The sequence below is a fragment of the Polaromonas sp. genome (assembly GCF_013817205.1).
Classification (GTDB): domain Bacteria; phylum Pseudomonadota; class Gammaproteobacteria; order Burkholderiales; family Burkholderiaceae_C; genus Polaromonas.
The window spans coordinates 1-48176 of record NZ_JACDDD010000021.1 but is presented as its reverse complement, the minus strand read 5'-3'; the positions used below and the strand labels follow the sequence as shown (position 1 = coordinate 48176).

The following is a 48176-nucleotide window of genomic DNA, read 5'->3' as shown; positions in this document are numbered from 1 at the left end:
CCACAGCTTTGCCACCCATCTTCTGCAGTCGGGCACCGACATCCGCACAGTGCAGGAGCTATTGGGCCACTCCGACGTGAGCACCACCATGATTTACACCCACGTGCTCAAGGTCGCGGCGGGCGGTACGGCGAGCCCGTTGGATGCGCTGGCGGCTCAGCCGCTATCAATTCAGTAGCTGCTGGCGCCCGTATTCAGAGGGCTGGGGCATGATTTCATGCCTGAACAAGCGCCGCCGAAAGTTTGCCCGAGAAAACCTCGCTGGTATTCGTGCATCAAATCGCCCTCCAGCCCCCGCCCCACAAGCGCAGGCAGCTATCAAATAGGTAGCAAAAGAGGCGCAAGGTCAATGCCAAACAGCCCCCGGGCAAATGCGCAGGCGGCGTAGCGACCCGCACCGTTGAATCGTTGGTCATTTGACAATGCGTACGTTTATACGTACTATTTAAACCATCTCTCAAAGGAATAATCAATGCACACCCTGACAGCCAGCGAAGCGCGCGCGAACCTGTACCGGCTGATGGATGAGACCGCGGCATCTCATGAACCCATCATCATTTCCGGAAAGCGCAGCAATGCAGTGCTGCTCTCTACCGGAGACTGGAGCGCCATTCAGGAGACGCTTTACCTGCTTTCCGTGCCGGGTATGCGCGAATCAATCAAAACGGGCATGGCCGAACCGCTGGCAAAAAGTTCGAAAACACTCAAGTGGTGAATTGGGACATTGCTTATGCCCGGCAAGCCTTGAAGGATGCCAGGAAGCTCGCCGCAAGCGGCCTCAAACCCAAAGCGCAGGAGATTCTGGCGGTTCTGGCCGGCGACCCGTTCCAAAACCTACCACCTTTCGAGAAACTTGTCGGTGACCTTGCCGGTGCTTACTCACGCCGCATCAATATCCAGCACCGTATCGTCTACGAAGTGTTTGCCAAAGAGCGAACCGTTCGTGTTTTACGCATGTGGACGCACTATGAATGAGGCCCTCCTCTTGCACTCTGCCAGCAGCGACGTACCTAAAGCAGCCCTGCCCCGGGCAAAAATATAGTCGGCGGCTCAGGTGCATCGGGCGCCGTTGGTTCGACCCCCGCAGGCGGCGCGGGCTCGGCCTTCTCCACCGGCATGCGCAAATCGTCCAAATAATCACGCGCAATGTTGACGGTGCTTTTGACGCCCACCGATTCAAAGCGTCTGGCCAGCCACTCCTTGCCACACAGCACGCCGAGGTCGCGCAGCGCGTGGATCAGGCTCCTGTCAGTGGACGACTTGGTATTGGCGGTGAATTTTTCGAGGGCCTGGCCGCCGTCGATGCGGTGCATCAGCACGTCCTTGTAGTGCGCCGGGTCGAGCTTGCCCTCGGCCAGCAGGCGTTTGACAAAATCGATGGCGCGCATCTCGGCAATCAGGGCGGCATTGAAGGTGATCTCGGTGGCGCGGTCCATGATCTCGGCGGGTTTGGTGGGCAGCTCTTTGCGCTGGATCGGGTTGATCTGCACCAACACGATGTCGCGGCTGTCGCAGTGGTAGATCAGCGGGTGAATCGCCGGGTTGCCAGAGTAGCCGCCGTCCCAATACGCCTCGCCATCAATTTCAACTGCCTGAAACACCATGGGCAGGCAGGCCGAGGCCATCACCGCGCTGGCGGTCAGCCGCTTGCCGGAAAACACCTCGGCCTTGCCGCTGGCCACGCGGGTGGCGACCACAAACACCTTGGGCGTGGCCGGGTGGTGCGCGGCGGCCAGGCGCTCGAAGTCCACCTGCTTTTCAAGAAAGTCCTTCAGCGGGTTGATGTCAAACGGATTGCGCTGGTAGGGCGACAGCGCGTTGGACCAGTAACGCGTCATCGCGTCGGTCCAGGGCTTGCTGGACCAGTTGCCCCCGCCCATCAGGCCGAACAGGATGCCGAAGGGCGCCTGCTGCAGCTTGCTCATGGACCGCGACACGGACGACGACAGCGCGCCCATGTCAACAATGCCGTTCCAGAAACTGTCCAGCGCCTGGCGCGCGGCGTCATGCCGCTCGGCGCGCGGCTTGCCTTGCGCCAGGGCAAAGCCGTGCGCCAGCGCCACCGCGTTCATGGCGCCGGCGCTGGTGCCGCTGATGCCTTCAAGGTCCAGCCGCCCGTCCTCAAGCAAGGCGTCGAGCACGCCCCAGGTGAAGGCGCCGTGCGAGCCGCCACCCTGCAGCGCCAGGTTGATGCGCGGCGCGGTGTCATCCGGGGGGGTAGCAACTTCGGGAACAGCAGGCAGGTCCATGGATTGAGCTTAGCAAGAAACAGGCGCGCACTAAAATTAACCAGCATCCCGCCCTTGCCCCACCCCAGCACCATGAAATACCTGACGGCTTACCCCGCTTCCCTGCAAAGCCAGGTGCGGGAGCTGGTCGCGCAAGACCGGCTGGGCGCGCTGCTGCAGCAAAAATACCCTGCCATCCACGGCATACGCACCGACCGGGCGTTGTACGACTATGTGATGGACCTGAAGAACAGCTTTCTGCGCAACGCCGAGCCGCTGAGCAAGGTAGCCTTCGACAGCAAGCTGCATGTGATCGCGCACGCGCTGGGCACCCACACCACGATCTCGCGGGTGCAGGGCAACAAGCTCAAGTCAAAACGCGAAATCCGCGTGGCCACGCTGTTCAAGGCGGTTCCGCCGGAATTCCTGCGCATGATCACGGTGCATGAGCTGGCCCACATCAAGGAAAAGGCGCACGACAAGGCCTTCTACCAGCTCTGCACCTACATGGAGCCGCAGTACCACCAGTTCGAGCTGGATCTGCGCCTGTACCTCACCCATCTGGATGCGGGTGGCGCCACGCCCTGGCCCGCGGCTTCTGGTTTGCTATAAATTCAGGAGCTATTCACGCCCACCGGACGGGGGCTGGAAGCCGAAAAGGCTTGTAACTGCAGCGACTCAGGGAACCAAGCCCATAGCGTGCATATAGGCCGGGTGCACCATCAAGTCGTCCCAGCCATGGGCGGGGGTGACCGGCAGCAAGTCAAGCCGGCGCAGCTCGCTGGACTCCAGCGGCTCCCACTGGCCCTTGAGCAGGCCTTCCGCCATGCCGCCGAGCAACTCGTCCACCGCCTCGCCGCCATCGACCGACTGGTTGCACAGCAGCACCATGTCGCAGCCGGCGTTGAGTGCGGTGATGGCCGCTTCGGTGTAACTGACTTGCTTGCCGTCAATCAGGCGGGCGCCGGCCATGCTGAGGTCGTCGCTAAAAATCGCGCCGCCAAAGCCGAGCTGGCCACGCAGGATGTAGGTCAGCCACTGCTCTGAAAAGCCAGCGGGGCGCGCATCCACCTTGGGGTAAATCACATGCGCCGGCATCACGCTGGTCAGGGTGGTGTTGAGCCAGTCGTAAGGCGCCGCATCGTCGGCCAGAATGGCTTTCAGGCTGCGCCGGTCCACCGGGATGTCGGTGTGCGAATCGGCTTTGACAAACCCATGGCCGGGAAAATGTTTACCGCAGTTGGCCATGCCGTTTTGCAGCAGACCGTGCATCAGGCTTTTGGCCAGCAGGGCCACCACGCGCGGGTCGCGTGCAAAGGCGCGGTCGCCGATGACGCTGCTTTCACCAAAGTCCAGGTCCAGCACCGGCGTGAAACTGAAGTCCACACCGCAGGAACGCAGCTCGGCGCCCAGCACGTAGCCGCAGGCGGTGGCGGCATTGGTCGCGGCCAGCGCGTCCTTGAGCCACAACTCGCCGAGCGCGCGCATGGGTGGCAGATGCGTGAAACCGTCGGTGCGGAAGCGCTGCACCCGGCCGCCTTCGTGGTCCACACAGATCAGCAGATCCTTGCGGACTTTCTTGATCTCGGCACACAGCGCGCTCAGTTGGGCGCGGTTTTCCCAGTTGCGGGCGAACAGGATGATGCCGCCGGTCAGCGGATGTTTCAGGCGCTGTTTGTCGGTCTTGCTCAGGCTCAGGCCGGCGATGTCGATGATCAGGGGGGCGTGTTGGGTCATGGGACGGTCTCGGGTTACTATGAATTTGATAGCTACTTACGCTTGTCCGGTAAGGGCTAGAGCTGGTTTTGTTCAACGACCACAAAGCTAGCAGCGTAATCGGTTTCGTCGGTGACGGTGACGTGGGCCGTCAGGCCTTTCGCCTCGAACCACTCCTTGAGCACACCGTGCAGCACGATTTCGGGCTTGCCACTGGCCGCCTTGGCGATTTCGCAGTTGCGCCAGGTCATCGGCAAACGCATGCCCAGGCCGATGGCCTTGCTGAAAGCTTCCTTGGCGGAAAAACGCGTGGCCAGGTAGCGCAGGCCGCGCTCTGGCCAGCGCGCACTGCGGGCTTGCCAGGTTGTAAATTCAGCGTCGCTGAGAATCTTCTGCGCAAATCGCTCGCCATGGCGCTCGAAGCTTGCGCGCACGCGGCGTACGTCGCAAATATCAGTACCAATCCCGTAAATCATTCTGGCGAAAATCCGCCGTCGATGCAGCGAAGGTAAGCAGCAACGGTGGCACTGTAGCCGAGCTCCAGCGCATCGGCGATCAGCGCGTGGCCGATAGACACTTCGAGCACGCCCGGAACCGCATGCAGGAATGCTGCGAGGTTGTCGCGGTTCAGATCGTGCCCGGCATTCACTCCTAAATTAATAGCAGCTGCCGCCCGTCCGGCAAGGGCAAACTGCTCAAGAACCTTTCCCTTTTCAGCCGTGCCCCAGGCCCGGGCATAGGTCTCGGTGTAGAGTTCCACGCGGTCCGCGCCCACCTCTTTGGCGGCGGCCATAGCTTCGGGCAGCGGGTCCATGAACAGGCTGACACGAACACCGCGCTTGTGCACCTCGGCTATCAGTGGCTGCAGGCGCGCCGCGTCATCGGGAAAGTTCCAACCATGGTCGCTGGTGAACTGGTTCTCGCCGTCGGGCACAAAGGTGCACTGGTGCAGCGGCAGGCCGCGCGCCGACAGGTTGCGCACAAACTCCATCAGGTTCTGCAAGGGGTTGCCCTCAACATTGAACTCGCGGTCCGGCCAGTCCTTCATCAACGCAGCCAGTTCGTAAACATCGTCCTTGCGGATGTGGCGCTCGTCAGGGCGCGGGTGCACGGTGATGCCCTGAGCACCGGCTTCGAGACACAGCTCAGCGGCGCGCAGCAGATCGGGAATGCCGAGATGCCGGGTATTGCGCAACAGGGCGACCTTGTTGATATTGACCGACAGCGCGGTGCGGTGGCGGGGGGCTGGGGCGTGCACGGGGGACATAAGCTTGCCTTGATAACGCAGACTAGAAAGCCTGCAGATCGATCATCATCTGCCGGGTTTTGAGAACCTTCACATCGCAATGGTAGTGCAGCAACGCGCGCAGCTGGGTTTTGAGCTGCGGCAGGTATTCCACGCAGGCACGCACCGTGTCGGTAAAGGGCGCGTCGTCGGCCAGCGAAGCCTGCAGTTCCAGCCACTGCGCGCCGCGCAGGCTGGCGCGGTCATCGTCGTGCGCTTCGCGCAGGCCGGATTCGGCGACCAGCACATAAGGCGTCTGCAATTCCAGCGGCGCCAGCGTCGCGGTCTGGGCGTCCAGCGTCGGCAACAGGCCAATGTCGCGCAACAAGCGCAGCTCAAAGGCGCGAAGCGCCACCTGCAGCGTGTCGGCGCTCTGGCTGGCCAGCAGTTGCACCGTCGCGGCATAGGCGTCGAACAGCACCGGGTGCGGGTCGTCACGCGCCAGCAGGCGCATCAGCAACTCGTTCAGGTAATAGCCCGAGAGCAGTGCATCACCCGTCGGCATCACATGCCCGCCCTGCCATTCGGCACTGCGTAACATGCGGATCTCGGCGTCCCCGCCGAAGGCCACATGCAGCGGCTGCAGCGGCAGCAGAATGGGCCGGAAATTCGAGCTTGGCTTCTTGGCCCCACGCGCCACCAGCGCGATGCGCCCGTAGCTGCGCGTGAACACCTCGAGGATCAGGCTGGACTCACTCCAGTCGTAGCGGTGCAGGACGTAGGCGGGTTCGTCGCTAATGCGTTTCGTGGCCAAGATGATTTTTCAGAGGAAAAAGCTGCAGCACTTCGCGCAACCAGCGAAAGAAAATCCAGGCCGGGGCCGCGGAACCGGCTTTGCCGGGCCGCAGGCGCAGCGCCCCCTCGGGGGGCAGGGAGCTACACGCAGTGAGCGACCGTGGGGGCCAATCATTCATACCCGAACGTTCTGACGCGGGCTTCATCGTCCGCCCAGCCCGAACGCACCTTGACCCAGATTTCAAGAAACACCTTGCCACCGGTCAGCGCTTCCATTTCGTGGCGCGCCTCTGTGCCTATGCGTTTGAGCTTCTCGCCCTTCTCGCCAATGATCATGCCCTTGTGGCCGTCGCGCTCGACCACGATGGTGGCGGCAATACGGCGCAGCTCGCCCTCCTGCTCGAACTTGTCGATGATCACGGTCGAGGTGTAGGGCAATTCATCACCGGTCAGGCGAAACAGCTTTTCGCGGATGATCTCGGCGGCCATGAAACGTTCGCTGCGATCGGTCAGCTCGTCGGCGCCATACATCCAGGGCTGAGGCGGCAGGTATTTTTCGCAGATGCCGAACAGCCGGTCCACATCCTTGGTGTTGTTGGCCGACATCGGCACAAATTCGGCGAAATTGTGGCGCTCCTGCATTTGCTTGAGCCACGGCGCAATCTCAGCGCGCCGGTGAATCAGGTCGAACTTGTTGGCCAGCAGAATGGCCGGGGTGCCTTCCGGCAGCAGCGACAGCACCTTGTCATCGGCCTGGTTGAACTGGCCGGCCTCGACCACAAACACGATCAGGTCCACGTCGTTGACGGCGCCGACCACCGTCTTGTTCAGTGAGCGGTTCAGCGCATTACCGTGCCGGGTCTGGAAGCCCGGCGTGTCGACAAACACGAACTGCGTGGGGCCCACGGTGCGCATGCCGGTGATGCGGTGGCGGGTGGTCTGGGCCTTGCGCGAGGTGATGCTGATTTTTTGCCCCACCAGCGCGTTAAGCAGCGTCGATTTGCCGACGTTGGGTTTGCCAACAATCGCGATCAACCCGCAGCGCTGGCCTTCGACCGGTGGCGCATTGTTGGCCCGGGAGCTCATGGCCCGGGCCAGCATGGCTTCGAGTTCCGCGTCCTGCGCGGGCAGGTCAGCGCCTGCTGCCTCAGCCGGAAGGGCGGCGGCCGAGGCCACCGGGCGGGCGGGTTTTTTGGAGGTTTTGTTGCCTGGGGTCATGTCGGGTGCCTGTTGGCGGCTGCACGGGCAGGCGCCGGGTTCTTCAGTCGAGCGTCTTCACGTAGGCCAGCATGGCAGCTGCGGCCGCCTGCTCACCGGCACGGCGCGAGCCGCCTATGCCGCGTTCGGCGCGCCCGTATTCGCTGATTTCGCATTCCACATCGAAGGTCTGCTTGTGGGCCGCGCCCAAGGTGCCGACCACGCGGTAGATCGGAAGATTCATTTTGCGGCCCTGCAGCCATTCCTGCAACTCGGTCTTGGGGTCCTTACCGATGGCCTGCATGGTGGGGTTGATCTCCACGGCGCTGAACAGCCGGCGCACCAGCTGGTCTGCCTTGACAAAACCGGCGTCGAGGTAAACCGCGCCTATCACCGCCTCCAGCGCATCGGCCAGGATGGATGGCCGCTTGTGCCCGCCGGACTTGGCTTCGCCTTCGCCGAGGCGCAACAGGGTCGGCAAGCCGAGCTGAACCGCGAGCTGGTGCAGGGTATCTTGTTTGACGAGGTTGGCGCGCACGCGTGACAGGTCGCCTTCAGGCAACTCGCTGAGCCGTTCATAGAGCAGCCCTGCCACGGCAAGATTGAGCACGGAGTCACCGAGAAACTCGACGCGTTCGTTGTGGTCCGCCGAAAAACTGCGGTGGGTCAAGGCCTGCTGCAGCAGCCGGGGATCGGAGAAGTCATGTTCCAGGCGCTTTTGCAGCGACTGGAGATCGGGGCTCAAGGGGGCACTGGCACGCACTTACTTGGAACGGCCGGCGTACTTGATCAGCAGGAAAGCAGGTCCCGCGATATGGATTTCCTTGTTATAGGCAAAGCTGACAACGGTTTTGTCACCTTCCTTGGTGATTTCAAGGTCTTTTCCAGTGATTGACTTGATGTCGTCGATCTGCGCAGCCTTGTCGAAAATGCTACGGACCTCCGGGACCGAAGCGCCTTCCTTGGCTTTGGTGGCGGCCTTGGTGATGGCCTGAAACTCCACCACGGTGGGAAAAGCCTGGGCGCCAATCAAACCGGCAAATGCCAGTACGCCGACCACAAACAGGACGCCGATGATAGAAATGCCACGTTGTTGTTTGTTCATGTGTTTCTCCGCTCCAGTGTTGTTGTGCAGCCGGCTAGTCAATTTTGCCAATCCGCTTCAGACTACCAAAATTCATCCAAACCAAGAAGGCCTTGCCCACGATGTTCTTTTCGGGAACGAACCCCCAATAACGAGAATCCAGCGAGTTGTCACGGTTGTCGCCCATCATGAAGTATTGCCCCTCGGGCACCTTGCAAACCACGCCCTCGCTACTGTAACGGCAATTCTGCCGGTAAGGGAAGTCGTCTGCCCCCGCGATGAACGACGGACGGTCCACATCATTGAGCAGGCGGTAGGTCTTGCTGCTGCTGGTCTCCTGAAACTGCTTGGCGTAACGCAGCGCGTCTTCATCAAAAAAATCGGCCAGCGGCACTTTGGGAACCGGTTTGCCATTGACGGTGAGTTTCTTGTTCAGGTAGGCCACTTCGTCGCCGGGCACGCCCACCACCCGTTTGATGTAGTCCAGGCTGGGTTTGGGCGGGTAGCGAAACACCATCACGTCGCCACGCTGCGGAATGTTGTTGTCCAGGATCTTGGTATTGATCACGGGCAGGCGCACACCGTAGTGGAATTTATTGACAAGAATCAGGTCACCGATCAGCAGCGTCGGGATCATGGAGCCGGAGGGGATTTTGAACGGTTCGAACAGGAACGAACGCAGCAGGAAAACCACCACAATCACCGGAAACAGGCCGGCGGTCCAGTCCAGCCACCAGGGCTGCATCAGCAACCGGTTGTGAGCTTCGGCGGTGTGATTGTCGACCTGGGTGATGCCCTGGGCGGCAAGCTCGGCGCGGCGCTGTGTGGCCTGCACCTGAAGAGCGGCCGCAGCCTTGCGGCGCTGCGGCCAGAAATAGAATTTCTCGGCCAGCCAGTACAGCCCGGTGACCACGGTGGCCAGGAACAGCAGCAACGCAAAATTGCCTTCGACGACGCCGAAATACCAGGCAGCGCCGTAACCGACAAACACAGCCAGCACCACTGCGGTCAGTGAACTCATAAAACCAGACATTATTCTTCTACCTGCAGGATGGCCAGGAAAGCCTCTTGGGGCACTTCAACCGAACCGATTTGTTTCATGCGTTTCTTGCCGGCTTTCTGTTTTTCAAGAAGCTTTTTCTTGCGGGAAATATCGCCGCCATAACACTTGGCAATCACGTTTTTACGTAGCGCCTTGATTGTCTCACGCGCAATGATGTTGGCCCCGATGGCGGCCTGGATTGCCACGTCGAACTGCTGTCGCGAAATGATCTCGCGCATCTTGCCCACCACCGCCCGGCCGCGGTAGGCCGACTGGCTGCGGTGAACAATGATGGACAGGGCGTCGACCTTCTCGCCGTTGAGCAGGATATCCACCTTGACCACGTCGGACGCCCGGAACTCCTTGAACTCGTAGTCCATGGAGGCGTAACCGCGCGAGACCGACTTGAGCTTGTCGAAGAAATCCAGCACGATCTCGCCCAGCGGCATTTCATAGGTCAGCATGACCTGCTTGCCGTGGTAGGCCATGTTGAGCTGGACGCCACGCTTGACGTTGGCCAGCGTCATCACGGCACCCACATAGTCCTGCGGCATGTAAAGATGCACGGTCACGATCGGCTCGCGGATCTCGTTGACCTTGCCGCCGTCGGGAATCTTCGAAGGGTTCTCGACCATGATGACCGTGCCGTCGGTCTGTAGCACTTCATAAACCACGCTGGGCGCGGTGGTGATCAGGTCCTGGTCGAACTCGCGTTCAAGCCGCTGCTGGACGATTTCCATGTGCAGCAGGCCCAGGAAACCACAACGAAAACCAAAGCCCAGCGCCTGGCTGACTTCCGGCTCGTAGTGCAGGGAGGCGTCGTTGAGCTTGAGTTTTTCCAGCGCGTCGCGCAAGGAGTCGTACTCGCTGGCTTCGGTCGGGTACAGGCCGGCAAATACCTGGGGCTGGATTTCCTTGAAACCCGGCAGGGCCTCGGTGGCCGTCGCGGCCGCGCCGCCTGTGCCTGGCTTGATTAGAGTGACGGTGTCACCCACCCGGGCCGCCTGCAGCTCCTTGATGCCTGCAATGATGAAGCCCACCTCACCGGCCTCCAATGAATTGCGGGGCTCGGTATGCGGCGTAAAAACGCCTAGCTGATCTGCGTTGTAGGTCGCTTCGCTGGCCATGAGCTTGATGCGCTCGCCTTTGGCCAGCCTGCCGTCCACCACGCGCACCAGCATGACCACGCCGACATAGGCGTCATACCAGCTGTCGACAATCATCGCGCGTAGCGGGCCGTCTGGATTGCCACGGGGCGGCGGTATTCTGGCAATGACCGCTTCCAGGATTTCGTCGATGCCCATGCCGGTCTTGGCGCTGCAGGGGATCGCATCGGTGGCATCAATACCGATGACCTCTTCGATTTCCTGCTTCGCGTTATCTGGATCGGCCTGCGGCAAATCCATCTTGTTGAGCACCGGCACAACGGTCACGCCGAGGTCGAGTGCGGTGTAGCAGTTGGCCACCGTCTGCGCTTCGACGCCCTGGCTTGCGTCTACCACCAGCAGTGCGCCCTCACAGGCCGACAGTGAACGACTGACTTCATAAGAGAAGTCGACATGGCCCGGCGTGTCGATCAGGTTGAGGTTGTAAATCTGGCCGTCGAGTGCCTTGTATTTGAGCGCAGCGGTCTGCGCCTTGATGGTTATCCCACGCTCCTTTTCCAGATCCATGGAATCGAGCACCTGAGCACTCATCTCGCGGTCCTGCAAACCACCGCAACGCTGGATGATTCGGTCAGCGAGCGTGGACTTGCCGTGATCAATGTGCGCAATGATCGAAAAATTTCTGATGTGATTCATCAACGGGAACGCCTAAGTGCTTGAAAGTATTGCGAAGAGCGCGAGGCACATTCGCCAAAGACATAAAAAAGGGCGCGTCACTTGTGACGCGCCCTGAACCAACAATCTATGGCAACTGCGATAGTTGGAAGCTTCATTGTAGGCAAAAAGCCCGCGACGCATAGCTTCGAAATTGCCAAATTCATCTCGTTGCAGGGCTGCAACATGAAACTTATGCACAACTTATTAACATTTTTAGCAGGAAGGCTCTGGACAACTTGTGGGTGATCTGTGGATCAGCAGTGTATGGAGTGAATTCGTGCCAGGAGCAGGTTTTTTTTGGCATCTATATATTGAAATTCGGCCAAATCTTGCCTCTATTCTACTCAAACTGGTCCTTAGTCCGATTTAAATGTTAGCAACCGCAAACTTTTTTGGAGCGCGAGAAAATAAAAAAATATTTTTTCGGGTGAAAAAAGCGCAGCTTCCAGACAAAACCCCAACCCCTGACAGGGTATGGGGGCTGGGGAGCAGGGCATGGCGGCCCAGTGCAAACAAGCTTGGTGGTTATCGCGTGGGGCGAATCAGGGCGTATTGCGTCCACTCGCTGCGCCGGAACAGCACATTGATGGCTTTGCCTTTTTCATTTTTGGCCAACGCGGTCTCGAAGTCTTTCACGTTGCTGATCTCGGTGTTGGCAATGGCCAGGATCACGTCGCCTTCGCGCAGCCCGGCACGAGCGGCAGCGCCCTCGCTGGCATCGACCTTGACGCCGCCCTTGAGTTTGAGCTCTTTCTTGAGTGCGTCGGGCAATTCACTGACCATCAGTCCCATGGCTTGTGCGGGACCAGCCATCGGCGGTTTGGCCTCGGGCGCCTGCGACCTGCGAACCGGTTTTTCTGCCTCGACTTCGCCGATGACGACGCTCAGGTCGCGTGTGCTCCCGCGCCTGAAAACGGTCACGGTGGCTTTGGTGCCAGGCTTCACGTTGCCGACCATCCGAGGTAGATCCATCGCCTTGTCAATGGTCTTGCCTTCGAACTTGGTGATGATGTCGCCGGCTTCGACTCCGCCTTTTTCGGCGGGCGAGCCTGCCTCGACACCGCGCACCAGCGCGCCTTGAGGCTTGCCCAGCCCAATTGACTCGGCCACATCCTTGCTTACCTGGTCAATCTGCACGCCGATTTTCCCGCGCGTGACCCGACCGGTACTGCGCAACTGGTCGGCCACGCGGGTGGCCTCATCGATGGGGATGGCAAAAGAAATGCCCTGGAATCCACCGGAGCGGGAATAAATCTGGCTGTTGATGCCCACCACCTCGCCGCGCATGTTAATCAGCGGGCCGCCCGAGTTGCCGGGGTTGATGGCGACATCGGTCTGGATGAAGGGCAGGTAATCGCCGGTGTCGCGCTGCTTGGCGCTGACGATGCCGGCCGTCACGGTGTTTTCGAGGCCGAAAGGCGAGCCAATGGCCATCACCCATTCGCCGACCTTGAGGCGGCTGATGTCGCCGATTTTCACTGCCGGCAATCCGGTCGCCTCAATCTTGACTACCGCCACGTCGGTCCGTTTGTCGCTGCCGATGATCCTGGCCTTGAACTCGCGCTTGTCGGTCAGGGTGACCAGCACCTCATCGGCGCCCTCCACCACATGGGCATTGGTCATCACCAGCCCGTCCGATGTCAGGATGAAGCCCGAACCGACGCCGCGCGGCTGGTCTTCGTCGGGCTGCGAACGGTCCGGGCGCGGGGCGCGCGGCATGTTGGGCGGCACCGGGATGCCGAAACGCCGGAAAAATTCGAGCATCTGCTCGTCGGCATTGCCGGCAGCGCCGGGCTTGACCTTTTCGACCGTACGGATGTTGACCACGGACGGTCCGACGGTTTCCACCAGATCAGTGAAGTCCGGCAGGCTGCGCACCTGCGCCATCACTGGCGCGGCTGGCATCAGGCTCAGGGTGGTTCCCAGCGCCAGTGCAGCAGCTCCCACATAGGCTCGGCATTGTTTCCAGTTCAATTTATGCATCATCAGCCTTTAAAAAAAGAATGGGCGTAAAGCAGGGTTCCACTTCAACAAGCCGCAACGGCAGCACACCAAAGCGCCTGCCACTCCCCGGGACATAAGACGTTATTTCCTGCGTTCAAGACCATCTGCGAACAGGCCCAGCGTGGCCATGGGGACCTCACCAATCACCGTCAGCCACCAGGCATCGACACGCCGGGTCAGGGATTGGGTCGCACCCATGGTCATCCGGGATTCCTTGCCATGGCGCTGGGCATCAAACGACTCCACAAAAATCGAGACCGACGCGAGCCCGTCCGAAAACACCCACTGCATCGGCTCGTCGCCAGCCGGCGTCGCACGCGGGCGCTTGTGGCAACTCATGGGCTGAAAGCCCGGCACCGGCCTTTTGAGGGCCCAGCCTTCCGCGCTGGCGGTGGTCTTGACCAGACCTGATTTTTCGACCCGGTAGCCGTCGACCTTGTTCATCATCTGCGCGAGCTTTTCAATCTTGACGGGCGCATCGATTTGAAGCTCCGAGAAAGCCGCCTGCTCCAGCACCTTGCCATCGGCGTCCAGGGTCTGCAACTTGACGACCAGCCCCTTCTTCTGCTCGGCCCAGACGCGGTAGCCGAAACGCATGCCGTCTTTGGGCATGAGTGCGATCACGTCGGCATCGACACCAGCCACCCGCTCACGGCCCTCCTGCGTGGCCTGGTAGAAATCGCCGATGTGGCTGCTGGTGGACTGCAGCAGCGCCGGAAACAGGCCGAGTGACTCGCGCTTTTCAGTGCGCACCAGGTTTTGCTCGGGCAGGAAGGTCACCACCTGGTCGTTATGGCGGAAGGTCGAGCGCCGTGGTCCCGTCAGGGTATCAACACGCTCGATCTGCTGCTTGCCATCGCACACATGCCAGATCTTGGCGCTGGACATCACACCGCCTGAGGAAACCACGAAGGTGCCGATATAAGAACGGTTCCTCGAAGCCTCATGCATGCGCATCAACCACTCGTTGATGTTTTTCGACTCTGCAGCCTGTGCCGGGGCCACCGGTGCTGGCGCCTGGGCTGCTACGTAATTTGTAGCGGACAGCGCACAACCGACAAGGGTCAGCAGGCGAAAAAGCTTGAAATTCATGGCTAAAAGCTATCGGTGAGGGATGTTGCGCAGCGCAAGCGCCTAGCGCCGCGCGCCCGGCAGGGGTTCGAACGTTGCATTGCGCAGAAAACCCGAGGGCATCTGCAGGGCCGAGGTGCCGCCAAACTGCTTGTGTTCCGCAAGCAGCTCCTGGAGCCGCGCGTCACGCACCACCGGGCCCTGCGCTGACAGCACCAGCACCTGCTGCTGCGCTTCCGGACGGGCCGGCTCGGGCACAGCGGACCGTGCCAGTTGAGGCGCAGCGGACGGCGCCAGCAGACCGGAGCCGACGTTCCAGGCCACGGCCACCACTGCTGCCACCGACACGAAACCAGCTACCAGCTTCCAGCGAAAACTGCTGTCGTTGGACGCCTCGCGACGGGTATCTGACAATCCTGCGGGTTTTGCAGGCAGGACGGCGGAGACAGCGCTCACGGCCGGGCGCGCATCCATGGCCGGCTCCTGCGCCAGTTTCGTGCGAAGACGGCTCAGAAAGGCTGCCTCCGCCACCGGCGGCGCCAGGCCAGGCGAGCGAAGTACATCACCAATCAGGTGGTAGGCATTCCAGCTCGCCAGTGCCTGCTCATCGGCCTCGCAGATCGCGAGCACAGCAGCAAACTCGTCGCTGGCCACCTGGCCGTCAGCGAGGGCAGAAATCAGTTCAAGGTTTTGCGGTGTTGGTGTCGGTGTCATGGTGTTCATGGGCAGCTTGCGTGTGCAGGTCAATCATCTGCTGTTTGCTCTGGGTCCTCAGCGCCGTCTACCAGCGCTTGCCGGACTGGTTTTCAAGCAGGGGTTTGATCTTTGCGGAGATCGCTTCCCTGGCCCTGAAAATCCGTGATCGCACAGTGCCTATTGGGCAGTTCATCACTTCTGCGATCTCTTCATAACTCAGGCCTTCAATTTCCCGCAAGCTGATGGCCTGACGCAGTTCCTCAGGCAAGGCATCCATGGCCGCATTGACCATCTGGGCGATTTCCTTGCTGGCCAGCACGGCATCCGGGGTTTCCGAACTGGTTAGTTCGTTTTCCAGCGGGGAAGTTTCATCGTCATCGCCGGATTTGAACGAATTTTCCGAGACCGTCGGATTGCGCTTGAGGTCCATCAAGGCCTTTTTGGCAGTGTTGACGGCAATCCGGTACAGCCAGGTATAGAACTGCGCCTCGCCCCGGAACTGGGCCAGCGCGCGGTAGGCGCGGATAAAGGTTTCCTGGGCGATGTCTTCCACCAGGTCCACGTCGCGCACCATGCGGCCGATCAGGCGCTGGATGCGGCGCTGGTATTTGATGACCAGCAGTTCAAACGCCTTCTGGTCGCCCGCCACCGTGCGCTCGACCAGCATGGCATCGCTGTCGCTGGCGGTCACTGGTGCTGAGGGAGGGATGTCGGCGCTCATGAATAAGGACGTGGCGGATCGATTTCAGCAGGAAAATCCGCTGCGACAACGGGGATGGACATCTCGGGTGACACGCCGGCAGGCCGTGCCCTGCGCCGCGAATATACAGCACGCCGCAAATCCAGCCAGCGTTCGGGGAAGGCCGATCGATGGGCCCACAGCCACATGCTGGCATGGTCATGGTTATCGAGCCGGATCAGCAGGATACGCTGCAGATCAAGCGCCACCGCCAGGGCCAGCACCGGGGTACCGGCCTGATAGCCGGGGCTTTCCCAGCGCCAGACCTGACCGTCCCAGTGCAACTGCCCCACCGGCGCGCTTCGCCAGCCCAGCCAGGCCGCCATGCCGGCAAACACCGCCGCGGTCGCCGCCGTACCGATGCGCCAGTCGAAACCGGGGGCGGCCAGCCACCAGCCGGCCGTCACCCCCACCCCGACCAGCCAAAGGACCGCCAGGACAAGTCCCTGAAAATGCGAACGCCCCAGCGGATAGACAACCGGCGGGGCGTTATGCATGGAGGGGGCGCGAAGTGATGGCGCTGAATGCTGAAGGGGTGAAAAAAAGGGTTTTCAAACCCGCTTGAACACCAGCGTGCCATTGGTGCCGCCGAAACCAAAATTATTTTTGACGGCCACCTCAATGCTGGCATCACGCGCCGTGTTGGCACAGTAGTCCAGGTCGCACTCGGGGTCCTGATTGAAGATGTTGATGGTTGGCGGGATTTTCTGATGATGCAGCGCCAGCACGGTGAACACTGACTCGATGCCGCCAGCGCCACCCAGCAGGTGGCCGGTCATGGACTTGGTTGAGCTGACCACCAGCTTCTTCGCATGTTCACCAAACGCCAGCTTGATGGCGTTGGTCTCATTCAGGTCTCCCAGCGGTGTGGAGGTGCCATGGGCGTTGACATACTGCACGGCGTCAGCGTTGACGCCGGCACTTGCAAGCGCCATATTCATGGAGCGCCGCGGGCCGTCGACATCGGGCGAGGTGATGTGATAGGCATCCCCGCTCATGCCGAAGCCCGACAGTTCCGCATAAATCTTCGCACCTCGCGCCTTGGCATGTTCGTATTCCTCGAGCACAAGCACGCCCGCGCCCTCCCCCAACACGAAGCCGTCACGGTCTTTGTCCCAGGGACGCGAAGCCGTCTTGGGATCATCGTTGCGGGTTGACATGGCCCGGGCAGCGGTGAACCCGCCCACCCCGAGAGGCGACACCGTGGCTTCGGCGCCGCCGGCAATCATGACATCGCAATCACCATATTCGATCATGCGCGCCGACAGGCCAATGGCATGCAGGCCGGTGGTGCAGGCGGTCACAACGGCAATATTCGGACCCTTGAACCCGTACTTGATCGAGACATGGCCGGAGATCATGTTGATGATCGAAGCCGGCACGAAAAAAGGTGAAATACGGCGCGGACCGCGGTTGGTCAGTTCGGTGTGCGTCTGCTCGATCATGGGCAAACCGCCTATGCCCGAACCGATGTTGCAGCCGATGCGCGTTGCCAACTCGTCGCCAAGCGCGTCGCCCGTCGGCAAGCCGCTGTCGACCACCGCCTGGCAGGCAGCCGCCAGGCCCAGATGGATGAAGCGGTCCATGTGCCGCGCTTCTTTTTCAGGGATGTAATCCGTGATATTGAAGCCTTTGACCTCACCGGCAAATTTGCAGGCATAACTGCTTGCATCAAATTGGGTGATCAGGTCAATGCCCGACTGGCCCGCCAGCAGGTTGGCCCACGAGTCGGCCACGGTGTTACCCACTGGGCTGACACACCCCAGACCTGTCACAACAACGCGACGACGGCTCATGCACAAATCCTGTAGAAGTCCCGGGAAAGCCGGACGCGGCTTTCCCGGCGGGATGAGAAAAGACCGGAGCCTTCAGGCTTTTTGATGGGTATTCGCGTAATCGATCGCGTTCTGGACGGTCGTGATTTTTTCGGCGTCTTCGTCTGGGATCTCGATGCCAAATTCATCTTCCAGAGCCATCACCAGTTCGACGGTGTCAAGCGAGTCAGCGCCCAGATCGGCCACAAAGGCTTTTTCGTTGGTGACCTGGCTTTCTTCCACGCCAAGTTGCTCGGCAATGATTTTCTTAACACGTGATTCGATATCGCTCATAAGTCCCTCTGAGGGTTGTAAGTTAATCCGTGATTTTAGCGTTGTTGGGAGTGATTCCCCAACCCGCCAGCCGGACGGATAAAACCCGGCTTGTACTCCGCCAGTTGCCTGCGGCCTGCGTCACCCGATTATTCATGATCCTGGTGATCCCCCGGGCCTGCCGGCAACTGCCGGACGAGTCCTCACATATACATACCGCCGTTGACGTGGATTTCCTGCCCGGTGATGTAGCCGGCCTGCGGGCAGGCGACAAACGCCACCGCATGCGCAATATCCTGGGGCTTGCCCAAGTGGCCCAGCGGAATCTGTCCCAGCAGGGCTTTTTGCTGCTCTTCGGGCAGACCAGCCGTCATGTCGGTTTCAATAAATCCGGGCGCCACACAGTTGACGGTGATGTTGCGGCTGCCGAGTTCGCGCGCCAGCGCGCGTGTCATGCCAGCCACGCCAGCCTTGGCCGCTGCGTAATTGGCCTGACCGGCATTGCCGGACGCGCCGACCACAGAGGTGATGCTGACGATGCGGCCGTACCGCTGCTTCATCATGGTGCGCATCACGGCGCGGCTCATGCGGAACACCGCCTTGAGGTTGGTGTCGAGCACCGCATCCCAGTCATCGTCCTTCAGGCGCATGGCCAGCATGTCGCGCGTGATGCCGGCGTTGTTGACCAACACCTGCAGGCCGCCATGCTCTTTCACGATCGCATCGATCAGCGCTTCGGCGGCCGCCGCGTCATTCACATTGAGGTTTTTGCCAGTACAACCGGGAAAGTCCGCGAGCGCCTGGCTGATCTTTGCCGCGCCTTCGTCCGTGGTGGCCGTGCCTGTGACCTTCAGCCCCCGCTGCGCCAGTTCCAGCGCGATCGCCGCGCCAATGCCACGCGAGGCGCCAGTGACCAGCGCGACCTGACCTTCAAATTTGACATCGCTCATGCCAGTGCCTCCTTCGCCTGCTTCAGGCTCTCCGGATCGAACAGGGCCACGCCCGTCATCTCCGCATCAATACGTTTGACCATGCCGGCAAGCACCTTGCCGGGCCCGCATTCGACCACGGTGCTGATGCCGCGCGCCTTGATCGCCTGCACACATTCCACCCAGCGCACCGGGCCAAAGGCCTGCGCGTAAAGCGCTGCGCGAATGCGGTCCGGATCGGTTTCGACGGCAACATCAATGTTATTGATCACCGGGATCAGCGGCGCCGCAAACACGGTCGCCGCGAGTTTTTGCTTAAGCTTGTCGGCAGCCGGCTTCATCAGGCTGGAGTGGAACGGCGCCGACACCGGCAGCGACAAGGCGCGTTTGGCGCCGTTGGCCTTGAGCACCTCGCAGGCTTTTTCGACCGCAGCCTTGCTTCCGGCAATCACGGTCTGCAGGGGGTCGTTGAAATTGACGGCCTCCACCACTTCAGCGCTGCCTGGTCCAAAGCCACGCAGCGCCTCGGCGCAACCTTCAATGACCCGGGACGCTTCCATGCCGAGAATGGCGGCCATCGCGCCTACGCCGACCGGCACCGCGTCCTGCATGGCCTGCGCCCGAAAGCGCACCAGCGGCGCCGCCTGCGCCAGACTCAGCACACCGGACGCTACCAGCGCAGAATATTCACCGAGTGAGTGGCCAGCCACCACCGCTGGTGCGGCGCCGGTCTCGGCCATCCAGGCGCGGTAAGCGGCCACGCCAGCCACCAGCATCACCGGCTGTGTGTTGGTGGTCAGGCCCAGCGCTTCCTTGGGACCCTCCCTGATCAATTGACCAAGATCTTCGCCCAGCGCGTCCGAGGCTTCGCTCAGGGTCTCACGCACTGCCGGGTGATCGCCCCAGGCGTCCAGCATGCCCACAGACTGCGAACCCTGGCCGGGAAAGACAAAAGCAAAAGGTTTCATGAAATACTAATCAAAATGGCCTCCAACCCTTACCGGGCGGGCGTTTACAGCTATAAATTCAGGAGCACCGCGCCCCAAGTAAAGCCGCCACCGACACCTTCGAGCATCAGGGTGTCGCCTTTTTTGATCTTGCCGCTGCGCACTGCAACGTCCAGCGCCAGCGGAATCGACGCCGCCGAGGTGTTGCCGTGCTGGTCCACCGTGACGATCAATTTGTCCAGCGGCAGCTTCAGCTTCCTGGCGGTGCTGTGCATGATGCGGATATTGGCCTGGTGCGGGATCAGCCAGTCGATGTCGGTGTCCTGCAGGCCGGCCTTGGCCAGGGTGGTGCGCGCCGCAGCCTCCAGCACGCCCACCGCCAGTTTGAACACCGCCTGGCCATCCATCTTGAGCAGCGGGTCGCCCAGCACCTGACCGCCAGCGACTGTGCCGGGCACACACAGAATGCCGACGTGTTTGCCATCGGCATGCAGGTCGGTCGCTAGGATGCCCGGGGTGTCAGAAGCTTCCAGCACCACGGCACCGGCGCCGTCACCGAACAACACGCAGGTGGTGCGGTCCGAAAAATCGAGAATGCGCGAAAACACCTCGGCGCCAATGACCAGCGCCTTGGTGGCGGAGCCGGTCTTGATCATGGCATCAGCCACGGTCAGCGCATACACAAAACCGCTGCAGACCGCCTGCACATCGAATGCCGGGCAGCCGGCGATGCCGAGCTTGTGCTGCAGGATGCAGGCGGCCGACGGAAACACCATGTCCGGTGTCGAGGTGGCCACAATGATCAGGTCGATGTCGCTGGCTTGCAGGCCGGCCGCTTGCAGGGCATTTCTGGCCGCTTCAAGCCCCAGATCGCTGCTGCAGACCTCGGGCGCTGCGAAGTGGCGGGCCCGTATGCCGGTGCGCTCCACAATCCATTCATCCGAGGTTTCCACACCTTTGGCGGCCAGCTCGACAGCCAGCTCGGCGTTATCCAAACGGCGCGGCGGCAGGTAGCTGCCAGTGCCAGTGATACGTGAATAGGGGCTCATGAATTTAATGCGCTGGCGCTGGATCAGCTTGTGCGGCAAGCGCCTCGGCGCTTGTTGCATCCCCTGGCCCCTGGGCCGCTCGGGCCAGCAGGGGTGCGGCGTGGGCGATGCGTTCCTGCACCCTCTCCAGCAAGTTGTTGCGAGCTGCATCATAAGCGCGATTCAGGGCCCGCTCAAAAGCAAAGGCATCGGCCGAGCCGTGGCTCTTAAAAACCAGCCCACGCAGGCCCAACAATGCCGCGCCGTTGTATAGACGATAGTCCATGCGATTTTTAAGAGCTTTTAGGACCGGATAAGCCATGAAGGCAGCAGCTTTGGTAAAAATGTTGCGAGAAAATTCCGCCTTGAGAAAGCCCCCAATCATCGTTGCCAGGCCCTCACTGGTTTTAAGCGCCACATTTCCGACAAAGCCATCACACACAACAATGTCCACAACACCCTTGAAAATGTCATTGCCTTCGACATTGCCGTGAAAATTCAAATCGCCACTTTTAGCCGCAGATCGAAGCAATTCACCCGCTTTCTTGATGACTTCGCTGCCTTTGATGGCTTCCTCACCGATGTTGAGCAAGCCAACCGTCGGACTGGGGTTGTCGGCAATGGCAGACACCAGCGCCGAGCCCATGACCGCAAACTGGAACAGGTGATCTTCGGTGCAGTCGATGTTGGCGCCCAGGTCAAGTACCGTGGTGGCGCCACCAGCAGCATTGGGCAGTTGGGTGGCGATGGCGGGGCGGTCTATGCCCTCCAGCGTCTTGAGCACATAACGCGCAATTGCCATCAGGGCGCCGGTATTGCCGGCAGAAACAGCCGCCTGAGCGACTCCGTCCTTGACCTGCGTGATGGCCACGCGCATTGACGAGTCCTTTTTGCGGCGCAGGGCCACCTCAATGGCGTCGTCCATGGTGACCACCTCAGAGGCGGCCAGGACCTGGCAACGCGGATGTGACTGGATGCGGGGAAAGGAGACCTGCGTGGCGAGCACATCGGGCTGGCCGACCAGCACGATGCCGGCGTCGGGATGATTGTCCAAAAAGGCCAGGCACGCCGGCAGCGTGACCGTCGGGCCGAAATCGCCGCCCATGGCATCGACAGCTATCCTGATCATGGCAGAACCGGTGCAGTCAGGAAATGGGAATTCAGCAAAACAATGGCCCGCAGTATGCGTGCGGGCCAGTCCTTGAAGCGCGAAATTACGCTTCGGATTTTGTTTTCACAACCTTGCGACCACGGTAAAAGCCGGTGGGGCTGATGTGGTGGCGCAGGTGAATCTCGCCAGTGGTGGACTCGACAGCCAGACCTGGAACGGTCAGGGCATTGTGCGCACGGTGCATGCCGCGCTTGGAAGGTGATTTTTTGTTCTGCTGGACGGCCATGATCCGCTCCTGAGGGGGGTATAGGGTTGGTAATTGCGCTCTGGATCCCTTGGGTGGGTTCTGTGGGTCCGGCGCGAAGCCTTTGATTATAGCGTGATACGGCTGGCTGGTCCAATCCCCGGCAAGCTGCGGTCAGCGGGGCGCCCGTCGGCTCGCCAAAAATAGGCCAAGCAAGCGCGCCTATTTGGACCTTTTTAGCTGCGCCAGTGCCGCAAACGGGTGTGGTTTGGCCGGCGCTTCGCCGTCTGGCTGCGCCAGCTCGGCCTCGCCGGCGCTGAACGTCGGCGTCTCGGGGCAGGTTTCGTGCATGGGGACCAGCGGCAAGGCCATCAGCAATTCGTCCTCGACCACCGCCAGCAAGTCAAACTGAGGCGCCATCACCAGCAAGTCCTCCTCGGATTGGTCATCCTCGGCCATGGCGATATCTTCGTCAGCCACAAACCGGTACCACTGATCGATTTCCAGCGACGTTGCCACCGGCCCCATGCAGCGCTGGCAAGTCAGCGGCAGGCTGGTTCTGGCCTCCAGGTGGACCCAGACATCGTCCTCGGCGCCGGTGCGGGCGCGCAGCTCGCCGCTGGCGCGCCAGTTGATGACCAAATCGGGCGCCGGCCCATGTATTTCCTGGGCTAGGCGCTCCATATTTTGTAGCGGCGTAAGTTCCACCAGCGGCTCGCCGGCCTGGGCAAAGGCCGGCAAGTTGAGGCGCTGGACGTTGAGGTTTTTCGACATGGCAAGCAGTGTAAGAGAATCAGCACATGCGCCCTTCTGCCGACCACCCCACCCCTGCTGCCCGCCCGCTGATTCTGGGTTCCAGCTCGCGTTACCGCCATGAACTGCTGTCGCGGCTGGGCCTTCCCTTCGAAGTCGTATCGCCGGATGTGGACGAAACGCCGCTGCCCGGCGAAGCCCCTGCCACACTGGCAGTGCGTCTGGCACTGGCTAAAGCCCGCGCAGTGGCCGCTAACTTTCCGCATGCCGTGGTAATAGGTTCCGACCAGGTCGCCGACCTGCGCGGCCAGCCACTGGGCAAGCCGGGCAACCACGAACGCGCCGTCTCACAGTTGCGCGAGATGCGCGGCCAGGCCGTGATATTCCAGACCGCCGTGGCCGTGGTTTGCTTCGATACCGGCTTCGAGCAGGTCGAACTGGCCGCGGTGAACGTGAAATTTCGCGAACTCGACGACCAGGAGATTGAAAACTACCTGCGCGCCGAGCAGCCCTACGATTGCGCCGGCAGCGCCAAAAGCGAGGGCCTGGGCATCGCTCTGCTGGAATCGATAGAAAGCGACGACCCCACCGCCCTGGTCGGCCTGCCGCTGATACGCACCTGCCGCATGCTGCGCGCCGCCGGCATCACGCTGCTGGGTCCGACGGGAGACCGGCCATGAGCCCGGCGCCCAAAGGCCGGCTTTACCTGGTCCCGGCGCCGCTGGACTTTGGCTGCGAGGTGCAGGCACCCTTGCAGGACGTGATCCCGCTGGGCACGCTGCAGATCGCGGCCAGCCTGCCCTGCTGGATTTGCGAAAACGCCAAAAGCACACGCGCCTATCTCAAACGCGTTGGCGAGGTGCAGCCGCTGTTGCAACCGGTGCAGGCGCTGCAGATCACCGAGCTGCCGCGCGAGGTGCATAAAAAAGGTGATCATGGCGGCGGCTTCGATGCCAAGCCCCTGCTCAAGGTTGCACTGGAGGGCCGCGACATCGGGCTGGTCAGCGAAGCCGGCATGCCGGCAATTGCCGACCCGGGTTCCTCGGTGGTGCGCGCGGCGCATGAACTGGGCATCCAGGTGCTGCCGCTGGCCGGACCGATGTCGCTCATGCTGGCGCTGGCTGCAAGCGGTCTGAACGGCCAGAACTTCGCGTTTGTCGGTTATTTGCCGCAGGATGGCGGCGAACGCAGCCAGCGCATCCGGGAGCTCGAATCGCTGGCGCTGAAAACCGGCCAGACCCAGATTTTCATCGAGACGCCCTACCGCAACACCGCCCTGCTGCAGGCGCTGTTGCAAACGCTGCAAGCCAACACCCGGCTGGCCCTGAGCTGCGGCCTGAGCCTGCCCACGGGCTGGTCACACAGCGCGCCTGCCAGCGCCTGGAAGCGCGACAAACCGGCGGCGCCGCTGGCCTTGCCCACGGTGTTCTGCATCGGCCGCTGAAGCCCTGCGCGCAGCCGAAAAAAAAGCCCGCATGCAGCGGGCTTTTTTATGGACTCATCACGTTCAGCGGATCGAGGGAATCGCCTTGAGGCTGCGAATCGCGCCATCGCCGATTGCGGCACCGAAGCGTTTAGCCAGACGCTCAGCGACGTTTTCGCGGCGCGTGTAGTCGATGATTTCCTCGGTTTTCACAATTTCCCGCGCCACATAGTCAAGCGAGCCCAGGTTGTCGGCCAGGCCCAGTTCGACGGCCTGCTGACCGGTCCAGAACAGACCGCTGAACATCTCCGGCGTCTCCTTCAGCCGCTTGCCTCGGCCAGCCTTCACCACGGTGATGAATTGCTGGTGAATCTGGTTCAGCATGGCTTGCGCATAAGCGCGCTGCTCTTCGGTCTGCGGGCTGAACGGGTCCAGGAAGCCCTTGTTGGCGCCAGCAGTCAGCAGTCGGCGCTCCACGCCTACCTTGTCCATCAGGCCAGTGAAACCAAAACCGTCCATCAGCACGCCTATGCTGCCAACGATGCTGGCCTTGTCGACAAAAATCCTGTCTGCCGAGGCGGCCACGTAATAGGCGGCGGAAGCGCAGGTTTCTTCGACCACGGCATACACCGGCTTCTTGTGTTTTGCCTTGAGGCGAACAATCTCGTCGCTCATCAGCCCGGCCTGCACCGGGCTGCCACCGGGTGAATTGATCAGCAGCACCACGGCCTTGGCGCCCTCGTCTTCAAAGGCAGCGCGCAAGGCGGCGTTGACAAACTCGGCACTGGCGTCAGCGCCGGCGGCGATTTCACCCTTGATCTCCACCACAGCGGTGTGCGGCGTGGTCACGCTGGTGGCGGCGCTGCGGTGCATGACAAACCAGACCAGGAACACAAAAAAGGCCAGCCAGGCCAAGCGAACAAAGGTTTTCCAGCGGCGTGCTGTCTTTTGCTCGTTCAGGGACGCAAATACCAGTTTTTCCAGCGTGGCACGCTCCCAGCCCGGCTTCAGGTCAGCATCGAGCCGATTGCGGTCTGCTATGTTTTCAGGAGCTGCTGACGCAGATCCGACGTGGGCTGGAGCCCGATTTGGATCAGAATTCGGGTGATCGAACGGGTCGTTGCGGTTTGAATCATTCATAGCGGTAGTTTAGAACTCGATTGCCTTCAATTTGTAGGATGTGTGCCAGAAAACAAGTCCATCGCGCTCTACAAGGTCTATTTTGATCAGCCCGCCGTGGCAGGGGCCACCGCTGCAGGCGCCGGTGTCGGGTCGGTAGGCCGCGCCGTGGCTGGCGCACAGCAACCACTGGCCGCTGTCGTCGAACACCCGGTTCGGCTGCCAATCCAGCTCCATGGCCACATGGGTACAGCGATTCAGGTAGGCGTGCGGCCGGCCCTCGAAGCGGATCGCGAAAGCGCGGCAGGTCTGGCCGGCGTAATTCACGTCGAAAGGCACGGCCTGCCCGCCGTCGGCCAGGTCACCGGCGCGGCACAGCGCCACCGGGGTCTGGTCGGCGGTACCGGCTTCAGGCATGGAGCGCCAGCCAGTCGTTCAACTCGGTCACCGAATGCGCCACAAACCGCGGCCTGAGGGCGTCAAACGCGGCGAATTCATGCGCGCCGTAACTGACACCCACACTGGCGCAACCGGCATTGACGGCCATCTGCAGATCGTGGGTGGTGTCGCCAATCATCAGCGTGCGTGCCGGGGTCACGCCGAACTGGTCCATCAGTTCGTGCAACATGCGCGGGTGCGGCTTGCCGGCGGTTTCGTCGGCGGTGCGGGAGGCATCAAACCGGCCCTTGAGTTCCACCGCCTGCAGTGCTTCGTCGAGGCCATGCCGGCTTTTGCCAGTGGCGACAGCCAGCATGTGGCCACGTGCCTTGAGCGCCTCCAGCATGGGCAACACGCCCTCAAACAGGCTGATGTCGTTCTGGTGGGCGATGTAATGGTGGCGATATCTCGCGCCGAGTTCAGGGTATTTGCTCTCCGGTACATCGGGTGCAGCGTGCGCCAGCGCCTGCATCAGGCCCAGCCCGATCACATAGGCGGCGGCCCCATCGGTTGGCACGGTGCCGCCCACGTCGCGCACCGCGGCCTGAATGCAGCGCACGATGATGGTTGTCGAGTCGAACAGCGTGCCGTCCCAGTCGAAGGCGATCAGGTCAAAGTTCAGCGGCTTGGAGGGAGACGGCATGGGTGGTGAAACTCTCGAGATCAGGGGGAAGCGCGGCCCGCAGTTCAATGCGTTTGCCGCTGGAAGGATGCGTGAACTTTAACCGCCAGGCATGTAAAAACATGCGTTTCAGCACACCGCCGGACGCTTCTTTTTGCAGCGCCTTGTTGAGTTCGAAATCACCGTATTTGTCGTCGCCGGCAATCGGATGGCCTTCGCTGACCAGGTGCACGCGGATTTGATGCGTTCGACCGGTCTTGATGGTGACTTCCAGCAGGCTGAAACTGCCATCCTGCGCGGCGGCTTTTACCTTGACAAGCGTCACGGCGCGCATGCCGTCGGGGTGGTCCTTGCCGACCACCTGGACGCGGCGCTCGCCGTCGGGCAGCAGGTATTTCTGCAGCGGCTTGTCGAGCACCTTTTTGTTGGCCGGCCAGGTGCCCTGCACCATGGCCAGGTAAATCTTGTCGGTTTCGCGCTCGCGAAACTGCTCTTGCAGGTTTTTCAGCGCCACCCTTTTTTTGGCCACCAGCAGGATGCCGCTGGTTTCGCGGTCCAGCCGGTGCACCAGTTCGAGGAAGTTCCAGTCCGGCCGCGCCATGCGCAACTGCTCGATCACGCCAAAAGCCACGCCGCTGCCGCCGTGCACCGCCACGCCGGCCGGCTTGTCGATGGCCAGCAGGTGCTCATCCTCGAACAGGATGGGAAACTCGCGCGAAGGCGCATAACCGCCAGTGGTTGAGGCAGCGCCGTGGCGCGCGATCGCGACCGCCATGGCCTCGGCCTTCTGGTCGGCACGCTCCGAGGTCCGCACCGGCGGCAGGCGCACCACATCACCAGCCTCAATCCGGGTGTCGGCCTGCACCCTGCCCTTGTTGATGCGCACCTCGCCACTGCGAATGATGCGGTAGACATGGGTTTTGGGCACGCCCTTGAGCTGGCGAATGAGGAAATTGTCCAGGCGCTGGCCGGCCGAGTCTTCGTCAACGGTTACAAATGAGGCTTGCACGGCGGCCTTTTCAGGCGCAGGCGCTGGGTTCTGCGGCTCGGCTGCAGGCAAGGCGCGCCCCGCTACGACGCGGTTTGGGGGTTTACCCGGGCGAGGAGTTTTGGCTGAACCTGCGCCTATAATGTGTTTCACTAGCGACAAGCTGTAAGTGGTTGATTTGTCTGGGAGTTTAGTCCACACACCAATCAACCCACTGCCAACAGCCTTGCTGGAAGGTCGACGCCACTGGCAGCAAATGCCCGCAAGCGCCCGGTGCCAGGCACCCCGCGGCAGGAGGATGTTGTGCAGACGAGTCGACGTTTTGCGAATACAACTACGGAATACGATGTGCTCAGCCCCGCGGGCTGAACACGGATAGCAGCGAAATCTGGTCTTTGAATGGGTCGCCTCTTGACAACTCTGGTCGTACTGATGAATTTATGCCTGCGGCGCTTTTTAGCCCCGCTTTTTGGCATGAATCAGCCGCCAGCCCTTGTCCTGCGGGCGCAAGCAGCTACTGATTTTGTAGCAACCTCCCGTCGGATCCCGCTTCGCCCCATCCACGCGCCTACGCCCAGACTGCACAGCTGACCGGTTGACCCCGGTTCGCTGTTGCGCCGTCAAAGGCTCTCCGGCAATTCCCCACGTTCGCTCAACGTCTGCTCCCGGCGTCGTTTGCCCGTTTTCGGGCAGCGATGTTTTGAGAACAGAAGAACGAAGGAATCACCATGAAACGCATGCTGGTCAATGCCACGCAGTCGGAAGAACGCCGCCTGGCCATCGTCGACGGACAAAAGCTCCTCGACTACGAAATCGAAATTGAAGGGCGCGAGCAGCGCAAGGGCAACATCTACAAGGCCGTTGTCACCCGCGTCGAGCCTTCGCTCGAAGCCTGTTTTGTCGACTACGGTGAAGACCGTCACGGCTTTTTGCCGTTCAAGGAAATCTCCAAGCAGTACTTCGCCCAGGGCGTGCCGGTCAACCAGGCGCGTATCCAGGACGTGATCCGCGAGGGCCAGGAAATCCTGGTTCAGGTCGAAAAAGAAGAACGCGGCAACAAGGGCGCCGCCCTGACAACTTTTGTTTCGCTGGCCGGCCGTTATGTGGTGCTGATGCCCAACAACCCGCGCGGCGGTGGCGTCAGCCGCCGTATCGAAGGTGAAGACCGGGCCGAGCTCAAGGAAAACATGGACCAGCTGGAATACCCGGCCGGCGCCAGCATCATTGCCCGCACCGCCGGCATCGGCCGCAGCGCCGCCGAGCTGCAGTGGGACCTGAACTACCTGATCAAGCTTTGGACCGCCATCGACGGCGCCGGCAAGGAGGGCAAGGGCGCCTTCCTGATTTACCAGGAATCCAGCCTGGTGATCCGCGCCATCCGCGACTACTTCAACAGCGACATCGGCGACATCCTGTTCGACACCGACGACGTCTATGAGCAAGCGCGCCAATTCATGGCTCACGTGATGCCCGAGCACGAGCACCGCGTCAAGCGCTACCGTGACGACGCGCCTCTGTTCAGCCGCTTCCAGATCGAGCACCAGATCGAGTCGGCTTACGCCCGCACCGTGCAGCTGCCTTCCGGCGGCGCCATCGTGATCGACCACACCGAAGCTTTGGTCTCGGTCGACGTCAACTCGGCCCGCGCCATCAAGGGCGGCGACATTGAAGAAACCGCCACCCGCACCAACCTGGAAGCCGCCGACGAAGTCGCTCGCCAGATGCGTTTGCGCGACCTCGGCGGCCTGATCGTCATCGATTTCATCGACATGGAAGAGTCGCGCAATCGCCGCGACGTTGAAAACCGCCTGCGCGATGCGCTGCGCCAGGACCGCGCGCGTGTGCAGTTCGGCACCATCAGCAAGTTCGGCCTGATGGAGATGAGTCGCCAGCGTCTGCGCCCTGCGCTCAATGAAGGCGCATCGATTCCCTGCCCGCGTTGCGGCGGCTCCGGCCACATCCGCGACACCGAAAGCTCGGCGCTGCAGATCCTGCGCATCATCCAGGAAGAGTCCATGAAGGACAGCACGGCCTCGGTGCTGTGCCAGGTACCTGTCGATGTAGCTTCCTTCCTGCTCAACGAAAAGCGTTCTGAGATCGCCAAGATCGAGATGAAGCAGCGCATCAACGTGCTTCTCGTTCCCAACAAGACGCTGGAAACGCCCAACTACAAGCTCGAGCGCCTGAAACACGACGACCCGCGCCTGGACAACATCGAGGCCAGCTACAAGATGGCCGACGAGATGGAAGACGCAACCACCGTCACGCGCCGCAGCCAGGAAAAACACAACAAGCAGGAACCGGTCATCAAGGGCGTGTTGCCCGATGCGCCGGCACCGCAGGCGATGCCCAAACCCGCGCCCGTTGCACCAGTGGCCGTCGCACCGGCAGTGCCGGCACCGGCCCGCGCCATCGCTGCGGCACCGGCTGAAAAAAGCTTCTTCGCCAAGCTCAAGGAGTTTTTTGTCGGCGCCGACATTGCTCCTGTGGCCGCTCCGGCCCGCGAAGAGAAAAAAGAAGAACGCAGCGGCGAAGCCCGCCGTGACGGGCGCGGCGAACGCAGCGGTGAACGCACCGACCGCGGCGGTGAGCGCGGTGGCCGCGACGGACGCCGTGGCGGACGTGGTGGTCGCGGCGAAGGCCGTGGTGGTGAAGCGCGCGGCGAAGGCCGTCCGGACCAGCCTCGCGAGGCACGTGGCGAACGCGGTGAAGGTCGCGGCGGCGAGCGTCGCGAGCGCGGTGAACGTGGCGAAGGCCGCGGTGACCGACCGGCTGCCGAAGGTCGACCGGAAGGCCAGCGCCCCGAGCGCGCGGCCGGCGAGCGCACCGAACAGCCGCGCGAGCCGCGTGAACCGCGCGAAGTCCGTGAGCTACGCGAGCCCCGTGAACCGCGCGGCGAGCGTCCGGAACGCGTGGACGGTCAGGCCGCAGGCGCCGAAGGCCGTGGCCGCCGCGGCCGCGGTGGGGATCGCGGTGAACGTGGCGAGCGCGGTGACCGCGCACCGCGTGATGCCGAGCAACATGAACAGGCGATGGCCAATCAGGCCGCGATGGCTGCGGCCATGGCCGGTGATGAGACACCGCTCCAGCAACGCGCGGTCGAGGCCAGTGCCGACGGTGAACGCCAGGACGGCAACCGCAACAACGAAGCCCGCCCTGAAGGCCAGGGCCGTCGTGAACGCGGAGACCGTGGCGAGCGTGGTGATCGTGGCAACGGACGCCGCAACGAGCGCCGTGACGACCGTGGTGACCGAGGCGATGGCAGCATGGCACCGGCCGCTGCGGCCCAGGCCGACAGCTTCGATGCCGCTCACCCGGCCATGGTTGCCGGGCAGGACGAAGCCGGCAACCCGGTGGCGCCCGCCTCTTCAACCGATGTCCAGCCGCGTGCCGAAGGCGATGAGGGCGGTGACCGCCAGCCGCGCGAGCGCCGCAGCCGTGACCGTTATGGCCGCGACCGCCGCGAGCGTTCGGAGCGTGGCGATGCGCCGGCAGAAGCCGCTGCTGGCAATTCAGAGTCAAATCAGCCTGTAGCCCCCGACCAGCGGTCGCAGACAGCTCCTGAATTCATAGCGCCGGCCGAGCCGACACCCGCGCCGCAGATGGCGCCACAAGCCGCACCCATGGCTGCCGCCCCGATCGCGGTGGCAGCACCCGCCGCTGCCGCTGCCGCAGCCGCGGCACCGGCCGGCCGCGCCCTGCCGAAAGTGCAAGGCTACAACCTGCCGCTGCAGGACCTGGCCCAGGTGGCACAGTCCTCCGGACTGCAATGGGTCAACTCGGACGCGACCAAAATCGCCGAAGTCCAAGCCGCCATGGCCGCCGAGCCCAAACCCATCCACGTTCCCCGCGAACGCGCACCGGCGCCGCAGCTGGACAGCGGCCCGCTGGTGCTGGTCGAGACCAAACGCGATCTGCGCGACACGACCCTGCCGTTCGAGCAGGCCGCTGCTACAGCACCGGCCACCGGTGAACGCGCGGAGTAATTCGCCGCTTGTGCCCGGCCGGGCACTTTGATCAAAGGCAGCTCTTGGGCTGCCTTTTTTTCGTCTGTCCTTGTTAATCTCAATCCTGCATCACGCTGCGTCCCCGATCCGCTTCGGGCAGTAGTTTCAACTCCCCACTCCCAACCCCCCGCCCCTCCCTCGCCCCGCTGGGCGATGGAAGGGCGCCTCATTTGGCCGCGTGTGCAGCTCTCGCGTGCAAACTTGACTGTCTGTTGGGATTCCGTCCTTGAAGCGCTTTGCGCTTCAAGGACTCCGGATTCTGTCTTCGGATGTTTGTCTTCCTCCCTCCACCCCGACACGCGTAACATACAAGCCGAAGCCGAGTTCGAGCTCGACCCCGTTTTCGGCGAGCACCGCAGGTTGCCCCATAGCGCAGCGCAGGGGACCCGGACCATCGGGTCGCCTTTCTTTTGGGTACTTTTCTTTGGCGACGCAAAGAAAAGGACCTCGCCCGCCCGGGGCGAGACCCGGCTTGTTGGTGGGCCAAGCTGCACGAGCTATCCAACATGGATCCCGGATCAATCCGGCGTGACGAATACGGCGACTAATTCGCTACAAATTTAATAGCTACCCACGCCCACCAGTCAAGGGCCAGAGCCCGAAAAGGTCTGAAGACTCACTCGCCCAGATAGGCCGCCCGGACCCGCGGATCGTTCAGCAGCTGCTTCGCATCCCCGTTCATCGTGACGATGCCGGACTCCATGACATATCCCCGGTCGGCGATGCCCAGCGCGCGGCTGGCGTTTTGCTCGACCAGCAGCACCGTGACGCCGCGCGCAGAGACGTCTTTCACCACCTCGAAGATCTTGTCGACCATGATCGGGCTCAAACCCATGGACGGCTCGTCGAGCAGCAACACGCGGGGGCGGCTCATCAGCGCGCGGCCCATGGCCAGCATCTGCTGCTCGCCGCCACTCATGGTGCCGGCCAGTTGGTCCTTGCGTTCGCGCAGGCGCGGAAAAATCGTGAACATCTTCTCGATGTCCTCGGCGATGCCGCTTTTGTCGTCGCGGATGTAGGCGCCCATCTGCAGATTTTCGGTGATGGTCATGCGGGTGAACACGCCGCGGCCTTCCGGCACCATGGCCAGGCCGTCCCTGACCAGGTCCCAGGCGCCTTTGCCCTTGATGCTTTTGCCCAGGTACTCGATATCCCCGTCGACAAGCGGCAAGGTCCCCGTGATGGCTTTCATGGTGGTGGTCTTGCCGGCGCCGTTGGAACCAATCAGGGTGACGAGTTCGCCCTCGTGGACTTCAAAGTCAACGCCCTTGACCGCCTGGATGCCGCCGTAGGCGACCTTGAGCCCCGTGACCTTGAGAAGTGTGTTTGCCATGCTGTTGTTTCCCTTCAATGACCCGAGCCGAGGTAGGCGGTGATCACTTTTTCGTTTTTCTGCACCTCGGCCGGTGCGCCTTCGGCAATCTGCTTGCCGTAGTCGAGCACCGTGACGCGGTCGCACAAGCCCATCACGAGCTTGACGTCATGCTCGATCAGCAAGATGGTGCGGTTGTCCTTGCGGATCTGGTCGATCAGCTCGCGCAGCTGCACCTTCTCGGTCGCGTTCATGCCCGCCGCGGGTTCGTCGAGCGCAATCAGTTGAGGGTCGGTAGCCAGTGCCCGGGCAATCTCCAGGCGGCGCTGGTCGCCGTAACACAGCGTGCGGGCCTTGTATGCGGCGAACTTGCCGATGCCCACATAGTCCAGCAGCTCATGCGCACGTTTGGCAATTGCCGCTTCTTCGGCTTTGAAGCCGGAGGTGCGGAACACAGCCCCAATGAGGCCTGACTTCGTCCGCATATGGCGTCCGACCATGACGTTTTCAAGCGCCGTCATGTCGGCGAACAAGCGGATGTTCTGAAAGGTTCGGGCAATGCCAGCCTTGGCGACCTCATGCACCGCAGACGGCTTGTAGGGCTTGCCGGCCAGCTCGAAGGTGCCGCTGTCGGGCGTGTACAAACCGGTCAGCACATTGAAGAAGGTGGTCTTACCGGCGCCGTTGGGACCGATCAGGCCGTAGACCTGGCCGCGTTCGATATGGATGCCGACGTCGCTGAGGGCCTGCAGGCCGCCAAAACGTTTGGAGACACCGGCGACTTTGAGAATGGTTTCGCTCATGGCCATTCCTTAGGGGTTAATGGACTGGATGGGGTCGTTGCCGACCGGCGTGTTCAGCGTCTTGCCGTGCTCGCGCGCAGGCCACAGGCCCCGCGGCCGCGACAGCATGATGGCGATCATGGCCAGCGCGATCAGCAACTGACGCAGAATGGAGGAGTCCAGGCGCCCCCCGGTCATGGCCTGCAGCGGACCGGCCACATGACGCAAAACCTCAGGCAGGGCCGCGAGCAGCAGGGCCCCCAGGATCACGCCGGGCAGGTGGCCGATTCCGCCCAGCACGACCATGGCCACAATCATGACCGACTCCATCAGGCTGAAGGATTCGGGCGATACAAAACCCTGGAAGGCTGCAAACATGGAGCCGGACACGCCGCCGAAGGTCGCACCCATGCCGAAGGCCAGGAGTTTCATGTTGCGGGTGTTGATGCCCATGGCCTTGGCTGCGATTTCGTCCTCGCGGATGGCCATCCATGCGCGACCGATGCGCGAATTTTCAAGCCGGTGACAAATCACGACAGACACAACAACCAGTGCCAGGAACAGGTAGTAATACATGGTCACCGAGGCGATCTCGAAGCCGAGGAGTTCGTGTGACTTGCCCAGATCGAACCCGAAAAACTTCATCGAGTCGATCTGGTTGATGCCTTTGGGCCCGTTGGTCAGGTTGATCGGACGGTCCAGGTTGTTCAGGAACACGCGGATGATTTCGCCAAAGCCCAGCGTGACAATTGCCAGGTAATCGCCGCGCAGCTTGAGCACAGGAATGCCCAGCAAAACGCCAAAACAGGCGGCCAGCACTGCCGCCATCGGTATGACCGCCCAGATCGGCAGATGCAGCCCGTTCGGGAATTCGGCCGCAATCCAGGGAAATGCGCTGGCCAGATGCGGCGATCCCAGCAGTGCAAAAAGGTAGGCGCCGACTGCAAAAAAAGCGACGTAGCCCAGGTCCAGCAGGCCGGCGTAACCGACCACGATGTTCAGGCCCAGCGCCAGCAGCACATACAGCAGCGCCATGTCGACAATGCGAACCCAGGCGTTGCCGCCCTGTTGCAGCAACAGGGGCAGGATCAGCAGGGCGGCCGCGGCCACCAGAAAAGTCAGGAGTCTGTGTTGTTTCATCATGATGCGTCTCCTAAGCCCTGTCCGCCACCCGCTCACCGAGCAGGCCGGAGGGCCGCAAGGTGAGCACAAAAATCAGCACAATAAAGGCGAAGATGTCCGAGTACTGGCTACCGAGAACGCCACCGGTCCAGGTGCCGAGGTAGCCGCCGCCTATAGCTTCGATCAGCCCCAGCAAAATGCCACCCAGCACGGCACCGCCAAGATTGCCGATACCGCCGAACACCGCCGCAGTGAAGGCCTTCAGCCCGGGCAGGAAGCCCATGGTGTGCTGCACCGTGCCGTAGTTGGAGGCGTACATCACACCGGCCAGCGCCGCCAGCACGGCGCCAATGATGAAGGTCGCCGAGATCACGGTATCGGGCTTGACGCCCATCAGTGCCGCCACCCGAGGGTTCTCGGCCGTGGCGCGCATCGCGCGCCCCAGCTTGGTGTAGTTGACCAGGTACATCAGGATGGCCAGCGATACTGCGGTGGCGCCCAGGATGAAAATTTGCGTCACCGTGATCACCGCCCCGCCCAGGTGCAGCGGCTCGGAGGGCAGCAGCGTCGGGTAGGGCTTGTAATTGGGCTTCCAGATGATCATGGCCAGCGTCTGCAGCAGGATGGACACGCCAATGGCGGTGATCAGGGGTGCCAGCCGCGGCGAATTCCGCAGTGGCCGATAGGCAATTTTTTCAATCGAAAAGTTGAGGGCGCCGCTGACAACAAAGGCAATCAGCAGGGAACACAGCAGTATGAGCCAACCGGGCGTTCCTGGCATGGCATCCTGCATCCAGACAATGATGGTCCAGCTGGTGATCGCACCCACCATGAGAACCTCGCCATGCGCAAAGTTGATCAGGCCGATGATGCCGTACACCATGGTGTAGCCGAGGGCGACGAGGGCGTACATGCTGCCCAGCACCAGCCCGTTGATGATCTGCTGAAGAAAAACTTCCATAACTCACTCTCCCGTTTGAATTCAGTTGCCAGCTCTGCCTCACACCATGCGAGGCCGCGACGTATGGGATCACCATGAAATCGCGCGAGTTAACAAAAAGCCCGCCTATCAAAACCAGCGGACCGGCCGGGCTTGGGTGGCGAGCGAATCCGCAAATTGTAGCCACGCCTCTCACGCGAGAAAGGGGCCAGCATGCTGCTTTTCGCGGGGTTAACCCTCGAGTAACTGCATTTATGAGGCTGAATCAGGCGATATCAGGAGGTTTTGCTTTCCATTAGTTTTTCTGCTTGTTCCGGGCTTTCAGCTCGTTCAACTTATCTGAAATCCTGATTTCCAGGCCTCGATTGACGGGTCGGTAAAACCCGGGCGCAGGCATGCCTTCGGGCAGATAACTTTCACCGGCGGCAAAGCCGCCCTCTTCATCATGGGCGTACCGGTAATTCTTGCCGTAGTCCAGCTCTTTCATCAGCTTCGTGGGTGCATTGCGCAGATGCAGCGGCACCGGCCGTGTGCCGTCCTTTTTCACAAAAGCGCGGGCTTCGTTGAATGCCTTGTAGACAGCGTTGGACTTGGGTGCAACCGCAAGGTAGATCACACACTCGGCCAGCGCCAGCTCGCCCTCAGGCGAACCGAGGCGCTCGTAGACTTCAGCGGCATCGAGCGCCAGCCGCAGCGCGCGCGGATCGGCCAGACCGATGTCTTCGCTGGCCATGCGGATCAGGCGGCGCGCCATGTATCTGGGCTCGGCGCCGCCGTCGAGCATGCGCACCAGCCAGTAGAGCGCCGCGTCCGGGTCGGAGCCGCGCACTGACTTGTGCAGCGCCGAGATGGTGTCGTAAAACTGCTCGCCGCCTTTGTCGTAGCGGCGCATCTGCTGACCCAGCACCTTGAGCAGCCAGGTACCGGTGACATGCACACCGCCGTCCTTGTTCTCGCGTCGGGCGGCGACATCGAGCGACTCCAGGGTATTGAGCAGGCGCCGCGCATCGCCGTCCGCATAGGCCACCAGCTGGTCTACCGCTTCGCTTGCTATCGATTCAATAGCTGTCAGCGCACGTTCTGCGAGGACTTTGGTGATGATTTGCTTGAGATCGTCGTCGCCCAGCGGCTGCAGGACATAAACCACGGCGCGCGACAGCAAGGCGGAGTTGACCTCGAACGAGGGATTTTCGGTGGTGGCGCCTATGAAGGTGAACAGTCCGCTTTCCACATGTGGCAAAAACGCGTCCTGCTGCGACTTGTTAAAGCGGTGCACCTCGTCAACAAACATGATGGTGCGCCTGCCCTGCCCCTGCCAGATGCTGGCCTGCTCTACCGCCTCGCGGATGTCCTTGACGCCGCCCAGCACAGCCGAGATGGTGATGAAATGCGCATCAAAGCTGCTGGCCATCAGGCGGGCGATGGTGGTCTTGCCGACACCCGGCGGGCCCCAGAGAATGCAGCTATGGGGCTGGCCCGACTCGAAGGCGATACGCAGCGGCATGTCTTCACCCAGCAAATGCTGCTGGCCGATCACCTCGCCCAGCGACTGGGGCCGGAACCGTTCAGCCAGCGGCGCTGCCGATTTGGCATCCGCGCCGGGGCCGAATGAAGTCTCCGCGCGCGTGGCCATGCCGTACGGGTTACTGTCGAATCACGTCCGCGCCGGCTGGTGGCTTGAACTGGAAAGCGGCTGCATTCAGCGCCGGGTTGACCTCGAAATTGCTGAAGCTCATCACCGACCGCTGGCCGAAACTGTCGAGGATTTCCAGCCGGGCCAGTTCGCTGCCCTTGGCACTTTCCCGGAAGCCCACGCTGATGCTCTGCACCTGGCCATCCTTTGTCTTGGGTGTGGCCAGAATCCACTCGAGGCCGTCCTTGCCCGGCTGGGGGACCAATGTGAAGTCCGCCTGCAAAGCCTTGATGTCGGCAGCGGCGGCAATCACGGCGGCGGGCGTGCCGCCCAGCACCTGGCTGAGCTTGCGCGCCGTGACCTGGTTCAGGTCGACGTCATGCAACCAGAGGGTCTGGCCGTCGGAAACAATGCTTTGCTCGAACGGCTTCTTGTAGACAAACTTGAAGCGATTGGGCCGCAAAAACTCGAAGCTGCCGCTGGAGGTTTTGGTTTTTGCGGTCTGGCCGTCGCGTGCCGGACTGGTAACGACTTGAGTGAACTCGGCCCGCCCGCTTCTGGTGTTTTTGACAAAAGCTTCAAGGCTCTCCAGACCGCTCCCGGAGGCGCCCTGGGCGCTCGCAGCAACCGAGCCAAGGGCCAGCGCGCCGGCCAGGACGATCCCCGCACTACGGGACAGAACGGAAGCAAGAGAGAATGGCAAAGCGTGGTTCATGGTGTTCCAGATGATGTTTGAGCGCAGGCCGATACCCATATCTTTGAGATAAGGTCATCCCAGATTGGTTGCCAGAACAATGTATAGCCGCAGTAAAGGCAGCCCTGTCATCCTTCGGCGCGCGCAGGCACCAGAATTTCACGCTGGCCGCTGCCCGACATGGCACTGATCATTCCCGATTTTTCCATCTCTTCGAGCATGCGGGCGGCGCGGTTGTAGCCAATTTTCAGGTGGCGCTGGACCAGCGAGATCGAGGCCTTGCGGTTTTTGAGCACAATCTCGACGGCCTGGTCGTACATCGGGTCCTTGTCGCCCTCGGCATTGCCACCTGCATCACCGAGCAGGTCACCATCACCATCAACGGTGCCACCCTCGAGTACGCCATCGATGTAATTGGGTTCGCCCTGCTGCTTCAGGTAAGCCACCACACGGTGCACCTCATCGTCGCTCACAAAAGCGCCATGCACACGTATCGGGAAGCCGGTGCCGCTGGGCATGTAGAGCATGTCGCCCATGCCCAGCAGCGCTTCGGCGCCCATCTGGTCAAGAATGGTGCGGCTGTCGATCTTGCTGCTGACCTGGAAACTCAGGCGCGTCGGGATGTTGGCCTTGATCAGGCCGGTGATCACGTCCACGCTGGGGCGCTGGGTGGCCAACACCAGATGGATGCCAGCGGCGCGTGCCTTTTGCGCCAGCCGCGCAATCAGCTCCTCGATCTTCTTGCCGACCACCATCATCAAGTCGGCCAGCTCATCGATCACGACCACAATGTAGGGCAGGCGCTCGAGCGGCTCGGGTTGCTCAGGTGTCAGGCTGAATGGGTTGTAGATAAATTCACCGCGCGTCTTGGCTTCGTCGATCTTGACGTTGTAGCCCGCCAGGTTACGCACACCCATCTTGCTCATGAGCTTGTAACGTTTTTCCATCTCGGCGACACACCAGTTCAGTCCATGTGCGGCCTGGCGCATGTCCGTGACCACGGGGGCTAGCAGATGCGGGATACCTTCATACACGCTCATTTCGAGCATCTTGGGATCGATCAGCAACAGGCGCACATCACGCGCGTCAGCCTTGTAGAGCAGGCTCAAAATCATCGCGTTGATGCCGACCGATTTGCCCGAACCGGTGGTGCCGGCCACCAGGCAGTGCGGCATCTTCGCCAAGTCGGCCACTATTGGCGCACCGCTGATGTCCTTACCCAAGCCTATCGTCAGCATGGACTTGGCTTCGTTGTAGACCTGCGAGCCAAGGATCTCGCTGAGCTTGATGGACTGACGCTTGGCGTTGGGCAGTTCCAGAGCCATGTAGTTTTTACCGGGAATGGTCTCGATCACGCGGATGGACACCAGACTCAGCGCGCGCGCTAGGTCCTTGGCCAGATTCACGATCTGCGCGCCCTTGACACCGGTGGCAGGCTCGATCTCGTAACGGGTGATCACCGGCCCAGGCGCGGCAGCCACCACCCGAACCTCGACGCCGAAATCCTTAAGCTTTTTCTCGATCAGGCGGGAGGTCATCTCCAGCGTCTCAGGGGCCACGGTCTCCTGCCGTGTCAACGCGCCGTCGAGCAGGTCCACCTGCGGCAGCTTGGAGTCGGGCATCTCGCTGAACAGCGGTTTTTGCCGCTCCTTGGCAACACGCTCGCTTTTCGGAATCTCGGCCAGCGTGGGCTCGATCAGCACAGGGATCGGGTGATGCTCCTCAATCTCGATGCGCTCTTCGTGCAGGGTCTCCTCCCGCTCGCGCGCCGCGACCCGGCCCACTGCCAGATCTTCAGCGATCTCGCGCTTTTCCCGGCGCGACTCGATCAGCTCATCAACCCACGCGCCTATGCGTTGAGCGGTGCGGGCCCACGAAAAACCAAACACCACAGACACCGCGATCACGCTCAAGGCGATCCAGACCAGACCCGAACCGGTAAAACCCAGCCACTTTACGCTGGCGGGACCGGCCAGGTAACCCAGCACGCCACCGGCATGTCCGCCAGGCAACATCGATTCAAAACGATAAAGGCGTGACCATTCCAGCGCTGTGCTGGCCAGCAGCAGCAGCGCCAGACATGCCCAGAATCTGGCCCGATCAGCAGCGGAGACAGTGGCCGCCTGCCCGCGCAAGCCACGCGCCAGTGACCCAAGCCACGCGCGAAATCCCGCAGCAAGCGCCCACCACACCGAAAATCCAAAAAGAAAATAGCTGGCATCGGCCAGCTGCGCGCCAAGGCGCCCGCCCCAGTTGCGTGTCGAGGCGTCGACGAGTTCGCGGCTGCCGGTTGTCGACCAGGCCGCGTCCTGCGGCGAGTAGCTGATCAGTGCCCCCAGCCAGAAAACCAGCGCCAGCAGGCCGAGGATCAGACTGACTTCGTGGGCAAAGCGTTTCACGCCGCCCACAGCAGGCGCGGCGGCAGAGGTTCGGGTGTTCAATGTGTCGAGGGAATAAGTCATAAACCGGTGCTGAGCTTAACCCAGTTGAGCAGGCACGAATGACTGCCCACGCGGCAAATACCGACGGATCAACCCAAGGTATTGAGCCGGTCCTTGACCCACATCGAACCATCAATACGTGTCTCGATGTAACCGCGCTCTTCGAGGTCTTTCATGACGCGGCTGACCATCTCGCGCGATGCGCCCACCATCTTGGCCAGATCCTGGCGCGACACCTTGTCGCGGATCACTGTGTTGCCATCGTGGTCGGGCACGGCGGACTCCAGCAAAGCCCTCGCCACGCGGCCATAAACATCCATGAGGGCCAGTGATTCGATCTTGCGGTCAGCGTGCCGCAGGCGTTGGACCAGGCCTTTCATGACCGCGTAGGCCATGGAGCTGTTTTCCGGCAGGCAGCGTGCAAATTCGGGCCTGCCGACGACCAGCACGTCGGTTTGGACTTCGGTACGAACAGAAGCGGAATGCGGCTCGCTGTCAATCAGGCTCATTTCACCGACGTAGTCGCCCGGGTGCAGCGTGGCCAGGATCACTTCCCTACCCCGGGCATCCGTGGTGACGACACGGGCACGGCCTGTGAGCAAAATGGCCAGGGCGTTGGACTGTTTACCCTGCTCGACAATCGCTTCCCCGCGCTTGTAACGGCGTTTGATGACTGCTGCAGCAATTGCTTCGGCCTGAGAGGCTGTCAACATCGAGAACAGGGGAACGCGCCGGATTAGTTCCAGGTTGGAGACCATCGTGGACATATCAAACTTCTCCTGATTGCGCCGCCGAAGGGGCTTCGCTCGAGTTCTTACAATGTGTAAGTGTTGTACCCGCCAAATATCCAGCCATCAGGGTTTCAAATACGCGGGCCGGCCTCAGTTGATTGCAACTCTAACTGAGTTCCCATGCTTTCCGAATCAGATTTTCACTAATGAAACACTCCAAAGTCCTCATTCTCGGCTCAGGCCCTGCCGGCTACACCGCCGCCGTGTATGCAGCCCGTGCCAACCTCAATCCAGTCCTGATCACCGGCATTGCACAGGGCGGGCAGCTGATGACCACCACCGACGTGGATAACTGGCCGGCCGACGCAGAGGGGGTGCAGGGCCCGGATCTGATGCAGCGCTTCCTCGCCCACGCGGAACGCTTCAAGACTGAGATTGTTTTTGACCATATCAACAAGGTCGATTTCAGCCAGCGTCCTTTCACGCTGACCGGCGACAGCGGCACCTACACCTGCGACACGCTGATCATTGCCACCGGCGCCTCAGCGAAGTACCTAGGCCTGGCCTCAGAAACAGCCTTCATGGGAAGAGGCGTGTCCGGCTGCGCCACCTGCGACGGTTTTTTCTATCGCGACCAGAAAGTCTGCGTGGTGGGTGGCGGCAACACAGCCGTCGAAGAGGCGCTTTACCTCTCCAACATCGCCAGCAAGGTGATGCTGGTGCACAGGCGCGACAAGTTCAAGGCCGAGGCCATACTGATCGACAAGCTCCACGAGAAGGTCGCAGCCGGCAAGATCGAGCTGAAGTTGCACCAAACCCTGGACGAGGTCCTGGGTGATGCATCCGGCGTCAATGGCGTGCGCCTCAAAAGCACCCAGACCGGCGCCACCGAGGACATCGCCTTGCAGGGCTGTTTTATCGCGATCGGCCACCAGCCCAACACCGACATCTTTGCCGGGCAGCTGGACATGAAAGATGGCTACATCATCACCCAAGCCGGGCTGCAGGGATTTGCCACCATGACCAGCGTGCCGGGTGTGTTTGCTGCTGGCGATGTGCAGGACCATGTCTACCGCCAAGCCATCACCAGCGCCGGTACCGGCTGCATGGCGGCGCTCGATGCGCAGCGCTTTCTCGAGCAAAGTTAGGCCCCCACGGTTGCTCACTGCGTGTAGCGCCCTGCCCCCCGAGGGGGCCGCTGCGCCTGCGGCCCGGCGAAACCGGTTCCGCGGCCCCGGCTTGAATTTTTGCTCGTGTGGCCCTCGCGAAGACCTGTGACCCCGCACTTGGTCGGAAGCCGGGGCTTGAGGACGGTGACTTTTCAGGCTATAATCTATGGCTTAGCTGCGCACCCCCTGGGGAGCCGGCATCCGATTTCTATTTTTTTACGGAGAGTGCTCATGGCACGCGTCTGTCAGGTAACGGGCAAAGGCCCGATGGTGGGAAACAATGTTTCTCACGCCAACAACAAAACCAAGCGCCGGTTTTTGCCCAATCTGCAATACCGCCGATTCTGGGTCGAGACTGAAAACCGCTGGGTTCGCCTGCGCGTGACCAGCGCGGGTTTGCGTCTTGTCGACAAGCTCGGTATCGATGCGGTCCTGGTGGACCTTCGTGCCCGCGGTGAAATCTAAGGAGCATCACCATGGCTAAAGGCGCACGCGAAAAAATCAAGCTGGAATCAACCGCCGGCACCGGTCACTTCTACACGACCACCAAAAACAAGAAGACCACACCTGACAAGATGCTGATCATGAAATTTGATCCCAAGGCACGCAAGCACGTGGAATACAAGGAAATCAAGCTGAAGTAATTCGGACTGGTTTCAGCGCTGCCTGGCAGCATTTTGAAAAGCCCGCTGGTTTCCCGGCGGGTTTTTTTATGCCCGCATCATTCTGGTGCCTGTCTTGCCCCAGGAGTTGTCTTGCCCCAGGGGTTCGCTCATCTGTCCGCGGTCCAAATAGGGCATGAAGACCCGGCAACCAGACATACCTCCCGCCGACAACAGTCAGCGGACGTGAAAAAGGCTGCAGCAGCGGGGAAACTGGTGCAGCCTGATACGCCCCCGCCAAAAGCGGGTGGCAATCTTTAAGCGCGCGCAGCGCGCAGGTTCACGGAGAAGTCACGCAGGGCGGCAATCCCGCTTTCTTCCGCGCGGCGGCACCATGCCTGCAAGTCGACTGCAAGTTGTTCGCGCGATGCAGAAGTGGACATCCACATCTGGCGCAGCTCTTCGCGCATGGTGACCATTTTGTCGAGCACCGGGTGTTCAGCAAGCGCCTGTGCGATCTGCGGCTTGGCAGCTGCAGGCACCTTGTCGTCGTCGCGGTGCAACCAGCGATTGGCCGCTTTGAGCACTGAGATGTCTGCCTTGCGCGCCTTCAACGCCTCGAGTTCGGCCTGCCCGGCCCGGCGCAGCTCACGTGCATACCCGGCCATCACTTCATAACGGTGGGCGATCAGCGCTTCCAGTGTTTTCTCGTCAGCCACCGGCTGAATGGAGCCGAGTGTCAGTTTTGGTGGCACCTTCTTGACCGTTGCCAGGCCGACTTTTTCCATGGCCCGAATGTAGACCCAGCCAATGTCGAACTCATAGGGCTTGACAGAAAACTTGGCCGCCGTCGGGTAGGTGTGGTGGTTGTTGTGCAACTCCTCGCCGCCAATCATGATGCCCCAAGGGGAAATATTGGTGCTGGCGTCAGGCGCCTCGAAGTTGCGGTAACCCCAGTAGTGGCCAATGCCATTGATGATGCCGGCGGCCGTCACAGGAATCCAGGCCATTTGCACCGCCCAGACGGCCAAGCCAGCTGCGCCGAACAGTGCCAAGTTGATGATCATCATCAAGCCCACCCCCTGCCAGCTGTAGCGGGTGTACAGATTGCGCTCCACCCAGTCGTTCGGCGTGCCGTGGCCGTACTTGACCATGGTTTCCTTGTTTTTGCTTTCAGCGCGATAAAGTTCGGCACCTTGCCAGAAGACCTTCTTGATGCCGTGAGCCTGGGGGCTGTGCGGATCCTCGATGGTTTCGCACTTGGCGTGGTGCTTGCGGTGGATGGACACCCACTCCTTTGTGACCTGGCCGGTGCCCAGCCAGAGCCAAAACCGGAAAAAATGCGACGGGATGGCGTGCAGGTCCATCGCGCGATGGGCTTGATGGCGGTGCAGGTAGATCGTCACACTCGCAATGGTGATGTGTGTCGTCACCAAGGTATACAACACGATTTGCCACCAGCTGGCAGCAATCAGGCCATGGGCCAGCCAGTCAAGGGCGGCGTCAAACAAAATCATGGGGGTCCTTTAAACAATATGCAACAGCGCCCTGCAACTTTGTCAAAACTGTGCTGGACTACGCGCCTATTGTAGGCGGCACACACTAAATTGCCAAACCACCGGAGCCAGGAAAGCTGCGTATGCGGTAAAAGTCCGGTAAATCCTGCAAAAAACGTCAAAAAAAAATATTTAGCTGCTTCAGGTCGCTAACCGCATCAAACTTTCTCCCAGACGGCGGCGAAAAAGCCGTCAGTCTGATGCAGGTAAGGCCACAGTCTCAGGTAGGACCCGCTGCAAAGCTTTGCAGCGCCCTCCACCCCTAGATGCGTCAACAAATCGCTTGTTTCAAGAGGCGCGAACTCTTTATTCGCCCCCGTGAATGCCTCGGCAATGGATTCGTTTTCATCGCGCAGCACGCTGCAAGTGGCGTAGACCAGCCGTCCTCCCGGCTTGAGCAGGCGCGCGGCGCTTTGCAGGATGGCAGCCTGCTTGGCCGTCAGCTCCTCGATCGCCTTGGGCGTCTGGCGCCACTTGAGGTCCGGATTGCGCCGCAGCGTCCCCAGCCCCGAACAAGGCGCATCAATCAACACCCGGTCGATCTTGCCGGCCAGACGTTTGATCCGGTCGTCGCGCTCATGCGCAATCGCCACCGGGTGCACATTGGACAGCCCGCTGCGCGCAAGCCGCGGCTTCAGCGCGTCCAGACGATGGCCGGAGGTGTCGAAGGCGTACAGGCGGCCGGTGTTGCGCATGCTGGCACCCAGCGCCAGGGTCTTGCCGCCTGCGCCGGCGCAGAAATCCACCACCATTTCGCCGCGCTTGGCATCGACAAGCAAGGCCAGCAGCTGGGAACCTTCGTCCTGCACCTCAATGGCGCCACGGGTAAAAGCATCCAGCTTGTTCAACGCTGGCTTGGTCGTCATGCGCAGGCCCCACGGCGAATAGGGCGTTGCTATCGTTTTGATAGCTGCCTTCGCAAGCTCTTTCTGCACCTCGGCCCGTTTATCCTTCAAAGTGTTGACGCGAAGGTCCAGGCCCGCTGGGGCGTTGAGGCTTTCAACCAGCGGCCAGAAGTCGTCCCCCAACTGCTCTTTGAGCGGCTCGACCAGCCAGGCGGGCAGGTTGTGGCGGTGCAGTTCCATCAAATCGGCGGGTTTGACCTGGTCGCAGCGGGCCAGCCAGTCTTTTTCGGGCTCGGTCAGCGCGCCCAGCAAAAAATCGCGCTCAGCAGCAAAGCCCAGAATGGCCAAACGCCGCTCTGGCGGGCCGCTGCCGTGCTGGGCCAGGTAGGTGTAGAGATTTTTTTTGCGCAACACGCCATAAATCGTCTCTGCCACTGTGGCGCGTTCGCGCGGCCCAAGGCGTTGCTCGCGGAAATGGCGTGACACCACCATGTCGGCGGGGTGATCAAATTTGAGGACCTGCTTGAGAAGCGTGGAACAACTGTCGAGTAGAGCGTTAGGGTGCATAGCCCCCTATTGTCCCACCCGGCAACAAATTCTCAAGCCAGGGTGCGAATGTAGACGGGTTCGAAAGCGTTTTTCTCGATTTCAGCACGCGTGGGCGACTCGCCGGCCCACAACACCAACGTGGGGCCGGGCAAGTCGAGTGAGCGCTCCAGCTCGCGGCAAAGGTAATACCGGTCTTCGTCATCCATGCCCGGCAACTCCACAAAGACGATGTAGCAGCGCCTGTGGGCAAACTCGCGCAGGCTTTTGCGCACCACCCAGGCCCTGGCAACTGGCTTGCAGCGGGCAAGATCCGCCTGCAACTCGCCCTTTTCAAATTCGCTCAAGTCGTGACGTGTGACGGCCTGGAAGAACGGCGTGTTAGCCAGCTCTTCCCAGGCTCGCCCTTCCGCTTCGCCCGCCTGCTTGAGTCTTTCGCGCCAGAGCTTGAGCGCCTTGTCGTCCAGGCTGCCGTCAGGGCCAGGCTTTTCCTGTTCGGCCACGGCCATGCGACAAGCCCACCAGCGATGCGGTGCGCTGTTGTCAAACAAGTGGGCCAGGCATTCCATCCTCAGTGTGCGCTCACCTGCCTGCAGGCACAGCACCAGTCCGCGCAGTGCACCGGCATGGCCGGGCGTGATCTCAAGCGCACGCTGGTAAAGGGCGCGCACATCGGCCCGTGCGTCCAGGCGGCGCAGCAGGTCGGCCCACTCGGTCATTTCGTCGGCGTTGTTGCGCGCGGCGCTTGCCGCCAGCGCTTGCGCGCGCGCGCGCACCCGGGCAAGGTAAGCGTGATGTTGCTTCCAGTCAGTGGCATTGGCTTTGCACCATTCGTTGTCAAAATGGGCAATCCATTTGGTAGCGCCACGGCCCAGCAAATCCAGCGCTGGCCGCTCTGACCAAGCCGGCAGACCCTTGCTGCCCTCCAGCGCCTCCAGCCGGTCGCGCAGCACCGGGTGGGTGTCTTCCACGTCGCTGATCTGGCGCATGGTCTGGCGCAGCGTCTCGCGGGCAAAGTCCTCCGGCAGCGGCAACACCAGCAGTTTGCGCATGGCGGTGTAGGGCCCCACAGGCAACCCGCTGGCGGCAGCTGAACTCCAGTGACCCGGCCAGAACTCCTTGTGCACCCACTCTCCCTTGATGGCAATTTCGGTCAGCGCAGCGGCAGCAACGTCCCTGCCCAACAGTTTGCCGGCAATGCGGTCGGCCTCGTACTCATCCTGACGGGCCAGGGCAAAGGTTTTGGCAGAAAAGCGTGGGAAATACCAGCGCAAGAAGGCCTGGGTGGCTGCAGCCACGGGACCTTCGTCATTGCGCAGCCCGTGGTTGAGCTTGGCCCAACTCAGACGGGTGCGATAAATCCACGCCGCAAAGCGCCCGTGGTCGCCGCGTAAATGACCGTACTCATGCGCCAGCACCGCCAGAAAACGCGGCCTGTCCACCGCCAGCAGCAAAGGCAGGCCTATGGTGAGGTAATTAACCGCACCGCCAAAAAGCCCAAACCGGGGATGCTGGCTGATGCTGGCATTGAACTCCGCGTCCAGCAACACCTTGTGAATGGGCGGACCCTTGATCTTTTTGCGGATACGTTCGAGCGCTTCAAAAAGCGCGGGGGCATCTGCGGGCAGCACCTGCACACCTTCGGGTGCATCAAGCCGGCACCACAGTGCCTGCAAAGTAGTCCAGAGCAGACCACCTGCGCCCAGCAGAAGCCAGATATGGGTGCCCTTGAATTTGCCCTGCAGCATCGCGCCAACGGTCCAGCCCAGAACACCTGCCGCAAGCAGCAGACAACCGATGACCCAGGCGTAACCCAAGGCTGCGAACAAAGCGACGCTTCGGCGGTAAGCCTTGCTGTCTTCGGCGCTGGCATGTTCGCTGAGCCGCACCAAGTGGATGAAATCTGCACGCTCCATGACACCCCCCTCTTCTTGTGTGGACAATCTTAACCATGAACGAGAACCTCCCTCCCCTGATCGAAACCCATCCTGGTTTGTACCGCCACTACAAGGGCTGGATGTACGAAGTCATTGGCACGGTACGCCACAGCGAAAGTCTGGAGTCGTTGACGCTGTACAGGGCGCTTTATGGCGAGAAGGGGTTGTGGGTCCGGCCAGCGGCGATGTTCAACGAGGAAGTGGTGATCGACGGTGTGCGGCAGCCTCGTTTTGCCCGGCAAGCCAGTCAGGCAACGGCCGGTGAAAGCGCTCCCTAGAGTGCCAAGACCGCCCGACCCCCGGCTTTCAGAGACAAATCCGGACATTGCCCTATTGTTATGGCAATAGTTTGCTATCTATTTAGGGGCTTAGGAAGCAAAGTTCACATTCAAGTGAGCTAAGTTCCTATGGTGATTCAGAAAAACTGAATCGCCCCGGGAATTGAGGAGGCTCCAACCTTTGAGAAGATGGAGCCATGAAGAAATCAAACAAGTTTTCCCCCGAAGTACGCGAACGCGCGGTCCGTATGGTGCAGGAGCACCGAGGCGAG

49 protein-coding genes are annotated in these 48176 nt (G+C 61.4%); 11 read left to right on the top strand and 38 right to left on the bottom strand.

The features are described from left to right. The 3 genes from H0W47_RS07155 to H0W47_RS07145 all read left to right on the top strand — a co-directional run. Positions 1 to 178: tyrosine-type recombinase/integrase (locus tag H0W47_RS07155; RefSeq protein WP_296922372.1), on the top strand; the 178-nt coding region annotated here is incomplete at its 5' end. Between the two features lie 294 nt (positions 179 to 472). Beyond that, positions 473 to 715 (top strand): type II toxin-antitoxin system Phd/YefM family antitoxin, encoded by a 243-nt coding sequence (locus H0W47_RS07150; RefSeq protein WP_296922363.1) that lies wholly within the window; start codon positions 473 to 475, stop codon positions 713 to 715. Then, complete coding sequence (locus H0W47_RS07145) at positions 712 to 975, top strand: Txe/YoeB family addiction module toxin (RefSeq protein WP_296922360.1); 264 nt, start codon at positions 712 to 714, stop codon at positions 973 to 975. Before H0W47_RS07150 ends, H0W47_RS07145 begins: the two co-directional genes overlap by 4 nt. A gap of 35 nt (positions 976 to 1010) precedes the next feature. Here H0W47_RS07145 and H0W47_RS07140 read toward each other — a convergent pair whose 3' ends face one another. Next, the gene (locus H0W47_RS07140) at positions 1011 to 2249 is read right to left on the bottom strand and encodes a patatin-like phospholipase family protein (RefSeq protein WP_296922357.1); all 1239 of its coding nucleotides are present in this window, start codon (positions 2247 to 2249) and stop codon (positions 1011 to 1013) included. A gap of 72 nt (positions 2250 to 2321) precedes the next feature. Between H0W47_RS07140 and H0W47_RS07135 the strand changes: the two genes are divergently transcribed. Continuing rightward, positions 2322 to 2840, top strand: a complete 519-nt coding sequence (locus tag H0W47_RS07135) for a YgjP-like metallopeptidase domain-containing protein (RefSeq protein ID WP_296922354.1) — start codon at positions 2322 to 2324, stop codon at positions 2838 to 2840. A 66-nt stretch (positions 2841 to 2906) separates the two neighbouring features. Here H0W47_RS07135 and nagZ read toward each other — a convergent pair whose 3' ends face one another. The 22 genes from nagZ to H0W47_RS07025 form a co-directional block, all read right to left on the bottom strand. Continuing rightward, the gene (nagZ, locus tag H0W47_RS07130) at positions 2907 to 3965 is read right to left on the bottom strand and encodes a beta-N-acetylhexosaminidase (RefSeq protein ID WP_296922349.1); all 1059 of its coding nucleotides are present in this window, start codon (positions 3963 to 3965) and stop codon (positions 2907 to 2909) included. 56 nt (positions 3966 to 4021) lie between these two features. Beyond that, positions 4022 to 4420 (bottom strand): holo-ACP synthase, encoded by a 399-nt coding sequence (gene acpS, locus H0W47_RS07125; RefSeq protein WP_296922346.1) that lies wholly within the window; start codon positions 4418 to 4420, stop codon positions 4022 to 4024. After that, the gene (locus tag H0W47_RS07120) at positions 4417 to 5211 is read right to left on the bottom strand and encodes a pyridoxine 5'-phosphate synthase (protein WP_296922343.1); all 795 of its coding nucleotides are present in this window, start codon (positions 5209 to 5211) and stop codon (positions 4417 to 4419) included. Before H0W47_RS07120 ends, acpS begins: the two co-directional genes overlap by 4 nt. Before the next feature lie 22 nt (positions 5212 to 5233). Next, positions 5234 to 5983: a DNA repair protein RecO gene (gene recO, locus H0W47_RS07115; protein ID WP_296922340.1), complete on the bottom strand. Its 750-nt coding sequence runs from the start codon at positions 5981 to 5983 to the stop codon at positions 5234 to 5236. A 152-nt stretch (positions 5984 to 6135) separates the two neighbouring features. Then, a complete protein-coding gene (gene era, locus H0W47_RS07110; RefSeq protein ID WP_296922369.1) occupies positions 6136 to 7065 on the bottom strand; it encodes a GTPase Era in 930 nt (309 codons plus the stop codon). A gap of 160 nt (positions 7066 to 7225) precedes the next feature. Further along, the gene (rnc, locus tag H0W47_RS07105; protein ID WP_296922336.1) at positions 7226 to 7906 is read right to left on the bottom strand and encodes a ribonuclease III; all 681 of its coding nucleotides are present in this window, start codon (positions 7904 to 7906) and stop codon (positions 7226 to 7228) included. Positions 7907 to 7924: 18 nt separating this feature from the next. Continuing rightward, a complete protein-coding gene (locus H0W47_RS07100) occupies positions 7925 to 8266 on the bottom strand; it encodes a DUF4845 domain-containing protein (protein WP_296922333.1) in 342 nt (113 codons plus the stop codon). Positions 8267 to 8300: 34 nt separating this feature from the next. Next, a complete protein-coding gene (gene lepB / locus H0W47_RS07095; RefSeq protein ID WP_296922330.1) occupies positions 8301 to 9266 on the bottom strand; it encodes a signal peptidase I in 966 nt (321 codons plus the stop codon). Between the two features lie 11 nt (positions 9267 to 9277). Beyond that, positions 9278 to 11089 carry a translation elongation factor 4 gene (gene lepA / locus H0W47_RS07090; protein WP_296922327.1) on the bottom strand — a complete coding sequence of 604 codons (1812 nt, stop codon included), beginning with the start codon at positions 11087 to 11089 and terminating at the stop codon, positions 9278 to 9280. A 546-nt stretch (positions 11090 to 11635) separates the two neighbouring features. Next, on the bottom strand, positions 11636 to 13096 hold the full coding sequence (locus H0W47_RS07085; RefSeq protein ID WP_296922324.1) for a DegQ family serine endoprotease: 1461 nt from the start codon (positions 13094 to 13096) through the stop codon (positions 11636 to 11638). Between the two features lie 99 nt (positions 13097 to 13195). Next, on the bottom strand, positions 13196 to 14206 hold the full coding sequence (locus H0W47_RS07080; RefSeq protein WP_296922321.1) for a MucB/RseB C-terminal domain-containing protein: 1011 nt from the start codon (positions 14204 to 14206) through the stop codon (positions 13196 to 13198). A gap of 42 nt (positions 14207 to 14248) precedes the next feature. After that, the gene (locus H0W47_RS07075; RefSeq protein ID WP_296922319.1) at positions 14249 to 14908 is read right to left on the bottom strand and encodes a sigma-E factor negative regulatory protein; all 660 of its coding nucleotides are present in this window, start codon (positions 14906 to 14908) and stop codon (positions 14249 to 14251) included. Positions 14909 to 14966: 58 nt separating this feature from the next. Further along, the gene (gene rpoE, locus H0W47_RS07070; protein WP_296922316.1) at positions 14967 to 15602 is read right to left on the bottom strand and encodes an RNA polymerase sigma factor RpoE; all 636 of its coding nucleotides are present in this window, start codon (positions 15600 to 15602) and stop codon (positions 14967 to 14969) included. Further along, positions 15599 to 16117, bottom strand: a complete 519-nt coding sequence (locus H0W47_RS07065) for a hypothetical protein (RefSeq protein WP_296922312.1) — start codon at positions 16115 to 16117, stop codon at positions 15599 to 15601. Before H0W47_RS07065 ends, rpoE begins: the two co-directional genes overlap by 4 nt. Before the next feature lie 54 nt (positions 16118 to 16171). Beyond that, positions 16172 to 17416 (bottom strand): beta-ketoacyl-ACP synthase II, encoded by a 1245-nt coding sequence (gene fabF / locus H0W47_RS07060; RefSeq protein ID WP_296922309.1) that lies wholly within the window; start codon positions 17414 to 17416, stop codon positions 16172 to 16174. Positions 17417 to 17488: 72 nt separating this feature from the next. Beyond that, a complete protein-coding gene (gene acpP / locus H0W47_RS07055) occupies positions 17489 to 17728 on the bottom strand; it encodes an acyl carrier protein (RefSeq protein ID WP_296922306.1) in 240 nt (79 codons plus the stop codon). A 182-nt stretch (positions 17729 to 17910) separates the two neighbouring features. Then, a complete protein-coding gene (gene fabG, locus H0W47_RS07050) occupies positions 17911 to 18657 on the bottom strand; it encodes a 3-oxoacyl-ACP reductase FabG (protein ID WP_296922303.1) in 747 nt (248 codons plus the stop codon). Next, positions 18654 to 19604 (bottom strand): ACP S-malonyltransferase, encoded by a 951-nt coding sequence (gene fabD / locus H0W47_RS07045; RefSeq protein ID WP_296922301.1) that lies wholly within the window; start codon positions 19602 to 19604, stop codon positions 18654 to 18656. Before fabD ends, fabG begins: the two co-directional genes overlap by 4 nt. 50 nt (positions 19605 to 19654) lie before the next feature. Beyond that, positions 19655 to 20632 (bottom strand): beta-ketoacyl-ACP synthase III, encoded by a 978-nt coding sequence (locus H0W47_RS07040; protein ID WP_296922297.1) that lies wholly within the window; start codon positions 20630 to 20632, stop codon positions 19655 to 19657. Positions 20633 to 20636: 4 nt separating this feature from the next. Next, positions 20637 to 21740: a phosphate acyltransferase PlsX gene (gene plsX, locus H0W47_RS07035; protein WP_296922295.1), complete on the bottom strand. Its 1104-nt coding sequence runs from the start codon at positions 21738 to 21740 to the stop codon at positions 20637 to 20639. Positions 21741 to 21825: 85 nt separating this feature from the next. Continuing rightward, the gene (gene rpmF / locus H0W47_RS07030) at positions 21826 to 22008 is read right to left on the bottom strand and encodes a 50S ribosomal protein L32 (RefSeq protein ID WP_296922292.1); all 183 of its coding nucleotides are present in this window, start codon (positions 22006 to 22008) and stop codon (positions 21826 to 21828) included. A gap of 180 nt (positions 22009 to 22188) precedes the next feature. Then, a complete protein-coding gene (locus H0W47_RS07025) occupies positions 22189 to 22740 on the bottom strand; it encodes a DUF177 domain-containing protein (RefSeq protein WP_296922289.1) in 552 nt (183 codons plus the stop codon). 26 nt (positions 22741 to 22766) lie between these two features. On the opposite strand from H0W47_RS07025, the gene H0W47_RS07020 reads away from it, so the two are divergent. Together H0W47_RS07020 and H0W47_RS07015 are read left to right on the top strand one after the other, a co-directional pair. Next, a complete protein-coding gene (locus tag H0W47_RS07020; protein ID WP_296922284.1) occupies positions 22767 to 23399 on the top strand; it encodes a Maf family nucleotide pyrophosphatase in 633 nt (210 codons plus the stop codon). Then, the gene (locus H0W47_RS07015) at positions 23396 to 24163 is read left to right on the top strand and encodes an SAM-dependent methyltransferase (RefSeq protein ID WP_296922282.1); all 768 of its coding nucleotides are present in this window, start codon (positions 23396 to 23398) and stop codon (positions 24161 to 24163) included. Before H0W47_RS07020 ends, H0W47_RS07015 begins: the two co-directional genes overlap by 4 nt. A 63-nt stretch (positions 24164 to 24226) precedes the next feature. On the opposite strand, the gene H0W47_RS07010 is transcribed toward H0W47_RS07015, so the two are convergent. Genes H0W47_RS07010 through H0W47_RS06995 form a run of 4 tightly spaced genes read right to left on the bottom strand, consistent with a single transcriptional unit; the run spans position 24227 to position 27330 of the window. Then, the gene (locus H0W47_RS07010) at positions 24227 to 25282 is read right to left on the bottom strand and encodes a S49 family peptidase (RefSeq protein WP_296922280.1); all 1056 of its coding nucleotides are present in this window, start codon (positions 25280 to 25282) and stop codon (positions 24227 to 24229) included. Between the two features lie 9 nt (positions 25283 to 25291). Beyond that, entirely contained in the window at positions 25292 to 25678 is a 387-nt protein-coding gene (locus H0W47_RS07005) for a Rieske 2Fe-2S domain-containing protein (RefSeq protein WP_296922277.1), read from the bottom strand. Next, positions 25671 to 26342: an HAD family hydrolase gene (locus H0W47_RS07000; protein ID WP_296922275.1), complete on the bottom strand. Its 672-nt coding sequence runs from the start codon at positions 26340 to 26342 to the stop codon at positions 25671 to 25673. Before H0W47_RS07000 ends, H0W47_RS07005 begins: the two co-directional genes overlap by 8 nt. Then, the gene (locus tag H0W47_RS06995; protein WP_296922272.1) at positions 26311 to 27330 is read right to left on the bottom strand and encodes an RluA family pseudouridine synthase; all 1020 of its coding nucleotides are present in this window, start codon (positions 27328 to 27330) and stop codon (positions 26311 to 26313) included. The genes H0W47_RS07000 and H0W47_RS06995 overlap by 32 nt, the downstream gene beginning before the upstream one ends. A gap of 707 nt (positions 27331 to 28037) precedes the next feature. Between H0W47_RS06995 and H0W47_RS06990 the strand changes: the two genes are divergently transcribed. Further along, positions 28038 to 31295 (top strand): Rne/Rng family ribonuclease, encoded by a 3258-nt coding sequence (locus H0W47_RS06990; RefSeq protein ID WP_296922270.1) that lies wholly within the window; start codon positions 28038 to 28040, stop codon positions 31293 to 31295. A 637-nt stretch (positions 31296 to 31932) separates the two neighbouring features. On the opposite strand, the gene H0W47_RS06985 is transcribed toward H0W47_RS06990, so the two are convergent. The 8 genes from H0W47_RS06985 to H0W47_RS06950 form a co-directional block, all read right to left on the bottom strand. Continuing rightward, positions 31933 to 32649 (bottom strand): ABC transporter ATP-binding protein, encoded by a 717-nt coding sequence (locus H0W47_RS06985; RefSeq protein WP_296922267.1) that lies wholly within the window; start codon positions 32647 to 32649, stop codon positions 31933 to 31935. Positions 32650 to 32663: 14 nt separating this feature from the next. Beyond that, positions 32664 to 33431 (bottom strand): ABC transporter ATP-binding protein, encoded by a 768-nt coding sequence (locus H0W47_RS06980; RefSeq protein ID WP_296922264.1) that lies wholly within the window; start codon positions 33429 to 33431, stop codon positions 32664 to 32666. Between the two features lie 9 nt (positions 33432 to 33440). Then, positions 33441 to 34550, bottom strand: coding sequence for an ABC transporter ATP-binding protein (locus H0W47_RS06975; protein ID WP_296922366.1), 1110 nt, complete (start codon positions 34548 to 34550; stop codon positions 33441 to 33443). A gap of 13 nt (positions 34551 to 34563) precedes the next feature. Next, positions 34564 to 35493, bottom strand: a complete 930-nt coding sequence (locus tag H0W47_RS06970; RefSeq protein WP_296922261.1) for a branched-chain amino acid ABC transporter permease — start codon at positions 35491 to 35493, stop codon at positions 34564 to 34566. Between the two features lie 274 nt (positions 35494 to 35767). After that, positions 35768 to 37105 (bottom strand): replication-associated recombination protein A, encoded by a 1338-nt coding sequence (locus H0W47_RS06965; RefSeq protein WP_296922258.1) that lies wholly within the window; start codon positions 37103 to 37105, stop codon positions 35768 to 35770. A gap of 10 nt (positions 37106 to 37115) precedes the next feature. After that, positions 37116 to 37820 carry an outer membrane lipoprotein chaperone LolA gene (gene lolA / locus H0W47_RS06960; protein ID WP_296922254.1) on the bottom strand — a complete coding sequence of 235 codons (705 nt, stop codon included), beginning with the start codon at positions 37818 to 37820 and terminating at the stop codon, positions 37116 to 37118. 107 nt (positions 37821 to 37927) lie between these two features. Continuing rightward, the gene (locus H0W47_RS06955) at positions 37928 to 40261 is read right to left on the bottom strand and encodes a DNA translocase FtsK (RefSeq protein ID WP_296922250.1); all 2334 of its coding nucleotides are present in this window, start codon (positions 40259 to 40261) and stop codon (positions 37928 to 37930) included. A 68-nt stretch (positions 40262 to 40329) separates the two neighbouring features. After that, on the bottom strand, positions 40330 to 41007 hold the full coding sequence (locus H0W47_RS06950; protein WP_296922247.1) for a Crp/Fnr family transcriptional regulator: 678 nt from the start codon (positions 41005 to 41007) through the stop codon (positions 40330 to 40332). 170 nt (positions 41008 to 41177) lie between these two features. On the opposite strand from H0W47_RS06950, the gene trxB reads away from it, so the two are divergent. The 3 genes from trxB (at position 41178) to rpmG (ending at position 42784) form a co-directional block, all read left to right on the top strand. Next, entirely contained in the window at positions 41178 to 42119 is a 942-nt protein-coding gene (trxB, locus tag H0W47_RS06945) for a thioredoxin-disulfide reductase (RefSeq protein WP_296922243.1), read from the top strand. A 252-nt stretch (positions 42120 to 42371) separates the two neighbouring features. Then, positions 42372 to 42605, top strand: coding sequence for a 50S ribosomal protein L28 (gene rpmB, locus H0W47_RS06940; protein WP_077593832.1), 234 nt, complete (start codon positions 42372 to 42374; stop codon positions 42603 to 42605). An 11-nt stretch (positions 42606 to 42616) separates the two neighbouring features. Continuing rightward, positions 42617 to 42784 carry a 50S ribosomal protein L33 gene (gene rpmG, locus H0W47_RS06935; RefSeq protein WP_007863188.1) on the top strand — a complete coding sequence of 56 codons (168 nt, stop codon included), beginning with the start codon at positions 42617 to 42619 and terminating at the stop codon, positions 42782 to 42784. Positions 42785 to 43059: 275 nt separating this feature from the next. Here the strand turns inward: rpmG and H0W47_RS06930 are convergent, their stop codons facing one another. The 3 genes from H0W47_RS06930 to H0W47_RS06920 all read right to left on the bottom strand — a co-directional run bounded on the left by H0W47_RS06930 (position 43060) and on the right by H0W47_RS06920 (position 47605). After that, the gene (locus tag H0W47_RS06930; protein WP_296922239.1) at positions 43060 to 44259 is read right to left on the bottom strand and encodes a fatty acid desaturase; all 1200 of its coding nucleotides are present in this window, start codon (positions 44257 to 44259) and stop codon (positions 43060 to 43062) included. A gap of 197 nt (positions 44260 to 44456) precedes the next feature. Next, positions 44457 to 45710 carry an RsmB/NOP family class I SAM-dependent RNA methyltransferase gene (locus H0W47_RS06925; RefSeq protein WP_296922236.1) on the bottom strand — a complete coding sequence of 418 codons (1254 nt, stop codon included), beginning with the start codon at positions 45708 to 45710 and terminating at the stop codon, positions 44457 to 44459. Between the two features lie 32 nt (positions 45711 to 45742). After that, positions 45743 to 47605, bottom strand: coding sequence for a M48 family metallopeptidase (locus H0W47_RS06920; RefSeq protein ID WP_296922233.1), 1863 nt, complete (start codon positions 47603 to 47605; stop codon positions 45743 to 45745). A 35-nt stretch (positions 47606 to 47640) separates the two neighbouring features. Between H0W47_RS06920 and H0W47_RS06915 the strand changes: the two genes are divergently transcribed. Then, positions 47641 to 47904 carry a DUF1653 domain-containing protein gene (locus H0W47_RS06915; protein ID WP_296922230.1) on the top strand — a complete coding sequence of 88 codons (264 nt, stop codon included), beginning with the start codon at positions 47641 to 47643 and terminating at the stop codon, positions 47902 to 47904. Positions 47905 to 48176: the final 272 nt, after the last annotated feature.

What these genes read in the sequence shown, in the direction of transcription:
- H0W47_RS07150 (WP_296922363.1), top strand. Translation starts at nt 473, where the DNA reads ATGCACACCCTGACAGCCAGCGAAGCGCGCGCGAACCTGTACCGGCTG.
- H0W47_RS07140 (WP_296922357.1), bottom strand. Translation starts at nt 2,249, where the DNA reads ATGGACCTGCCTGCTGTTCCCGAAGTTGCTACCCCCCCGGATGACACC.
- H0W47_RS07135 (WP_296922354.1), top strand. Translation starts at nt 2,322, where the DNA reads ATGAAATACCTGACGGCTTACCCCGCTTCCCTGCAAAGCCAGGTGCGG.
- nagZ (WP_296922349.1), bottom strand. Translation starts at nt 3,965, where the DNA reads ATGACCCAACACGCCCCCCTGATCATCGACATCGCCGGCCTGAGCCTG.
- acpS (WP_296922346.1), bottom strand. Translation starts at nt 4,420, where the DNA reads ATGATTTACGGGATTGGTACTGATATTTGCGACGTACGCCGCGTGCGC.
- H0W47_RS07120 (WP_296922343.1), bottom strand. Translation starts at nt 5,211, where the DNA reads ATGTCCCCCGTGCACGCCCCAGCCCCCCGCCACCGCACCGCGCTGTCG.
- era (WP_296922369.1), bottom strand. Translation starts at nt 7,065, where the DNA reads ATGCTGGCCCGGGCCATGAGCTCCCGGGCCAACAATGCGCCACCGGTC.
- H0W47_RS07100 (WP_296922333.1), bottom strand. Translation starts at nt 8,266, where the DNA reads ATGAACAAACAACAACGTGGCATTTCTATCATCGGCGTCCTGTTTGTG.
- lepB (WP_296922330.1), bottom strand. Translation starts at nt 9,266, where the DNA reads ATGAGTTCACTGACCGCAGTGGTGCTGGCTGTGTTTGTCGGTTACGGC.
- lepA (WP_296922327.1), bottom strand. Translation starts at nt 11,089, where the DNA reads ATGAATCACATCAGAAATTTTTCGATCATTGCGCACATTGATCACGGC.
- H0W47_RS07085 (WP_296922324.1), bottom strand. Translation starts at nt 13,096, where the DNA reads ATGATGCATAAATTGAACTGGAAACAATGCCGAGCCTATGTGGGAGCT.
- H0W47_RS07080 (WP_296922321.1), bottom strand. Translation starts at nt 14,206, where the DNA reads ATGAATTTCAAGCTTTTTCGCCTGCTGACCCTTGTCGGTTGTGCGCTG.
- H0W47_RS07075 (WP_296922319.1), bottom strand. Translation starts at nt 14,908, where the DNA reads ATGAACACCATGACACCGACACCAACACCGCAAAACCTTGAACTGATT.
- rpoE (WP_296922316.1), bottom strand. Translation starts at nt 15,602, where the DNA reads ATGAGCGCCGACATCCCTCCCTCAGCACCAGTGACCGCCAGCGACAGC.
- H0W47_RS07065 (WP_296922312.1), bottom strand. Translation starts at nt 16,117, where the DNA reads ATGCATAACGCCCCGCCGGTTGTCTATCCGCTGGGGCGTTCGCATTTT.
- fabF (WP_296922309.1), bottom strand. Translation starts at nt 17,416, where the DNA reads ATGAGCCGTCGTCGCGTTGTTGTGACAGGTCTGGGGTGTGTCAGCCCA.
- acpP (WP_296922306.1), bottom strand. Translation starts at nt 17,728, where the DNA reads ATGAGCGATATCGAATCACGTGTTAAGAAAATCATTGCCGAGCAACTT.
- fabG (WP_296922303.1), bottom strand. Translation starts at nt 18,657, where the DNA reads ATGAGCGATGTCAAATTTGAAGGTCAGGTCGCGCTGGTCACTGGCGCC.
- fabD (WP_296922301.1), bottom strand. Translation starts at nt 19,604, where the DNA reads ATGAAACCTTTTGCTTTTGTCTTTCCCGGCCAGGGTTCGCAGTCTGTG.
- H0W47_RS07040 (WP_296922297.1), bottom strand. Translation starts at nt 20,632, where the DNA reads ATGAGCCCCTATTCACGTATCACTGGCACTGGCAGCTACCTGCCGCCG.
- plsX (WP_296922295.1), bottom strand. Translation starts at nt 21,740, where the DNA reads ATGATCAGGATAGCTGTCGATGCCATGGGCGGCGATTTCGGCCCGACG.
- rpmF (WP_296922292.1), bottom strand. Translation starts at nt 22,008, where the DNA reads ATGGCCGTCCAGCAGAACAAAAAATCACCTTCCAAGCGCGGCATGCAC.
- H0W47_RS07025 (WP_296922289.1), bottom strand. Translation starts at nt 22,740, where the DNA reads ATGTCGAAAAACCTCAACGTCCAGCGCCTCAACTTGCCGGCCTTTGCC.
- H0W47_RS07020 (WP_296922284.1), top strand. Translation starts at nt 22,767, where the DNA reads ATGCGCCCTTCTGCCGACCACCCCACCCCTGCTGCCCGCCCGCTGATT.
- H0W47_RS07015 (WP_296922282.1), top strand. Translation starts at nt 23,396, where the DNA reads ATGAGCCCGGCGCCCAAAGGCCGGCTTTACCTGGTCCCGGCGCCGCTG.
- H0W47_RS07010 (WP_296922280.1), bottom strand. Translation starts at nt 25,282, where the DNA reads ATGAATGATTCAAACCGCAACGACCCGTTCGATCACCCGAATTCTGAT.
- H0W47_RS07005 (WP_296922277.1), bottom strand. Translation starts at nt 25,678, where the DNA reads ATGCCTGAAGCCGGTACCGCCGACCAGACCCCGGTGGCGCTGTGCCGC.
- H0W47_RS07000 (WP_296922275.1), bottom strand. Translation starts at nt 26,342, where the DNA reads ATGCCGTCTCCCTCCAAGCCGCTGAACTTTGACCTGATCGCCTTCGAC.
- H0W47_RS06990 (WP_296922270.1), top strand. Translation starts at nt 28,038, where the DNA reads ATGAAACGCATGCTGGTCAATGCCACGCAGTCGGAAGAACGCCGCCTG.
- H0W47_RS06985 (WP_296922267.1), bottom strand. Translation starts at nt 32,649, where the DNA reads ATGGCAAACACACTTCTCAAGGTCACGGGGCTCAAGGTCGCCTACGGC.
- H0W47_RS06980 (WP_296922264.1), bottom strand. Translation starts at nt 33,431, where the DNA reads ATGAGCGAAACCATTCTCAAAGTCGCCGGTGTCTCCAAACGTTTTGGC.
- H0W47_RS06975 (WP_296922366.1), bottom strand. Translation starts at nt 34,550, where the DNA reads ATGAAACAACACAGACTCCTGACTTTTCTGGTGGCCGCGGCCGCCCTG.
- H0W47_RS06970 (WP_296922261.1), bottom strand. Translation starts at nt 35,493, where the DNA reads ATGGAAGTTTTTCTTCAGCAGATCATCAACGGGCTGGTGCTGGGCAGC.
- H0W47_RS06965 (WP_296922258.1), bottom strand. Translation starts at nt 37,105, where the DNA reads ATGGCCACGCGCGCGGAGACTTCATTCGGCCCCGGCGCGGATGCCAAA.
- lolA (WP_296922254.1), bottom strand. Translation starts at nt 37,820, where the DNA reads ATGAACCACGCTTTGCCATTCTCTCTTGCTTCCGTTCTGTCCCGTAGT.
- H0W47_RS06955 (WP_296922250.1), bottom strand. Translation starts at nt 40,261, where the DNA reads ATGACTTATTCCCTCGACACATTGAACACCCGAACCTCTGCCGCCGCG.
- H0W47_RS06950 (WP_296922247.1), bottom strand. Translation starts at nt 41,007, where the DNA reads ATGTCCACGATGGTCTCCAACCTGGAACTAATCCGGCGCGTTCCCCTG.
- trxB (WP_296922243.1), top strand. Translation starts at nt 41,178, where the DNA reads ATGAAACACTCCAAAGTCCTCATTCTCGGCTCAGGCCCTGCCGGCTAC.
- rpmB (WP_077593832.1), top strand. Translation starts at nt 42,372, where the DNA reads ATGGCACGCGTCTGTCAGGTAACGGGCAAAGGCCCGATGGTGGGAAAC.
- rpmG (WP_007863188.1), top strand. Translation starts at nt 42,617, where the DNA reads ATGGCTAAAGGCGCACGCGAAAAAATCAAGCTGGAATCAACCGCCGGC.
- H0W47_RS06930 (WP_296922239.1), bottom strand. Translation starts at nt 44,259, where the DNA reads ATGATTTTGTTTGACGCCGCCCTTGACTGGCTGGCCCATGGCCTGATT.
- H0W47_RS06925 (WP_296922236.1), bottom strand. Translation starts at nt 45,710, where the DNA reads ATGCACCCTAACGCTCTACTCGACAGTTGTTCCACGCTTCTCAAGCAG.
- H0W47_RS06920 (WP_296922233.1), bottom strand. Translation starts at nt 47,605, where the DNA reads ATGGAGCGTGCAGATTTCATCCACTTGGTGCGGCTCAGCGAACATGCC.
- H0W47_RS06915 (WP_296922230.1), top strand. Translation starts at nt 47,641, where the DNA reads ATGAACGAGAACCTCCCTCCCCTGATCGAAACCCATCCTGGTTTGTAC.